Here is a 51,649-nt window from a genome sequence, read left to right as displayed (position 1 = left end):
GGCTCGGTCCCGTCGGCCTCCGGGTCGTGGAGCGGGTCCAGCGCGTCGGCGGGGAGCCGGTAGCGCTCCACGCGGACGGGCGTCGTCCCCGCCAGCGCCGCCAGCGCCGCCGGGCCGTCGGCGTCGTCGCCGGCGTCGTACGCCAGCACCGGAACCCCGGCCTCGAGCGTGATCACCGCCTCGCGTCCGCCGACGCCCAGCAGGGCGTCCCCGGGTTCGAGCCGGAGGTAGCCGGTGAGGTCGTCCGCGAGGGCCGTCGCAAGCGGGGCGGCGAAGTCGGCCGCGACGCGGGCGCCGACGAGGGTGCCCCGTGGGAGGCGGTCGCGGATCGGGACGGCGGCGGGAGAGGTCCCCTCGCCGGTCATGGCCGGTCGGGGACGACCGCGCTCCGGAAGCGGTCGGCGACGTCGCCCGCGGCGTTCGCCTCGGGGTCGATCCCGGCGGCCGCCGCGCGATACGCCTCGGCGGCGTCGCTGTCGGGCGCGTGCGCGAGGAGGGGCTCGCCGGCGTCGCGGGCGGCCCGCGCGGCGTCGCTGTCGGGCACCGACCCGAGCGTCGGTCCCTCGAAGTACCGCTCGGCCTGCGTGCCGACCGAGCCGAGGTCCCCGCGGACCTTGTTGAACAGGACGCCCGCGATCCCCGTGCCGTAGGAGGCGGCGTACTCCTGCACCTTCAGCGCGTCCGAGAGCGCGGGGATGGTGGGCTGGGTGACGACGACCACGCGGTCCGCGAGGACGATCGGGAGGACGGCCGACTTCGAGGCGAGCGTCGCCGGCGAGTCCAGGAGGAGCACGTCCGTGTCGGCGGCGAGTTCGGCGACGACCTCGCGCAGGCGCGCCGGGTCCGACCGCTCGAACCCCGCGAGGCTGGTGCCGCAGGGGACGACGCGCATCCCGTGGCGATCGTAACAGGCGTCGGCCACGTCGACCGCGGCGCCGTCGGGGCCGCGCGCGTCGGGCGCGAGCAGGTCCTGAAGCGTGACTGGAGCGTCCGCGAGCCCGGCGTGAAACAGGAGGTTCGCCATGCCCGTGTCGGCGTCGACGACGGTCACGTCGTACCGTCGTGCGAGCGCCATTCCGAGCGCGAGCGTCGTGGTGGTCTTGCCGGTACCACCCTTCCCGCTCGCCACCGCGAACGCCTCGACCATACTCCCGCTGTCTCGGGTTCGTACAAATACGTTCGGATCGATCTCGGTGAAAACTACGACAGTCCGGCGGTCAACGGCCGGCGGTCAGCGGTCAGGGTCGGCAGTCGACGGGCACGATCAACGGTAACCGAGCGCGTCGAGGCGGCGCCCGATCTCGTCGGGTACCTCCTCGTCGTCGCCCTCGTCGCCGTCGACACCGCCGGCCTCGCTGCCGTCGGAGAGGAGCGCGAGGCGGTCGTCCGCAGCCCGTTCCAGCGATCGCATCGTCCCGCGCGGAACCGCGTCGCGTCCGACCGGCTCGTGCTCCCCGGGATCGCGCTCCCGGTCGAACACGCTGACCTCGCCGTCCGGCTCGCGGATGTACGTCCACTCCTCGGTTCGGGCCGAGACGAGCGGCGTGCCGTCGCCGAGGCGGCGGGGGATGGGCTGGCTCGTCACCGACTCCCCCCGCAGGGCGATCGAGGTGACCGGTCCCCGCTCGGGCGGCGTCGCCCCCGTCACCGTCGGGAGGAGGCTCTCGCCGGCGAACGCCGCGGGCGGTTCGAGCCCCAGCGCGTCGCAGACGGTCGGCGGCACGTCCCGAAGCGGCACCGGCGCCGACTCGCGGCGGGCGGGGGCGCCGGGGTGGTCGACGACGAACGGGACGCGAACGAGCTCGTCGTACAGCTTCGGGTAGTGGGCGAGGTGGCCGTGTTCGAGGAACTCCTCGCCGTGGTCGCCCGCCAGGATCACGGTGGTTTCCTCGCGCAGTCCCGCCGCGGAGAGCTCCTCGAGGACGCGCTCGACGGACTCGTCCACCTGTCGGGCGGCGGCGTCGTACAGCGCCCGCAGGGTTCGCAGCGTCCCCTCGTCGACCTCCTTCCCGAGCCCGGCACGGAGGTGTCCCAACAGCGTCTGGAACGACCCGACCTCGCCGTCGGTGACCGCGCGGACGTGACGCGGCGCGGGGACGTACGGGGTGTGCGTGTCCATGTAGTGGAGCCACAGGAAGAACGGGCGCTGCTCGTCGGACTCGGCGTCGTCGACGGCGTCGAACGCCCGACGCTCGAGCGCGTGGAGGTGGGAGGTGTCGACGGCGTGGCGCCGCTCGTGCCCGCGCAGCTTCGCCGCGGCGCTGCCGAGCGGCCAGCCGAGGTACTGTACCCAGCCGTTGACCGTCGGGTGGGTCGCGAGGAACCGGCCGACGGGCGTCCGTGCGCCGTCGAGGAACGACTCGAACGAGTCGAACCCGCGGTCGTAGCCGTAGTACTCCGTCAGGAAGCCGTTGCCGGCGTTGACCCCGGCAGTACGAACGCCCGCCGTCGACAGCGTCTCCGCGAGCGTCGGGTCCGCGGCGGGGCCCGGCGTCGACGCGTCGGCGAAGACAGGGCGGGCGCCCAGGACGTCGGGGAACGAGAACGGCGTCCAGTTGCCCCCCGCGACGGCCGTCTCGAAGGACGTCCCGCGACGGGCCAGATCGCGAAGCGTCGGCGTGTGGGGTCCGAGCGCGTCGGCACGCAGCGAGTCGACCGTTATCAGGAGGACGCCACGTGACGGCGGATCGCCTGCAGTTGTCACGAGAGGCCTTCGAGGGAAGCGAGCCTAAGCGTTACTATCCGCCACAGGACAGGTCACGGGAGCATTGCATGCCGGTTCGGGGATCGAACGTGTCGACAGTTCGGGGTCCGGTGGTCTCCCGTGCCGTCATCTCCCGCCGTCGCTATCTCGCGCCGTCGAGCCGGAGCACGCGCGTGTCGACCGCCGCACAGCGGGGACAGCTGTGTCGGTAAACGAGGCGCCGCTCGCGGTACACGGTCCTCCAGTCGGCGCCGTCGTCGGTGTACCCGCACTTCGGGCAGGTCGGCGCCTCGCGGAGGCGATCGCGGTACGCGTCGAGCGCGGTCGCGCCGGCCGGTCGTCGAACTGCCATGTGGTACCACACCACTCGAACCGGATTGAACGTTCGTGCCAGTTGGCTACCAGAAGGTTCGAGCGACCGAGGAACGGGCCGCGAACGCCCGCGGACCCGCGTTACGCGACTCCGAACAGCTCGTCGACGGCGTCGCGTGCCGCGCCGACGGCCTCCTCGGCCACCTCGTCGGCGCCGACCTCGGCGTCGGCCGGCGGGTTGACGTACACGTCCACGTCGAGGACGCCGTCCTCGAACGTGACGGTCACGTCGAAGTCACGGAGTTCGGACTGCCGATACCGATCGAGCACGACCCCTTCGGCCGCCTCGGAGGCGGTCTCGACGACCTCCTCGTCGGTCGGCTCGGGGCGGTCGTCGCTCACGGCTTACGCGCCGCCGGCGCCGGGACCGCCGGGGCCCATGCCCGCCGGGCCGCCGCCCGCGCCGCCCTGCAGCATCTGCTGGAGCTCCTGCTGAAGCTCCTCGAACTGCTGCTGGACCTTCTCCTCCTGGGAGTCGAAGCGCTCGGCGCGCATCCCCAGCGTGTCGACCTTCTCCTCGAGGTCGTCGTAGGCGGTCTCGTAGTCGGTCTCGACGAGGATCTCGCCGATCTCTCGGTACATCGTCGAGTCCTCGTCGATGTCCTCCATCGCGTCCAGCGCGGACTGCGCCTCGGTGAGCGAGGTCTGCGTGGACTGCTTCTGCTCGGCGAGCTGCTGGGCCTGCTCCTGCAGATCCTGGAGTTCCTCGATCTTCTCTTGTGCTTCCGGCGGCAGATTACCCTGCATACTTCGACGGTCGGGCTTCGGGGTGAAAAGCCCGGTCATTGGGAGCGCGGTCGAGTCGCGACCGAAGCGAGCGAACGAGACCGCGGATCGCGGCGGCGAGGTGTTCGCAGCCGACCAGAGAGAGGCTGCGTGGCCCGAGCCGCCCACAAAAGGGAGCGCGGTCGAGTCGCGGCCGAGGCGAGCGAACGAGACCGCGGATCACGGCGGCGAGGTCCGAAGGGACGAGCCGCCGAAACGGAGCGCAGTGGGATGGTGAGCGAAGCGAACGAACGAGACGCGAACGGAGTGGTCCCGTGCCGCTCCGCCCACAGGAGTGAACCGACCCGCGAGCGCCTATCGCTCCGCCGATGCCGCCACCGTCTCGGCCGTCTCGACCAACCGGGTCCAGGTGTTGACGCCCGCCCGGAGCGCGACGAGGTCGCGTGCGTGGACGGTCACCTCGACGGTGTCGCCCGCGCGGCCGACGGCGGCCGTCGATCGGTCGTCGTCGATCCCGCCGACCTCGACGCGGATCGCCTCGTGGACGACGCGAGCGCGTCGCTCGTCGGGGTACGGAAAGCGAAGAACCGCGCGGTGGTCGGACGGGTCGGGCACGGCGCCCGCGTCAGTGGACGTCGACCGTCTTCACGTCGGGGGCGCGCTCCTTGAGGAGCACGCGGTGGCCGCAGTACGGGCAGCGCACGCCGCCGTACTCGTCGAGCTCGACGTCGCGCTTGCACCGGGAACACTTGTAGCTCATCTGTGTGAGAGGGGTCGCTGGTGGTTACTCGTCGTCGCTCTCGTCCTCGAGCGCGGCGCGGATGCTGCGCCGGACCGAGCGGCCGCCGGGCGTCTCCGGCCGGTAGGCGCCGCCGGTGAACGTCTCGCCGGTCTCCTCGTTGACCCACACGCCGGTGCCGAGGCGCTTGACCGAGTCGCCGTCGACCGTCGCGTTCTCCATCTCGTCTTCGATCTCCGACACACGCTTGCGGGCGACGCGTCCGTATCGCGCGCCGAAGCGGCCGGCGCTGCCGACCTTCCGCGCCTTCGTCTGTTCAGCCATATGAACGCGACTTCGCCGTTGGGCGTCAAAAACCCCGCGAATTCCGGCCGTCGCTGTGAGGTGTGTGGTCCCGACCGCCCGTCGCATCGCCGTGGGGGGCCGGACGAGCCGAACGAGTCCTCCCCGCCATCGCGTGGCACACATTTATTCCCGTGGCTGGTCGGTACAGTCACAGGAGACCGCCGGAATGCTCATCGCCGAATTCACGCTGTCGACCCCAGTCCTCCGCGACGCCCTCGCGGCCGCCCCGGAGGTGACGGCCGACCTCGAACGGACCGTCGAGGGCGACACCACGCGCATCGAGTTCTTCGCCCGGGGCGACGACCTGACGCGCTTCGAGGACGCCCTCGGCAACGACGACTCCGTCGAGGACGTCCGCGTGCTCGGCGAGGGGCCGGACTTCCGGTTCTACCGGGCGACGCTCGCGCCCGAGACGACACGACGGACCGCCTCCCACGTGTTCGCCGACACCGGCGCCCGTCCGGTGTCCGCGAGCGGCGACCACACCGGGTGGGACTTCCGCGTCCAGTTCCCCGACCGCGAGGCGCTGGCGGCCTACCGCGACAGCTGCCGCGAGCGGAACGTCTCGTTCACCCTCCACGCGCTGTACGAGCGCGCCGACCCGCGGGCGGAGGCCGACGAGTTCGGCCTCGCCGGCGATCACGGAACGGTCTGACGGCGACCCCGAATCCCGCGACGAGCGAACCGACGGCATCGCCCCCCGTTCGGACGCTATCGGTCGCCGCCCTCGCCGAACCCCGACTCCTCCAGCACCTCGTTCAGGTCCGCGCGGACGCGCTCGCCCGTCTCGCGGTCGCCGGCGGTCGTGACGACGCGGTTCTCCTGGACGCTCGACCCGTCGCGAAGGAGCATCCGAACGTTCCCGTGTTCGTCCGCGCGCGTCACCTTCGCGCGCATGCCCGTTCGCGACCCGGACCCGCCGGCGTCGATGGGTCCGGGGATCACCTTCTTGACGTGCGGGTGCTCGGCGGCCGTGAGGATCGCCTTCATCCCGGTCCGATCGCCGATGAGCGTCGAGTGCGAGCCGCCGATCTTCGCCTCCGGCGGGGCGTCCACGACCTCCAGCGCCGGCTCCCCTCGGCGTGCGAGCACGGCGCCGACGGGGTCGTCGTCGGGGACGCGGTAGAACTCGAAGTGCAGTTGCGCGCGGGCCTCGCGAAGCGGTCCACGCTCGCCGGCGGCGTACACCGTCTCCGGTCGCTTGCGGCGCACCTCGTCGGCGACGCGACCGGCGAAGTTCCGGAGCTGCACCTGCGCGGTGCGCTCGCCGTCGTCGGGGACGGTCGTGATCGTCGTCTCGCCGAGCACCAGCGACTCGGGATCGAAGTCGTCGGACGGGTGCTCGGGATCGAAGTCGAGCATCGTGAGGGTGGCACGGTCGGAGCCGAAGTCGATCACGACGCTCTCGCAGTTGGCGGTGTCGCACCCGAGACAGTAGTCCCCGGGCTTGCGAAGGGACGAGCCGCACCGCCGGCAGTTCATGCGGGACGAAGGTTCGGCGCGTGGATAAGCGCGTCCGTTCGCGGTCGTTCGGCCCCGCTCGCGTGTCCGCCGCGGCAGCGACACGGCGGCGGTGACACGATGACGACAGCGACGCGACGGCGGCGGCGACACGGCGGCGACAGCGACCGCAACGACGACCGAGGGGTCGGCGGTCACCGAGGCCGATCAGTGCTCGGAGCCGATCTCCACCAGGTTGCCGTCGGGGTCGCGGACGTACACCGACGTGATCGGCGCCACCGCGCCGGCGCGCTCGATCGGTCCCCGGACGACCTCGATCCCGCGCTCGCGCAGTTCGGCCTCGACCTCGTCGATCGGCGTCTCCGTCAGCAGACAGAAGTCGCCGGCGCCGACGGTCGGCTCCGCCGCGACCGGCGTCACGTCCCCGTCCGTCGGGTGGAGGTTGATCTTCTGGTCGCCGAACCGGACTGCCTTCCGGTCGTCGCCGAACGTCACGACCTCCGCCCCCAGCGACTCGTAGAACTCACAGCTCGCGGTCACGTCCGAGACGGTGAGCACGAAGTGATCGATAGCTGAGGTTTTCATCGTCGTCCCTCTCGTGCGACTGACTGGCGTGCCATGGGAGTCGTTCGTGGATCGTGGAGAAATAGCTCCGGGTGTGGTTCGGGCCGCCGCGACGCGGGCCGGCGTCTCGGGGACGACGGCCGTCGCTCACGCGGTCCCGTACTCGGCGACGACCGGGTCGGGGATCTCGACGCCGAGCCCCGGTCCGGTCGGCACCCCGACGCTGCCGTCGGCGAGATCGAGCCCGTCGACCAGTAGCGGCTCCAGCAGCGGGAAGTCGGTCACGTCGAGTTCGAGCCACTGCGCCGCCGGCGAGGTCGCCATCGTCTGCATCGTCGCCGCGAGCCCGACCCCGGTCGCGAAGCAGTGCGGCGTCGGCACCACGTCGAACGCCTCCGCGAGCGCCAGCACCTTCCGGGTCTCGGTGATCCCGCCGCACCGCATCGCGTCGGGCATGGCGTAGTCGACGGCGCCGGCCTCGAACAGCTCGCGGAACCCCCACTTCGTGAAGCGGTTCTCGCCGGTCGCGATCGGCGTCTCGAGGGCGCGGCGGAGCTCGGCGAGCCCCTCGACGTCGCGGGGTTCGAGCGGCTCCTCGTACCAGTACACGTCGTAGTCGGCGAGCATGTGGCCGACGCGGCGCGCCTCGGCACGGTCGTAGCCGCAGTTCACGTCGACCATCAGCTCCGCGTCGCCGATCGCCTCCCGCATCGCGGCCACCCGCGCCTCGTCGGCGTCGCGGCCGCGGCCGAGGTGGCACTTCACCGCGTCGAAGCCGCGGTCGACGTACCCCGCCGCGCGCTCGGCCATCGCGTCGGGATCGTCGAAGAAGAGGTCGCTGGCGTACGCCCGCAGGCGGCCGTCCGGGGCGGCGGTGGCGCCGGCGTCGCCGCCGAGCAGGCGGTGGACCGGCGCGCCGTGGTGCTTCCCGACGAGGTCCCACAGCGCGATGTCGATCCCGCTGGCGGCGGCGATCCGCTCGCCCCGCGGGTGGTCGTACAGCGATTCGGTACACATCGCCGTCCAGTGGCGCTCGACGTCGAGGGGGTCCTCGCCGACGAGTTTCGGGGCCAGCTCCGCGTCGATCAGCCGCTCGGTCGTCGCGGGAGCGGGGCCGACCGCCTCGCCGATCCCCCGGCTCCCGCCGGCCGTCTCCACGACGACGAGCGCCGCGGCGCGTCGGTCGATCGCCCGGTCGCGCGAGAGGCGGGCCGGCTCGTCGAGGTCGACCGCCAGCGGGACGGTCCGGATCTCCCTGATCTCCATGCGTCCGTCGACGTGCCGATCCGTGGTAACTGTTGACTCTGGACACCCGAGACCAATACGTTTTCTCACCCGGAGTACGAACGCCCGTCGATGAGCGAACAGGGCGCGGTACTCCGCATCGATCCCCACGTCCACTCGGACGGCTCCTACGACGGCCACGACCCCGTCGAACTCGTCCTCGAACACGCCGCCGACATCGGACTCGACGGCGTCGTCGTGACGGACCACGACGCCATCGAGGAGTCGCTCCACGCGGCGGAGATCGCCGACGAGTACGGGCTCGTCGGGATCCCGGGGGTCGAGGTGTCGACCGCGGCCGGTCACCTGCTCGCGATCGGCGTCACGGAGTGTCCCCCGCGGGGACTGCCGTTCGACGAGACGGTCGAGCGGGTCCGCGACGACGGCGGCGTCGCGGTCGTCCCCCACCCGTTCCAGCGCAGTCGCCACGGCGTCCGCAAGCGGAACCTCGGGGAGTGCGACGGGATCGAGGTGTACAACTCGATGGTGTTCACCGGCTACCGCAACCGCCGGGCGCGGACGTTCGCCGCCCGCCGCGAGTACCCGATGCTCGGCGCCAGCGACGCTCACTCCATCCGACACGTGGGCCGGGCTTACACCGAGATCACCCTCCCGTCGGTCGACCCGGAGGCGCCGCCCGAGGCGATCGACACCTCGACCGTAGTGGAGGCGATCCGCGCCGGCGACACCGACCTCCGAGGCAGGCGGACCCCCATCCACCGGAGCGCCCGACAGTACGCGAAGGGGTCGCTCCGGAAGGCGACGTACCACCTGACGGCCGCGCTCCCGTACGTGAGTCCCCGGCCGGCGTCGATGCAGAACAGCTGAGTGGGTCGCCCTCCCCGGCCGTGACGAACCCGCTGGGTTCGTCCCGTCAGTCGGCCCCGCGAACGACGTGCCCGTACTTCAGCAGCGCGACGAAGACTCCCCCACCGAGAACGTTCCCGACCGTCGCCAGGACGAGGAACACGAGGTAGTCGGCCGGCGAGATCGCCGGCGAAACGAACAGCCCGAACAGTACCTCCACGTTGCCCGCGATCGAGTGGGGGAGGTGGAGGATCCCGATCGTCCCGGTGACGATCAGGATGATGAGCAGCCGGCTCACCGTCTCCTGTGCCGCGGCGACCAGCCACGCCAGCAGCCCCATCAACCACCCCGCGAAGACCCCGGCGACGAGGAGCCACCGGAGGTCGTGGGAGACGAGTTTGCGCGCGATCGCCTCGAACGCCTCGGGGGAGACGACGCCCAGTCCCGGCATCAGCTGGACCGCGAGCAGCGTGAACAGGACTCCCCCGACGATGTTCCCGACGTACACCAGTCCCCACAGCCGAAGCAACTGCCGGAATGACGCCTGCCCGTCGAGGACGGGTATCACCGCCAGCGTGGTGTGTTCGGTGAACAGCTCCGACCGGCCCAGAATGACGAGCATGAAGCCGACGGAGTAGACGCTCGCCACCAGCAGTTCCGTCGTGAGGTCGCCGAATCCGCCCGGGGAGAGCGTGAGTATCACCCCCATCAACAGCGGGCCGAACCCGATGTCGAGCCCCGCCGAGAGTCCCGAGAGCAACAGCCCGAACCGCTCGCGGTTCATCTCGTGGACGCCGCTCTCGATCAGCGAATCGAGGACGCTTCGCGTCGACGTCTGCTCCGTCGTCTCGGTCTGTTCCGTCTTGGAGTCGCTCACGGTCGTTCCGCCTACCGATCCGTTTCCGCCGCCGATAGTTGAACACCGATCGCGACTCCGGCCGGGTGGAAACGAACGCGTCGCCGCCGGCGACGCACCCGGGCGACCGAGACCCGACCGCTACAGCCGTTCGGGGTCGCACTTCAGATACTCCCGGAGCACCGCCGTCGCGTACGACCCGGACGGCAGCGCGAACTCGAACACCGGGTCCCCCTCCTCCTCGGAGACCGTCAGGTCGGTCGGAAGTACCACGGCCCGGCGGGTACCGCCGGAGGCGAACTCGCCGGGCAGCTCGAAGTCATCGGGGTCGACGTCGAGCTCCCGGAGGACCTCGCGTTCGATCTCGCCCGGCTCGCCGTCCCCGAGCTCCGTCTCGGTTCCCACGAGCGGCGCGGTGACGAACGCCCGCCCGCGCTCGCAGTGGCGCGCGAGCGTGTCGACGCGGCCCTCGGTCGCCCGCTGGAGCCGGTCCATGTCGGGCTTCGGGAACGGCACGTCGCGCTCGACGAACGCGACCACGTCGCCGGCGACGGGTCTGGTGAACGGCAGCCCGCGGCGCAGGCGTTCGCTGAGGACCCGGTTGAAGACGTACGACTGCGCGGCGTTGACGAACAGCCGCTGGAGGTTCGACGGCACCGCCTCCAGCGCCTCGCGCCAGTCGGCGCCCTCGTCGAGCCGGTGGAGCATCGAGCGCTCGTAGCGCAGACGACCGGGCATCGCGTCGAGGGCGGCGCTCCAGTCGGGGCTGTCGCTCCCGGCCTCGTCCTCGACGACCTCGCGGGCGCGCTGGGAGTCCTCGGGTTCGGTGTCGTACGGGTTGCCGCAGTAGGCGAGCACCGCGCCGCGCCAGTCGCCGCGGATCGCCGCGAGGCCGACCTCGTGGGTGACGGGCCGGCGGCTCCCGAAGCGCTGGTGGCCGAAGTAGTTGGGGACGGCGATCTCGACGGGTGCGCCGTCGTCGGTGGGGTCGACATCCGCCGCGTCGCCGCCGGCGGCGAACGCCCGTAGGTCCCGGGTGATCGGCGCGGGGTCGCCCTCCGTCTCCCGCACGCGGATCGCGAACTCGTTGCCCGCGAGGTCGCCGAAGGAGAGGTCGCGCCCGACGCGGCCGAGCACCTCGATGTCGGCGCCGTCGAGGTCCGGGATCTCCTCGGGTTCGGCGTCGCGGACCGTGAACAGTTGGGTGGTGACGGCGTGTTTGTCCTTCGTGCCGGCCCACGAGACGCGCTCCCGGCTGGCGCCCATCGCGTCAGAGAGCGCGCTCGCGAAGTCGTTGGTGTCCCACCGGCGGAGGGTCGCGCGCAGGAGGAGGTACGGATACGACCCCGCGTGCTCGTCGAGCGGTTCGGGGTCCATCCGCTCGCGCTCGCGGACTCGGAAGTCCTCGGGGGCGACGCGCAGGCGGCCGCCGATGCCGTCGGCGTCGCTGACGTAGTGGTCGACGCCGGTGGCGCGCTCGCGGGGATGCGCGTCCCGCATCAGTACAGCGAGAGGTCGCCGGTCACCTTGTCGACGATCGACTCCTCGCCCGGACCGACCGCGAGCGTCGTGACGGTTCCGGGGTCGAGTTGGGTGTGTCCGGCGTCGCGGATGACCGCGTTCGGCAGCCCCTCGCGCTCGGCGCGGTCGGCCAGTTCGAAGATCTGCGACTCGCCGGCGGCCTTGAGGACGACCTTCTTCTGCCCCTCGCCCTTCCACGCCGTGCGAGTCTTCGTGCCGGTGTCCTCGTACGCCGACAGCGACGCGTGCGCGACCTGCGCGGCCAGCTTCCCCGTCCCCATCCCGAGATCCGTGCGGACGACGATGGCCTGCTTCATGCTCATACGTCGCGCTGGGCGGGGGGCGCGGAAAGCGCTTCGGGAGCGTGGTCGGACGGCGGAGCCGACGCTGGAACCGATGATCACAGCGGGCCCGCACGACAGGTGCCGGCCCCGTTGACGAGACAAAAGGGATCGCCACGAATGCGTCCGGTCCACACAGGCCGCGGGGGTTCAACCGTCCGGCGGCCCTCCTCGCGCGTGTGAGCATCAGAAACGACGACGGCGGCGACGACCGACCGATGCCGGGATCGTTCGCCGACCACGGGATCCGCGACGGGCGCGTCCTCCTCGCCGGCGCGGTCCGGAGCCTCGGCACCCCGCCCGAGGAGACGGCGGTCGTCGACGACCTCCTGCTGGCGACGGTCGCGGCCGCCTTCCGCGAGTCGTTCGCGACCGTGGCCGGCGAGCGACCCCCCGACGACGTCGAGGCGGCTATCGACGACGCGGTCGCGTGGACGCGCGCGGAGAGCGACGGCGAGCGGCTACACCTCCGCAACCGCCTGCTTCCGGAGTTCTACCGCCGGCTCGATCGGTTCCACGACGCCTACCACGGCACCGATGGACCCGTCGTGACGGCCTGAGGCCGGCCGACCGCCGGAGAGGACAAGACGTTTCACGGAGCCGGGAGAGCAGCCGCCGATGGCAGGCCCCCGCACGCCCCTCCTCCGCCCGAACAGCTACTTCGAGCGCCACGGCGGTTCCCCGCCGTTCGCCCACGCGGCCGCAGCGGTCGGGCTCGTCACGATCGTCACCGCCGGCGGACTGGCCGTCTTCCTCGGCGAGTTCGCCGCCGCGCTCGACGTCCCGATCACCGTCGACAACCCGGCGTACCCCGGCGAGACCTTCTGCGAGGACTCGGCCTTCGACGACACGCCCACCGGCTGCGGCGAACCGAAGGAGGTCGAGCGGAGCCTGGGTACGCTCGTCGCCGAGGAGCTCTCGTGGCTCCCGCCGACGGCGGTGGCGCTCGTCCCGCTGTTCTGGCTCGTCCAGGGCGGCGTCCTCCACGCCGCGAGCGCCATGGCCGACGGCGAGGGCGCGTTCGCCGACACGCTCGCGGTCGCCGGCTGGGGGATGGTGCCGAGCCTGGCGCGGCTCCTCGGCGTCGGCGCGCTGATCGTCTACCGCCTCCGGACGGCCGCGGTGCCGGGATCGCCAGAGGGCGCGGTCGACGCCCTCCGGGCGGCGATCGGCGGCGTCGAGGCGATCGGTCTGCTCGCGGCCGTCGCGGTCGCGGTCTGGGCCGGCGTGATCCGGACGTACGGACTGGCTGACGCCCGCGATCACTCGGTCGGAACCGCCGCGACGATCGTCGGCGTGCTCACCGCGATCGGGCTGGCGCTCGAGCTGGTTTGACCCCCGCCGCGGCGCGCCATGCGGGAACTTAAGCCGCCGGCCGCCGCCCTCCCGCACATGATACTCTCGGACACCGACATCCTCGCGCGGCTCCGGGACGGCGACCTCGTCGTCGACCCGCTCGACGACGTGGACACGCAGGTCCAGCCCGCGAGCGTCGACCTCCGACTCGGCTCGGAGTTCCTGGAGTTCCGCCGGACGAACATCCCCTGCATCCACCCGAACGACGCCCGCGAGGTCGACGAGTACGTCGAGGAGACGCACGTCCCCGAGGGCGACGACTTCATCCTCCACCCCGGCGACTTCGTGCTCGGAACGACGAAGGAGACGGTCGGCATCCCCGACGACATCGTCGCCCACGTCGAGGGGCGCTCCTCGCTGGGTCGGCTCGCGATCGTCGTCCACGCGACGGCCGGGCTCTGCGATCCGGGCTACCGGGGGCAGATCACCCTCGAACTGTCGAACCTTGGGAACGCGCCGGTCGCGCTCTCGCCGGGAATGCGAATCTCACAGCTCACCTTCACGGAGCTGAGATCGCCCGCGGACCGCCCCTACGGCGCCGAGCGTGGGTCGAAGTACCAGGACCAGTCAGGGCCGCAGGCGTCCCGCATCGGCGACGACCCCGAGTTCGCGACGGGCCGCGGGGACGGGACGCTCGACAGCGCCGGGGAGTCCGACCGATGAGGTTCATCGAGGAGGTCGTCGTCGACGAGTTCCTCCCGACGGTCCGGGCGATGCTGGCGGAGGCGCTGCGCGAGCGCGACCTGACCCAGCGGGAGGTCGCCGACGCGCTGGGCATCAGCCAGTCGGCGGTGTCGAAGTACGCCCACGGCGACGTGGCCACGAACGACCGCGTCGCCGCCGACGACCGCGTCCGCGAGACCGTCGAGCGCGTCGCCGCCGGGCTGGCGTCGGGGGACCTCAGCCGCGTCGGCGCGCTCGTCGAACTGGAGGTACTGATCAGGCGGCTCGAGGGCGGCGACCTCCTCGCGGAGCTGCACGAGGCGGCCATGCCGGAGCTGACGGGCGCGGACTACGACTTCGCCGTCCACGACCCCGACAGCGGCCTGCGCGACCGCGAGCGGACGCTCTCCTCGCTTCGCCGCGGCGTGCGAACGCTCACCGCGGCCTCGGGGTTCGCGGGGCTCATCCCGAACGTCGGCTCGAACCTCGCGGAGTGCGTCCCGGACGCCGTCGACATCGATGACATCGCCGCCGTTCCGGGGCGGATCTTCGACGTGAAGGGGACCGCACGGGTGCCGAGCGACCCCGAGTTCGGCGTCAGCGAGCACGTCGCGGGCGTGCTGCTGTCGGCGCGGGCGGCGGGCGTCGACGCCCGCGCCGCGGTGAACGTCCGATACGACCCCGACCTCGTGGGGGCGCTGGCGGACGCCGGCGTCGAGGCCGTCGAGTTCGAGCCGACCGACCACGGCGAGACGGACGCCGGCGCCCCGGACGATCCCGTCCGCGCGGCGGTCGCGAACCGACTCGACGGCGACGCCGCCGACGCCCCCGGCGACGTGTTCGCCGTCTACCAGACCGGCGGCGTCGGCGTCGAGCCGGTGTTGTACGTGCTCGGCCCGGACGCGCCGACCGTCGCGCGGACGGTTCGGAACCTCCTGTAGCCGTGTCTCCCCGAGTCAGTCTTCCGGAGGACGCGACCATGCAACTGTCCGCCCCGGAGTTCTACACCCGCTTCGCCCGCGCGTACGACGCCCTCGCCAGACGCGGGCCGTTCGTCGCGACGCTGCGCCGGGCGCTCGCGGACGCGCTCGACCCCGAGCCGGGCGCGACCGTCGTCGAGTTCGGCTGCGGAACGGGCGCGAACCGCCCGTACATCGAGGAGCTGGTCGGGAGCGACGGGAGGTACGTCGGCGTCGACTTCGCTCCCGGCGTGCTCCGGGTCGCCCGTGAGCGGGACCGAGAGCGATACCGGAATCGCGACGAGGAGGACGGCAACGGCGGGGAGTACGTCCGCGGCGACGCCGCGCGCCCGCCGCTGCGTGACGACGGCGTCGACGCCTGCTGCGGCGCGTTCGTCGTGGGGATGCTCCCGGACCCGGCGGCGGCGGTCCGCGAGTGGGCGGACCTCGTCGGTCCGGGCGGGCGGATCGCCCTGCTCGACCTCGCTCGGACGACTCGCCCCGGCTGGCGGGCGCTGAACCCCGCGTTCCGCCTGTTCGTGCGCGCCGGGTCGCCGCCCGGAACCGCGCGGTCGCTGGAGCGATCGCCGGCGACCGTGCAGGACGAGCGCGTCGCCGCGGCCCACCGGGCGCTCCGAGAGGCGTGCGCGGACACCGAGTACCGGACGCTTCTGGGGGGGTTCGCGCGGGTGAGCGCGGGGACCGTCGAGTGAGGGGAGGTGGGAGGGCGTCTCGTCCCGGAACCGGCCCCGCTAGCCGCGGTTCGCGCGGGCCTCGCGGACGCTCGCCCCGTCGCGAACGAGGTCCTCACAGTTCGGACACACCCGCGGCCCCGCCGACGCGTCGGGCGCGAACACTCTGGCGTATCGCTCCGTCACCTCCGACCCGCAGTTCTGGCACGTTCGTCCCATACCGAACCGGTACGGCTCCATGACCATAATTTATGTCCTCAGATGACGAATGAATCGCCACGGTCGAGCGGCGGAGCGCGGTCTGGGCGACCGTTCCGGCGCCACACCGCTTTAGCGTGTGGCCACCCATCGTTGATCACGACCAATGAGCGACGCGACCAACATGCTCGTCGACGGCGAGTGGCGCACCGGCGTCCGACGTGACACCGGCGACTCCGGCGAGTTCGAGCGAAGCGAGACGAGCTTCCGCGACTGGATCGACGGCTCGGTGCCGGAACCCGGGGCGGAACCGGTCGACAACCCCGAGTTCCCCGCCGAGCCCGACCGCTATCACGTGTACATCTGCCGGGCGTGTCCGTGGGCCCACCGCGTCGCGCTGACGCGCGCGCTGAAGGGACTGGAGGACGTCGTCTCGCTGTCGCTGACCCAGCCCGAGCGCTACGACGACGGCTGGGAGTTCTCCGACGAGCAGCCCGATCCCCTCTACGGCGCCGACTACCTGCGCGAGATCTACCAGCGTGCGGACGACGAGTACACCGGGCGCGTGACGGTGCCGGTACTGTGGGACAAGAAGGCGGAGACCATCGTCAACAACGAGAGCGAGGAGATAATGCGGATGCTCGACACCGCCCTCGACGGCCTCGGCAACGGCGTCGACCTGTGGCCGGAGGGCTATCGCGAGGCGGTGGACGAGCGGATCGCCGACATCTACCCGCGCATCAACAACGGCGTCTACCGCGCCGGCTTCGCGAGCACGCAGGCGGCGTACGACGAGGCGGTCGACGACCTGTTCGCGGCGCTCGACGAGTACGACGACCTGCTGGCCGACCGCCGCTACCTCGCCGGCGACCGACTCACCGAGGCGGACGTGGCGATGTTCGCCACGCTCGTTCGGTTCGACCACGTGTACCACACCCACTTCCGGTGCAACCGCCGCGGCATTCACGAGTACGAGCACCTCTGGGAGTACACGAAGGACCTCTACCAGACGCCCGGCGTGGCCGGAACGGTGAACATGGACCACATCACCCGCCACTACTACGGCTCACACGAGAGTCTGAACCCCAAGCGATTGGTACCCACGGGCCCCGACATCGACTTCACGGAACCGCACGACCGCGACGACCTCGCCGGCGAGCCTCCGGCGGAACTGACGACGGACGCGACGATCGAGTAGCCCCAATTATTTCGATTGATTTCTCGGGGGTTGAACTCAAGTACCAGTCCGCGGGAGGATTCGATAGCTCCGAGAAGGGAGCGGAGAACCACACGCAATGTTCGAATTCATCACGGGCGAGGAAGAGCGCGGGCAGGTCGGAATCGGGACGCTCATCGTGTTCATCGCGATGGTGCTGGTGGCGGCGATCGCCGCCGGCGTCCTCATCAACACCGCCGGCTTCCTCCAGAGCAAGTCACAGGAAACCGGACAGCAGTCGAGTAAGCAGGTTAGCGACCGTCTTCAGGAGGTCGCCACCGTCGGCAACGTCAACAGCAATCAGATCGACATCGTGAACGTGACGGTGACGCAGGCACCCGGCGCCGGCGAGATCGACGTTCACAACGCGACGGTCACCTGGATCGGTCCCAGCGGGACCTACCAGCTGGTCGCGAACAACACCGGAACGTACGAATCGCTGGGGTCCGGACTTCAGGGCGAGGAGTTCGGCTACCAGCCGGTCAAGGATTCCGACGGGAGCTCCAACGTCCTCAATGACGCTGACGACCGGCTCAACCTCGTGTTCGACGTGAGCACGTTCGCCAGCAACCTCAACGAGGGCGAGGAGGTCACGATCAAGGTCAACACGATGGCCGGTGCGACCACAGAGATCCGCTTCACCGTGCCCGAGTCGCTCGGCAACAAGCAGGCCGTCGAGCTGTAACAGAGCCGACACACTTCGATCGCGGTTCATTCTTCGACCCACGCGACCGGCGCGAGCCGTAGCGCCGCACGGTCACGCGACGAACGCGTACGTGCGGACTGCGGGCACGCGTACCTTCAACTCCCCACGCGAGAACGGTCGTCCATGCACGAACCGACCGCCCGTGTCCGGGCGTGCGACCGATCGCGGATCCGGGTGATGTTCGACCTCGCACAGGAACTGGAACGAGAGGGTCGCGACCTCGTCCGACTCGAGGTGGGCGAACCAGACTTCGACACGCCCGAACACGTCGTCGACGCCGCCGTCGACGCCGCCCGCGGGGGGCACACCCACTACACGAGCAACGCCGGCCTCCCCGAGTTGCGGGGGGCCATCTCCGACACCCTCGCGTGCGAGTACGACGTGAAGCACACTGCCGACGAGATCCTCACGACCACAGGCGGGATGGAGGCGCTCCACCTCGCGTTCCTCGCGACCGTCGAACCCGGCTCGGAGGTCCTCCTGCCGTCGCCGTCGTGGCCGAACTACTGGACGCAGGCGCGACTCGCGGACGCGACGCCCGTTGAGGTGCCGATGCCCGCGCCCGACTACGATCTGGACGCCGACACGCTGATCGCGGAGATGAACGAGGACACCTCGCTCGTGGTCCTGTGCACCCCCTCGAACCCGACCGGCCGCGTCGCCGACCCCGACGAGGTCCGGGCGGTCGTCGACGCCGCCGCCGAGCACGACGCGTACGTGATCGCCGACGAGGTGTACGCGAAGCTCACCTACGACCGCGACCCGACCGGGGTCGCTGCGCTGACGGGCCACCCCGACCACGTGCTCACGGTCGGCTCCTGCTCGAAGACGTACGCGATGACGGGCTGGCGCGTCGGCTGGCTCGCCGGCGACCCGACGGTCGTCGACGAGGCGACGAAGGTTCGGGAGTCGACGACCGCCTGCACCGGAAGCGTCGCCCAGCACGCCGCCATCGCCGCGCTCACCGGACCGCAGGAACCCGTCGAGGCGATGTACGACGCGTTCCGCGAGCGCCGGGACTACGTGGCCGACCGCCTCGCCGACATGGACGGCGTGACGGCACCCGAACCGGAGGGCGCGTTCTACGCGTTCCTGAACCCGGATACCGACGAGGCGAGCCTGCCGCTGGCGAAGCGGCTGTGTGAGGAGGCCGGCGTCGTGCTCGCGCCCGGCGACGGCTTCGGCGCGGCCGGCGAGGGACAGCTCCGGCTCTCCTTCGCCAACTCGATGGAGCGGCTGGAGGAGGGGCTCGACCGGATCGAGGCGGCGCTGTAGCCGGGGCGAGTCGTTCCTCCCGACGGTTATCGCATCAACTCCCCGCCGTTCACGTTCAGCGTCTCGCCGGTGACGAACCGCGCGTCCCGGAGGTACGCCACCGCCTCTGCGATGTCGGCGGGCTGGCCGTAGTAGCCCATGGGAATGGCGTCCAGCTCTGCGGCCTTCTCGGCCTCGGTCCGATCGCTCGTCATGTCCGTCTCGACGTGCCCGGGGGCGACCGCGTTCACCCGGACGTCCGGCGCGAAGTCGCGCGCGTGGCTCTTGGTCACCGACAGCAGCGCCCCCTTCGAGCCGGCGTAGTGGACCTCGATCGGCGCGCCGGTGTACGCGAGGATGGAGGAGACGTTCGTCACCGAGGGCGTCGGGTCGGCGTCGCTGTCGCGGAGGTGCGGGAGCGCGGCCTTGGTGACGTTGAACACCGAGTTGACGTTCACGTCCATCACGCGGTCGAAGTCACCCGGGTCGAGGTCCTCGGTGTAGACGTGTTGGTCGATGCCGGCGTTGTTGACGACGTGGTCGAGGCCGCCGAGTTCCGCCACCGTGGTGTCGACGAGGCGTTCGGCGTGGTCGGGGTCGGACACGTCCGCTTGGACGACTTCCGCCTTCCGACCGTGATCGCGGACGGCCGCGGCGGTCTCGGCCGCGGCGTCGGCGGAGGTGTGGTAGTTGACGACGACGTCGTGGCCGTCGGCGGCGAACCGTTCGGCGACCGCGGCGCCGATGCCGCGGGAGGAGCCGGTGACGAGTGCGACTGGCATCGACGGTGCGACGGGGACGCGCGACTTGTGCGTTGCCGTCGCGGGCGACGCGCCCACGAATCTATCTCCGTCGAGTGCGTACGCCCGGCCGTGTCGAAGCGATCCCCACGCGGCGCCGCCGGCCGAGTCCGGGTCGCCCTCGGGCGTCTCCTTCGCCGCGTCGAGCCGCCGGCCCGCGTCGTCGACTGGGCCATCGCGGTCGCCGTCGCCGTCGAGGTCGCCTCCGGGCTCTACTCGTTCACGCGCGGAACGCCGAGCGGCGCGTGGGTGTTCTGGCTCCACTCGACGGTCGGGTTGACGCTCGCGGCGCTCGTCGCGTTCAAGCTCTACCGCGTCCGCCGGCGCGTCACGTCGCCGGCGGCGTGGGACCGCGTTACGCCGGTGTCGCTGCTCCAAGCGATCGTCACACTCGCGGCGCTGGGAACGGGCGTCTTCTGGGTGCTCGGCGGCAACGTTCCGGTCCTCGCGTGGACCACCCTCAACCTCCACGTCGGCCTCGGACTCCTGCTCGTCCCGCTGGTGCTGTGGCACCTCCGCGGGCGCTACCACTCCCCGCGCGACGTCGATCTCGACCGCCGGGCCGCCCTCCGAACCGGCGCGTTGCTCGTCGCCGGCACCGTGGCGTGGCGCGCGACCGAGACGGCCGACCGCGTCCTCGGCGGCGCGAGCCGGCGCTTCACGGGATCGAAGCCCACGGGCGACCTGTACGAGACGGAGACGGAGGGCGGCGGCTTCCCCGTCACCTCCTGGGTCGCCGACGACCCCGACCCGGTCGACCGGGACGACTGGACGCTCTCGGTTCGCGGGCTGGTCGGTGAGGAGCTGACCCTCCCGTACGGCGAGGTCGCCGGAGGCGGTCCCGCGCGCGAGGTCGAGGCGACGCTCGACTGCACCTCCGGATGGTACACGGTCCAGCAGTGGGGCGGGGTCCGCGTCGGCGACCTGCTCGATTCGGCGGGCGTCGAGGACGACGCCCGATACGTGCGGTTCACCTCGGTCACGGGCTACCGTTGGTCGCTCCCTGTCGAGGAGGCGCGCGACGCCCTGCTCGCGACGCACGTCCGCGGCGACCCGCTCTCGCACGGCCACGGGGGCCCCACACGACTCGTGGCGCCGGGGCGCCGGGGGTTCCAGTGGGTGAAGTGGGTGGAGTCGGTGGAGGTGCGCGAGCGTGGCGACCCGATGCAGTGGCTCGTGACGCTGGTGTCCGGGTTCGACTGATCAGGTGTCGTCGCTCCCGTCGCCGCCGGCCGCGGCGTCGGCCTCGGGCGGACTGACGACGTGGGTGTGCCCGTCGGACGCGACCGCGTCCGCGACGCCCGCGGGGAAGAACGGTGCGTCGGCCGCCCGCAGTTCCGCAAGCGTCCGCCAGTACGCCTCGTATTCGATCCGGCTCTCCTCGTCGCCATCGCCGCCATCGCCGTCGACGCCGCGGTAGCTGTCGCGGTCGTACAGCGAGTCGTCGACGAACGTCGCCTCGCGGACGACGGCGAACTCGTGGTGGGAGTCGCCGGCGAACTCGAACAGGTTCTCCACGGTGCAGACGGTCGACCCCGCGTCGATGTCGACGCCCAACTCCTCGCGGAACTCACGTTCGAGCGCCGCGTCGCTCGACTCGCCCGACTCGATGCCGCCGCCGATGAAGCGGTGGAAGTGCGTGTCGTCGGTGCCGGAGAGTCGCTGGACGAGGTACGCGCCGGAGTCCGGGTGACGGACCGCGCCGAGGGCGACGCCGCGGATGTCGGACATGGGATCGTGTCGGTTCGGCGATCGATCCAAAGCGGTTCCGGTTCGTGCCGGTTCGTGCCGGTTCCTCTCGGGCCGGAGCGGCGCCGATCGGTCGTCGCCGAGGCGGTCAGTCGAGGTCGCCCTCGCGGATCGCCCGTTCAGCCTCCTCGAGCGCGGCCTCCCGGTCGAACGATTCGACGATCTCGCGGAGTTCCGCGTCGCTCGCGTCGGCCAGTTCCTCCGCGTGGCGGGTGACGTTCGGCACCGCGCGGAGGATGTTGTCGACGATCGGAACCGCGGCGACCTGCGCCGACCGACTCATGGGGTTGAGGTCGATCACGATCTCGGTCTTCCCCATCGCGCCCAATGCCTCGGCGCGGTCGCCGTCCTCCAGCGGGACGACGACCACGTCCGCGTCCCCGATGCCGTCGGCGTCGACCTTCGCGCGCTCGTGGCTCAGCCCGGGAATTCGGCCGTCGGCGGTCAGGCCCTTCACGTCGCTCGCGCCGTGCTCGCGGAGGTGGTCAGCGATCGCCCGCATGCGCTCGTCGGTGCGGTTGAACAGGTTCACCTCGATGTCCGCGCCCGTCGCCTCCGCGAGGTCAACGATCTCGCCGGGGACGAGCGCCGCGACGTTGCCGTTGACCGAGAGAACCGGATGATCGGCAAGCAGAAGGTGTGCGGCGGCCGCGCGGGCGGCCGCGTCAGCCGAGGGGAGCGTCTCCTCGCCCAGCAGGTAGTCGAACGCCTCGCCGCGGCCCTCGGCGATGAGCCCCTGTTTCGAGGTGATCCCGAGGTCGACGCCGTGCTCGATCCGGTGGCGAGTGAGCAGCGACTCGTAGCGGGGGTGGTCCTCGGGGATCTCCGACTCGTGCTCGGGGTCCGCGGGGACCTCGGGGTCGGCGGCGTGCTCGTCGTTCGCGTCCGTCTCGGCGTCGGCGTCGACGCCGGCGTCGTCGGTCATACCGCCGACTCGTCGTCGGGGGACGAAAAACGCGTTTACTCGGCGCGACGCAGGGTCCCCCGACGACGGGGCTACCCCTCGGTCCGCAGCGTCGCGCCGGTCGGGTGGACCGGACACGCCTCGGTGTCGTAGCCGGCGTCCGAGAGCCCCGTGCCGAGCGCGTACACCGTGCGCCCGAGCATCGCCATCGACGCGAGCCCGCCCTCCGCTTCCACCGCCTCGACCGCCTCGGCGACCTCGGGCACCAGCAGGCCCGCCTCGCCGGCGAACTCCCGACCGGCCGCGAACAGTTCCAGCTCGTCGGGCGCGCGCATCAGTCGCGTCAGGGCCGCCTCGCCCGCCTCGCGGACGGGATCGAGGTCGCCGCCGAGCACCCGCTCGGTCGACAGCTCGCCGAAGGAGACGTACTCGATCCGGGGGCGGGCCGGCACGCCGTCCATGCGGCCGTAGCCCGGCGCGCCCGGCTCCAGCCGGACCGGGAGGCCGCCGCGGAACTGCCCGACCACGTCGCCGAGGCCGGTGCCCGCGGCGGCCTCGGCCGCGTGGGCGACCCGAACGAGGTCGTTCTCCGAGCGGTCCAGGTCGAAGGCGGCGTTCGCCGCCAGCGCGGTCCCCAGCGCGGCCGCCCCGGAGACCCCGAACCCGGCGCCGACGGGCACGTCGCTGTCGACCTCGACCTCGGCGGCGACGTTCAGTTCCGCGAGCACGCGGCTCACCGGCTCCATCTCGGCGGCGGCGCCGTCGAGTTCGAGCGACGCGAGGCCGGCGTCGTCCGGTCGATCCGGCTCCCCTGCGGCGGCCGGGGTGACGGTCACCTCGACGCCGTCGGAGAGCGCGATGCCGGCACCTCGTGAGCCGGATCGGACCGGGTCGCGGTCGGGGTACGGCGCGAAGAAGGCGGTGACGTGTCCCGGCGCGAACGCGGTCGCCTCGTCCATACGCGCCCGAGCGTCGGACCGCGAGTATGGGTTTCGGTTCCGATCGAACCCCTCGGTGGCCGCGTCGCCGGCGGCGGGCGGCGGCCGGGACCCGCGCGCTTTTGTCCGTCCGTGCGGCTCGTCACCGTATGGATCACGTCGTCGTCGACGACCTCGACAACTCGCTGCAGCCGGCGGCGGTGATGCGCCACCTCACCGACCCGCTCGGCTGTGCGGACGTGGCGATCAACTACTACGAGCTCGCGCCCGGCGACTCGTTCGCGTTCGCGTACCACAACCACGAGGTCCAGGAGGAGGTGTTCGTCGTGCTCTCGGGGACGGCGACGTGGGTCGTCGGTCCCGAGCCGGAGGACGGCGAGTTCGTCGACGCGGGCGACCACGCGGAACGCCGGGAGATCGAGGTCGGGCCGATGGAGGCGATCCGGATCCCCCCGGGACAGTTCCAGCGGGGGTGGAACCGCACCGAGGAGGGCGGCGAGCGCGTGACCGCGCTCGCGCTGGGCGCTCCGCTGGCGTACGGCGAGCAGTTGAAGCGCGACGACTGTCCGGAGTGCGGCCGGGAGCGGCCGGTGAGCATCGAGCGCGCCCCCGACGACGAGTCGCAGTTGGTCACCGTCTGTGCGGACTGCGGCGCCGAGGTCGCCCGCTGGCGACGCGGCGACGACGGCGAGAACGAGCGCGTCGGGTGAGTCGACGCGGCGACCCGGACGCGGGGTGGCGGCGACGGGGACCGGTCAGGGCGAGAGGCGCTGGCGGTCGCGCGGGAAGAGCACGGCCTCGCGGATGTTGTCCAGATCGAGCATCGTCATGAGGAGGCGCTCGGCGCCCATCCCCCAGCCGGCGTGGGGCGGCATGCCGTAGCGGAACATCTTCGTGTAGTACTCGAACTCCTCGGGGTCGAGCCCCTGCTGTTCGAAGCCGGCGATGAGTTCGTCGTGGCGGTGTTCACGCTGGCCGCCCGACACCAGCTCCATGCGCGGGTGCATCATGTCGAAGCCGGTCGACTTCTCGGGGTCGTCGTCGTGGTCCTTGATGTAGAACGGCTTCACCTCCGAGGGCCAGTCGGTGATGAAGTAGTGCTCGCCGACCTCCTGTCCGAGCACGTGCTCGGCCTCCGTCGAGAGGTCGTCGCCCCAGCCGAGGTGCTCGTCGAGCTCGCCGGTGGCGTTGACGCGATCGAGCGCCTCCTGATAGCTCAGCCGCGGGAAGTCGCCCGAGGGGACCTCGAACTCGTCGGCGATGCCGAGCGTCTCCAGCTCCTCGGCGCAGTTCTCCTGCACGGCCTCGTAGCCCGCCTTCGTGACCGCCTCGGCGACGTCCATCGCCTCCGTGTGGTCGCAGAAGGCGCCCTCGAAGTCGATCGAGTGGGCCTCGTTGAGGTGCCGCGGCGTGTTGTGCTCCTCGGCGCGGAAGATCGGACCGATCTCGAAGACGCGCTCGAGGTTGGAGCCGGCCATCAGCTGCTTGAACAGCTGCGGGCTCTGGTTCATGAACGCCTCCTCGCCGAAGTAGGAGATGGGGAACAGCTCCGTGCCGCCCTCCGTGCCGGTGGCGACGATCTTCGGCGTGTTGATCTCGGTGGCGTCGTGGCTCCGGAAGGCGTCGCGGACCGCGCGCAGCAGCTCCGCGCGGATCTCGAAGACCGCCTGCACCTCGTCCTTGCGAAGGTCGAGGGTGCGGTTGTCCAGCCGGGTCGGGAGCTCGGCGTCGACCTTCCCAGAGGGGTCGAGCGGGAGCTCGGGGTCGGCCGGCGCGACGACCTCGATGTCGGTCGGGACGACCTCGACGCCGGTCGGCGCGCGGGGCTCCTCCTTCACGTCGCCCTCGACCTTGAGGACGGACTCGCGGTGGGCGTCGAGGCCGGTCTCGACCATCGCCTCGTCCATCTCGTCCTTCTCGAGTTTGACCTGGATCCGCCCCGACTTGTCGCGGAGGATCAGGAACGCGATACCGCCGAGGTCTCGGGTCTCGTGGACCCAGCCGGCGACGGTGACCGCCTCGCCGGGGGTCGCGTCAGCCGTGTAGGTTCGGCCGTGCATACGGATCGGTTCCGGCGCGAGGCTTTAAACTCGGTCGATCCCCGCTGTCACCCCTCGCGAAGGCTTATCACGGAGGAGTCGATCGCCGGGAGTTCGATTCCACGAGACGATATCGAGGAAGGTACGCTTATGGCTCCGGCCTCGAATCGACGCGCAGTGACAGACGCCGGCCGCCTCGGGGGGGAGCGCAGCCGCGGCGACAGCGACGCGACCGCCGGGGCGGCAGACGGCCGATCGATCGAGGACGACGACACCGGCGGGCCGCCGTGGTTCTCGCGGGCGTTGGCCGCCAGCGGGGCGTTCACCGGCGCGCTCGTCGTCGGGACCGCCGGCCTGGTGTTCACCTCCGCCGGGCGGAGCCCGGGGTCGGTCGTGTTGGGCCTCGTCGGACCGCTGTGTGCGGTGTGGGCGTACGGGGTCGTCCTCGCGTGGGTCGCACGGACCGACCTCCCGCGCGAGCACCACGCCCGCCTCGCCGGCTGGCTCGTCGTCGGGGTGATCCCGCTGGTCGTGGGCGCGGTGGTGATGCAGGCGTACAGCGCCGCCGTCGGGGCGCTCGAGACGTTCTCGCCGGCGGCCGCCGGCGGCTGGGCCTGCGGCGGCGTCGTGTTCGGGGCCGCCGTCGGCATCGGCGACGTGCGCGTCCGGATGCGGACCGCCGAGGCCGAGGAGGCGACCGCCCGCTACGAGCAGCTCGTCGAGGTCCTCACCGTCCTCAACCGGGTGTTGCGTCACGACGTGCGCAACGACCTCACGGTGATCGCGGGCTACCTCGACCACGCGCGCCGCGAGGGCGACGACGGCATCGCCGAGTACCTCGACGGCATCGAGGCACGCACCGACCGGATCGAACGGCTGAGCGACCACGCGCGCCTCGCGGAGAACGCGGTGCTGGGCGACGACGCCGTCGAGGGAACCACCGACCTCACGCTGGTCGCCGAACGCGTCGTCGGCACCATCGCCCGCGACTTCCCGGCGGCGTCGGTGTCGGTCCACACGGAGGTCGACGACGCGGAGGCGCTCGTCCCGGGCCACGACCTGCTGGAGTCGGCACTCCACAACGTCGTCGAGAACGCCGTCGAACACGCCGGCCACGAGGCGCCGACCGTCGACGTGACGGTCCGCGTACGTCCCGCCGACGCCGTCGGCGACGGGGCGCGCCCGAGGGTTCCGGGCGGCGCGGCGGCCGACTCGGTCGTCGAGGTCGTCGTCGCCGACGACGGGCCGGGGTTCCCGGACCGCGAGCGGACCGTGCTGGAGGAGGGCGGCGAGGACGCCCTGGAGTCGAGTTCGGGGATGGGGCTGTGGGTGGTCCACTGGATCGTCGACGCCGTCGGCGGCGTCACGGCCGTCGAGGACCGCGATAGCGGCGGCAGCGTCGTCATCCTCCGATTCCCGCTCATCGGGGACGAGTGAGGTGGCGACCGGGGCGGGAGCGCGCACGCTCACGGGACGACGGACGGAGAGAGGTCGGACGGCGGACGGAGAGAGGTCGGACGGCGGACGGAGAGAGGTCGGACGGCGGACGGAGAGAGGTCGGACGGCGAGCGGCGGGACCGGACGGCGCGCGTGTCAGTTCGGCGTCAGGCGTCGGCGAGTTCGGCGTGGGCGTCCTTGACGCCCTCGACGGTCTCGCGGACGGCGTCGGCGCCCTCGTCGTGGAGCAGGTCGCCGACGACGACGGTGTCGGCGACCTTCCCCATCGCGTGGGCGTCGTCGTAGTCGTGGATGCCGCCGCCGTAGAAGAGGGTGGCGTCCTCGAGCGCGTCGTGGGCGGCCCGCACCGTCTCGCGGTCGCCGAGCATGCCGGAGTACTCGACGTAGACGATGTCCTGTCCGAACATCTTCTCGGCGACGCGGGCGTACGCGCCGACCTCGTCGGGCGTGAGGTCGCAGTCGGCGCCGGTGAGCTCCGCGGCGGAGGCGTCGGGGTTGAGCACGATGTACGCCTCGGTGTGGGTGCGGTCCCAGTCGAGGTCGTCGGCGATGCGCACCCACTCCTTGTGGGCGCCGGTGATCCAGAACGGGTCGTCGGCGTTGAACACCGTCGGGATGAGGTAGCCCTCGAGCGCCTCGTCGTCGACGACGACCGCCGGGTTCGACGGCTCCTGATACAGCGGCACGTTGTGGGCCTTGCACGCCTCGATGACGCGGGTGGCCTTCTCGGAGGTCACGTCCAGCGTGCCGCCGATCTCGATGGCGTCCGTGCCGGTCTCGCAGGCGTCCGCGAACGTCTCGTCGCCGTACAGGTCCTTGTCCGGGTCGATCTTCAGGACGTGGTCCCACTCCGCCCAGGGAGCGCTCATGTTGGTGGGAATGATGTGTAGAGTGCTAAAAAGGGCGCGGATGCGTGTGGTTCCGTGAGGACTCGGATCTCACACGGACATCCGTACCGCGATCGTGCAAGTTCACGGGCATCCCGACTCGTTCACCGACACAGATAATACCCAAATGGTAACCGTCGTCCGCGTCTCGTCGCAGACGACATGGGATTCTTAGACTCCTTCGGTGCGTTAGTCAGTAGTGTGATCGCGTCGCTCGTCCTGCTCGTGTTCGCCATCCTGAGCTTCTTCATCACGGTGTTCATCGTGCAGGTCGGCGCCGGGCTCGCGGGCTACTCGCCCAGCGGCGACTTCATCGTGCTGTCGGCCGCGATCCTCGCGACCGGCGCCATCGTGGCCGGCGCGACCCCGCTGTCGGGGCTCAGCGGCATCACGGAGTAACGACGGCCCGCCGCGGTCACCCGTCCAGCGTGCGATAGTACGACACCGAGAGGACGCCGAAGAAGCCGCCGAACAGCGTCCCGAGCACCACGATCAGCGCCGACGCGCCGACCGCCCCCAGCGACGGCAACGAGACGGCGAACGGCTCGACCGCGCCCTGCATCGACGGCGCCGCGAGCGCGGACCCGAGGCCGACGACCAGTCCGAACGCGCCCGCGAGCACTCCCACGAGGACAGTGTACCCGAGCACGCTCACGACGTTGCGGCGGACGAGGCGCACGCTGTGTTTGATCGACTCGATCGCGTCGTGGCCGTCGATAACGATCGCCTGCGCGTAGAACTGGATGAGGAACGCGACCACGAGGTACGCGAGCACGGCCGCGAGCACGACAACCGCGACGACCGCGAGCAGCGCGACGTTCGGCCCGCCACCGCCGGCCGCGCCGCCGGGGTAGAAGCTCACGACGCCGACGATGCCCGCGACGAACGCGATCGCGCCGAGCGCGACGTTCACGCCGAAGAGGATCAGGTACACCACGAACACGGACACGAAGTGCTCCTTCCCGGCGGCGACGAACGTCGCGAGGGACGTGCGGCCGTCGAGCGCCTCGTCGGCCATGCCGATGAGTCCCGCCTGAACGAACGGGACGAGGACGACGTACAGCGCCGACAGCGCCAGCGAGACGAGACTCGCGAGGATCGGCGCGCTCGACTGGAGGAGCAACTGGGGTACCTGCAGCAGCGCCAACACGAACACGGGCACGAACAGGACTGGGTTGGACGCCAGCGTCGACGGCGTCCGTCGGAGAGCAGTCTGGAGGGCCACGACTGAACACTCGTTCAGCTATTGATAAAAGTATTGACTGGTCGACTGTGGCGGTCCGTCATTGGCGTTCCCCTCCGCGAGTGAGCGGAGCGAACGAGCGGGCCGACGACCGAACGGAGCGAAGCGAAGTCGTCATCAGAACGCGAAGCGTTCTGATTGGCTCGAAAATCGCAACGCGATTTTCGAACGTTCGAAAGGCGCACAGCGCCTTTCGTGATGCTGTCAGGTCCGACGGACCTGACTGCTGACCAGACGCCGGAGGCGTCTGGTACTGACGAGAGACGGCAAAGCCGTCTCTCGAACCATGAGGGAGGAGTGCTTTCGATCCACACTTTGCCGAGCGACCGAGCACCGCGAGGGAGCGCAGTGTGGTTCGAGACGGCGAAGCCGTCTCGCTCATCACGAGAGAGCTTCGCTCTCTCGAACGACAAAAGGTGGGCGTTCAGTTCGCCTTCGCTTGCCAGTCCCGCACCGTGTCCGCTCCGACGCCGTTGACCTTCTCCGCGAGCGCGTCCGGCTCCATCTCCTTGAGCGAGGACACGTCGTCGACGCCGGCGTCCTTCAGCTTCTCCGCGGTCTTCTCGCCGATCCCGTCGATCGTCTCCAGTTCCGATCCCCCCTGCTGGGACTGGTACTCCCGGTAGTTGCAGATCGGACAGCCCAGCTCCCACGGCTCGTCGCCCGAGTGGACCACCAGATGCGGGAGGTCGTGCTCCTCGCAGCGTTCGTCGGTCACCTCGATCTCCCCCCTGCGCGGCAGGGGCAGCGAGTAGTCGCAGTCGGGATATCGGGTGCAGCCGACGAGCCGCGACCCCGAGCGGAGGCGCTTGATCGCGAGGTCCCCGTCGTGCTCCTCGCCACACTCGGGACACACCCCGATCACCTCGTCCTCCTGCTCGTCGGCCTCGTCGGCCTGACACTGCGGACAGCCGTGGACGAACGTCTTGCGCCCGGCGAGCATCTTCACGTGGCTCAGGCCGTGGTCGTCGCACACCTCGTCGAGGATGAGCGGTTTCCCCGTCGACGGCAGGGGCAGGGTGTACTCGCAGTCCGGGTAGCCGTCGCAGCCCACGAAGTAGGAGCCGGCGCGGGACTTCCGGACGAGCAGGGTGTCGCCGCACTCGGGACAGGGCCCGAGCTGTTTGTCCGCCTTCAGCGACGTCTGGAGGTGGTCGCCGACCTCCTCGCGCGACTCGACCAGTTCCTCGAACACCCGCGAGAGCATCTCCCGGGACTCGTCTGCGACCTCGTCGAACTCCTTCTCGCCCGCGGCGATGGCCTGCATGTCCGCCTCCAGTTGGGCGGTCATCTCGTCGCTCACGATGCGGTCGGCGAACTCCTCGGACGCCTCGACGACCGCCTCCGCGAGGCCGGTCGGGCGCGGCGGGTCGCTCTCGATGTAGCCGCGGTCGTACAGCTTCTGGATCACGTCGTGGCGCGTCGCCTTCGTCCCGATGCCCATGTCCTCCATCGTCTCGATGAGCCGCGACTGGCCGTAGCGGCGGGGCGGCTGGGTCTGTTTGGCCTCCAGCGCGGTGTCCACGACCGCGAGCGCCTCGCCCTCGGACACGTCGGGGACGTAGCTCTCGTTGGTCGAGAGGTACGGGTACACCGCGTGGTACCCCTCCTCGGTGAGGCGCTTGCCGTTGGACTTCAGCCGCAGGGGGCCGTCGTCGACCCCGACGGCGTCGTCGCCCTCCTCGACCTCCGTGACGACGCGGAGGTGCTCCCACTCGGCGTCGGGCGCACACGTCGCGAGGAACCGGCGAACGACCAGCTCGTACACCTCCCACTCGTCGTCCGACAGCTCGGAGGGCGCCGGGAGCTCGCCGGTCGGGTGGATCGGCGGGTGGTCGGTGGTCTCCTCGTCGCCCTCGGTCGGCTCGATGTCGTCCAGCTCCAGTACGGACTCGGCGTCGTCTCCGAACCCCCGACCCATCGAGAGGTCCTCCAGCAGCTCGCGCTCGTCGAGGTCCTCGGGATAGACGGTGTTGTCCGTGCGCGGGTAGGTGATGAACCCGGCCGTGTACAGGTCCTCGGCCATGCTCATCGCGCGCTGGGCCGAGTAGCCGATCGAGGAGGCCGCGCGGATGAACTGGGTCGTGTTGAACGGCGCGGGCGGCTCGTCGGCCCGCCGGCGACGGCGCACGGAGGAGACGGTCGCCGTCCCCGCCCCGCGCAGGCGGTCGTAGACGGCGTCGGCGGTCGCCTCGTCCCAGATGCGCTCGGCCTCGGTGCCGTCGTCGTCCTCGTAGAAGTACTGCGCGTCGAACGCGTCCTCGGAGTCCGTCTCCTCGCCCTCGCGCTTCAGCAGGTCCGCGAACAGCTCCCAGTAGTCCTCGGGGTCGAACGCCTCGATCTCCCGCTCGCGGTCGACGATGAGCTTCAGCGTCGGCCCCTGCACCCGGCCGACCGAGATGAAGTCGTCGCCGAGCTGTCGGGCGGACAGCGAGAGGAACCGCGTCAGCGACGCCCCCCAGATGAGGTCGATGATCTGCCGCGCCTCCCCTGCGGCCGCCAGATCGAAGTCGATCTCGTCGCGGTCGTCGAACGCCTCGGTCACCTCGCGTTCGGTGATCGACGAGAAGCGCACGCGGTCGACGGGCACGTCCTCGTTGACCTCGCGGACGAGCTCGTACGCCTCCTTGCCGATCAGCTCCCCCTCGCGGTCGTAGTCGGTCGCGATGACGACCCGATCGGCGTCCCGCGACAACAGCCGCAGCGCGCGGACGATCCCCTCCTTCGTCGGGCGCTTGCGGACGGGCGCGTCGATGAGTTCCACCGGCTCGACGTCCCGCCAGTCGTCGTACTCCGGGGGGAAGTCCACCGCGACGACGTGGCCGGACAGGCCGATACAGCGGGTGCCGCCCCAGCGGTAGACGTTGACGCCGGCGCGTCGCTCGGTGTCGAAGTCCCCGTTCGAGAGGATCTCCGAGAGGCGCCGCGCGGCGTTGTCCTTCTCGGTGACGATCAGTTCCATCAGTTGCCGGGGAGTATGCCGAATCCCCTTGTAACCCTTTCGCGGGTCGCGGTCACACGGTTCGATCGGAGAGCATGCAGACTGGCCGGGAAGGCCGGTTACATCGACGCCGTGGGACCGTCACCGACCTTGTGGAAGTGCCAGCGGTCGTACAGCAGGTCGACGCCCCGGTCACCCCCCGACGCGGCACCGTCGTCGACACGGAACTCGACGGGCACCCGCTCGCCGGCCTCGTTGGGCGTGAAGAACGCGTGGGGGTCGTCGCCGTCGGCGGCCGTCAGCGGAAGCGGCTCGCCGCCGAGCGGCCCGGACAGTTCGAGCCGCAGGCCGCCGCCGTCGCGGGCGACGACCGCGCGCTTCACCCCGCGATACGAGGCGTACTCGCCGGTCAGGCGGTCGAAGCGGCGGCGACGTTCGAAGAACGGCACCGCCTCGGACGGCTCCTCCCCCAGCGCACACGCGAACACGCCCTCGCCGAGCCGGACCAGCGGGTATCCGGGCGTGGCGTTCGCGGCCACCGCGACCCCGAGTTCCGCCTCCGGGCTGAAGCCCACGTACGCCGTCGAGACGGCGATGGAGCCCGAGTGGCCGACGAGCGTTCGGCCGCACGACTCCCGAGTACGCCAGCCGAAGCCGTACGGGCCGCCCGGGGTGTCGACGCGTTCCTCGGTGAGCGCCGCGACCGACTCAGAGGAGACGACCTCGCGGCCGTCGAGGCTCCCGTCGTTCAACAGCAGGCGGGCGTACCGCGCGAGCCCCGTGACCGAGGCGAACAGCCCCCCCGCCGGCCGCGACAGCTCGCGGACGGGAACCGACGCCGCGACGAGGTCGTCTCGACCCGCGGTGTCGCCGCCGTCGCGGGCGGGCCGCGGACCGGCCCCCCGGTCCTCGCGCAGGTACATGGTGGCGTGGTCGTCGTCCATCGCGAACGTCGCGTCGTCGAAGGTGGCGCGGTCCAGTCCCAGCGGGTCGAGCACGTGTTCGGCGACGTATCGGTCGTACGGTCGACCGGTGCACGTCTCGATCACGTCGCCGAGGAGGACGTACCCCTCGTTGCTGTAGGCGAACCGCTCGCCCGGGGCGCCGACGCGTTCATCGCCGCCGGCCGTCGATCCGTCCGCCGTGCGGTCCCCCGTCGTGCCGCCCCCCGTCCCGACCGCGCCCTCGACGTGCGCGCGGAAGTCCCCCTCCGTCGACAGCGGGAGCGTGTCGGTATCGCGGCGGAGCCGCCGGCCGATGAGCGCCTCGCTCGTCCCCAGCGACGGGAGGCCGGACGCGTGCGACAGCAGGTGTCGCAGCCGGATCGGGTCGTCGGGGTCGCTCCCCAGGTCCACGTCGAGATGCTCGGAGACGGGGTCGTCGAAGTCGAGCATCCCCGCCTCGGACAGTTGCGCGAGCGCCAGCGCCGTCACCGACTTGGTGACCGATCCGACGCCGTACAGCGTCTCGGGCGTCGCCGGTCGGTTCCCGGCCAGATCGCGGGCGCCGAAGCCCTCGGCGTAGCGGACGCCGTCGGGGTCGACGACGGCGACGCTGACGCCGGGGAGCCGGTCGCACCGCATCGTCCGCCGGATCAGGTCGGCCGCCGCGGCGCGTGCCTCATCGTTCATGCTCGTGGATCGGGTCGATGAGACTTCAAGCCGCGGGGCCGTCGCGCGCCGTCGCCGGTCCTCCGCGTCCCGGCGCGGCCCCGACGTGCCGCTTCCCGAAGGGGTATGCCCCGGGGCGACCGGCACGGACGTATGCCCGAGACCGAACACGACCTCGCGACGATGACGTGGGAGGACGCCGGCGACGCCTTCCTGGGCGCCGATGCGGTCGTCGTCCCCACCGGGAGCACCGAGCAGCACTCCGTCCACCTCCCGCTGTCGACCGACAGCCTCCGCGCCGAGCACCTCTCGGCGGAACTCGTCGAGGCGGCGCCCGACCACGACCTCGACCTGCTTCGCGCGCCGACGCTCCCGTACGGGTACAGCGAGCACCACATGCCGTTCCCGGGGACGGTCACGCTCTCGCAGGACACCTACAAGCAAGCGCTCATCGACATCGGCGCCTCCCTCGCGGAGCACGGCGCCGAGCGAGTGTTGTTCCTCAACTGCCACGGCGGCAACAAGGAGGCGCTGTCGCTGGCGACGGACCGACTGAACCGCGACCACGACATCGGGGCCCACTTCGTCCACTGGACGGACTTCGGACGCGACGAGCTTGAGGAGCACTTCGGCGAGGGGTGGGGTCACGCGGGCGACCACGAGACGAGCTTCGTCGAACTGATCCGCGAGGACCTCGTGAAGTCGGACCGCAAGGAGCCGCAGGAGGCCGACGAGCTGCCGGAAACCCGCTCGTGGACCTACTTCTCGGACGTGACGGAGTTGGGCGGGCTGGGCGATCCGACGAACTCGGACCCGGAGTTCATGGCCGAGGTCGTGGAGAACACGACCGATCGGATCCTCGAGGCGTTGGCGGAGGACATCGAGAACGGGTGGTGAGGAGACGACCGGACGGACCAACGGCGCCGGTCGATGGCGGCCGATTCAGACGTGTTCGTCGAGGAAGTCGGCGATCGCCTCGAACTCCTCGATCAGGTTCTCGCGGCTCGTCGTGTGGTGTCCCTCGTCCTCGAAGATCAGCGTCTCGACGGGGACGCCCCGCTCGCGTACCGCGTCCGCGACCTGTTTGGCCTCGCCGACGGGCACGCGCGGGTCGTTGGCGCCGTGCTGGACGAACAGCGGACACCGGACCTCGTCGATGTGCGAGAGCGGCGAGATCGACTGCAGGAACTCGTAGTCGTCGCTCAGGGACCCGTACTCGGCCTCGCGGTGGCTCCGTCGCCACTCGCCGGTGTTCTCGAGGAAGGTGGTGAAGTCCGCGATGCCGACGAAGTCGACGGCGGCTGCCCAGAGATCTGGATACTCGGTGATCGCCGCCAGCACCATGAAGCCGCCGTAGGAGCGTCCGTACGCGACGATCCGGTCGTCGTCGACCGCGGGGTGGCCGTGGAGCCACTCGACGCCGGCGGCGACGTCCGCCACCGAGTCCATCCGGTTCTCCACGTCGTCGAGGTGCGAGTACGCCTTCCCGTACCCCGACGAGCCGCGGACGTTCGGCTCCAGCACCGCGTATCCCCGGTTCAGGAAGTACTGCTTCGTCGGGTAGAACCACGGTCGGCGCTGGTGCTCGGGGCCGCCGTGGATGTCGACGATGGCCGGCACCTGCTCGTCCGGATCCGCCGGGTCCACGCCCGGCGGAAGCGTCCAGTACGCCGGGATCTCGCGGTCATCGAACGTCTCGTAGTGGACCGTCTTCGGCGCGTGAAACGCCGTGTCCGGGAGTCCGTTGCGGCCGACCGGCGTCCAGTTCGTCTCGCCGCCGGTCCCGTCGGCGGCGACACCGCCGTCGCCGCCGCCGAACGCGACCGTCCGGACGCCGTACGGTTCCGTCGGCGACGTGTGCGTGTACGCGAGCCGTTCCGCGTCGGGGCCGAACGTGAGCCCCTGCACGATGCCGTCGACCGCGGGCGTCTCGACCGGCCGGAGCTCCGGACCGTCCGCGTCGCCGGCGAGCGTGCCCGCGTGCAGCGACGAGTAGCCGCCCTCGTTGACCGCGTACGCGAGGCGGCCGGCGTCCCGGTCGAACGCGAGCGCGTCCACGTCCCACGCCTCGGTACCGGGCTCTCCCGATCCCTCGTCGTCCCCGGCGACGGGCGTCACGGCGCCCGAATCGAGCGAGACCCGGCCGACGTAGGCCGTGTCGCTGTCGCGGTTCGTCACACAGATCAGACCGCCCTCGCCGTCGAAGTGGAGGTGCGAGTACGTCGCCTCCGAGTCGTCCGAGAGCGTCCGCGTGTCCCCGGAGTCGAGGTCGAGCACGGACAGGTCCTCGTCGTAGCTCGAGTGCGCCTTCGTGAGCACGAGCCGGCGACCCTCCGGCCCGAACGCGGCGACGTTCAGCCAGCCGCCGGGCCCCTCGAACACGCGCTCGGGGTCGCCCGCCCGCGCGTCTGGGCCCCCGACCTCCTGCACGAACACGTCGAAGCGGCCGTCCGCCTCGCGGTTGGCCGTGTAGGCGATCCGATCGCCGTCGGGGCCCCACGCGCCCCACGCGTGCTTCGACTCGGGGTCGTCCGTGAGGGGACGCTCAATCCCGGTGGCGAGGTCGTATCGGATCAGCTGGTCGCGCTCGTCGCTCCCGCGGTCCATGGCGTAGACGAACGACTCGTCGGCGGGCGAGGCCGCGAGCGCGGAGACGCGCTCCTCGTGGGGGGTGAGCCGCGTCGGCCACGCGCCGGGCTCGTCCGCGGTCCACACCTGCGGGGTGCCCGAGGTGTCCGCGAGGAAGAGGAGGCGCCCCTCCGGGGTGAGCGTGGGCGAGTCGACGTGTTCGATCGCGAGGAAGCGGGCGACGCCGTAGTCGGCGTCGGCTGTGTCCGGCATACTCCCACGCCGTGCGGCTCGCGGCTAAAGCGTTCGGCAGGCGGCGAGGGAGGCGGCGGTCCCGCTACGGGTCCGCCTCGGCGACTCGCTCCAGGAACGCTGCGGTCGTCCGGATGCCGTTCTCGAAGCAGTCCAAGTCGAGATGCTCGTTCGGTGAGTGGTTCCCCTGGTCGGGGTTGGCGTACGGCACCACGAGCACGGGCACGTCGGCCAGCGCGTCGACGCGGCGGAAGAACGCCGCCGGGAGCGACCCGCCGAGCACCGGAAGCTCCACCGGGTCCTCGCCCCACACCGCCGACAGCGCCTCCAGCACGGGCGTCGTGGCCGGCGAGTCCACGGGCGTCTTCATCGGCGGGAAGCCGGTGCCCTTGCTCACCTCCACGTCCGGGTGGACATCGGCGACGTGCTCGCGGATCCGCTCGAAGGCCGTGTCGGGGTCCTGCCCGGGAACGAGTCGCGAGTCGAGCTTCGCGGTCGCGGTCCGCGGGATGACGGTCTTGCTTCCCTCGCCCTGATACCCCGCATCGAGGCCGTTCACGGTGATCGTCGGCTCCAGCAGCAGGCGCTCGTAGTAGTCGCGCTCGGTCGTGAAGTGGGTGAGGTCCAACTCCTCGCGCACCTCGTCGGCGTCGTCCGGGAGTCGGTCGACCAGTTCGCGGTCCGCCTCCGTCACCTCGATGCCGTCGTGGAAGCCGTCGACGGCGACGCGGTCGCCACCGCTGGGGTACCCGCGGTCGGGTTCGGTTCCGGGGCCGTACTCCGTGAAGGACGCGACCACCTCCGCGAGCTCGGTGGCGGCGTTCGGGACGGGGCCGCCGAAGTTGCCCGAGTGGAGGTCCGCGTTCGCGGTCTCGAGGTCCAACTGGAACGTGAGGATCCCTCGGTTCCCGTAGATCAGCGTCGGTCGCCCCGAGCGGTGCTGGGGCCCGTCGGCGACGTATATGAGGTCCGCGTCGCGGACGGCGGCCGCGGGAGCGTCCGAGTCGGCGCCGGGGTCGTCGACACCGGCTTCCCCATCCAGATACGCCTTCAGTCCGAGACTGCCGCTCTCCTCGCCGCCCTCGACGAGCAGCTTCACCGTCACCTCCGGCACCGCATCGGCGGCCGCGAGCGCGTCGAGCGCGAACGCGTGGGTCGTGAACTGCCCCTTGTTGTCGCCGGCGCCCCGGCAGTAGACGCTCCCGTCGCGAACCGTCGGCTCGAACGGCGGCGACTCCCACTGCTCGGGGTGTTCGGCCGGCTGGACGTCGTAGTGGCCGTAGAACAGGACCGTCGGCGCGTCCGGGTCGTCGGCGACGCGCTCGCCGTACACCAACGGATAGCGGTCCGTCTCGATACGACGAGCGTCGAGCCCGTGGTCGGCGAGCAGATCCCGGACGGCGTCGGCGCCGGCGTCCATCCCCTCGCCCGTGGCGCTCACCGTCGGCAGGCGCAGGAGGTCGAACAGCGACTCCCGGTAGACGTCGAGGCGCTCGGCGATCGCCGGATCGGCGGCGGTCGCGGGCGTGGATGCGTCGGACATACCCGCTACTGTGCGACCGGAGCCTTCGCCCTTTGCCCGCCGGCGCAGCGTGCCGGTACCCTGAACCGGGGGAGGTTTTGCTAACCCTCTCTACAATCCAATGGCAAAGTTAATATTCTGGTATACTTGGTTAACAACCAGAGATGGAACACACGCGACGAACCGTCCTCGGATCCGTGGGTGCGGTCGGCGTGGGCGCATTGGCCGGCTGTCTGGGTTCGCGGGCGGACGCGAGCGGATCGAGCGGCGGTGACGCGGCATCGGGCGATGCCGCGGCGCAGGCGACGTTCTTCGTCTTCGGCGACCTCGCGAGGGCGGTCGCCGGCGACGCGACGAGCACCGACCTGTTGGTTCCGGTCGGCCAGCACGGCCACGGCTGGGAGCCGGGGCCGCGCGTCAGGGAATCGATCCGGGCCGCCGACCTCCTCGTCCACGGAATGGACGGATTCCAGCCGTGGGTCGACGACGTCCTGACCGATCTCGACGCCGACGGCGAGGCCGTCGCCGCGGTCGACGTCAGCGCCGAGGTGGACCTGCTGGCGCCCGGCGAGGAGGGTGACCACGACCACGACCACGACCACGGCAGCGGGGACGACCACCACGGCGAACACGAAACCGAGACCGGCGACCACCACGAGGAGAACGAGACCCACACCGACGACCGCGACCACGGAACCGGAGCGGACCCCCACTTCTGGATGGATCCGCTGCGCGTCCGCACCGCGGTCGGAACCGTCCGAGAGGCGCTCTCGTCGGTCGACCCCGACGGGGCCGACGCCCACGAGGCGAACGCCGCGACGTTCCGAGAGGAACTCGACGCGCTCCACGAGCGTCTCGACTCGACGATCGCCGAGGCCGACCGCGACGTGCTCCTCGTCGCGGGCCACAACTCCGTCCGCTATCTGGGCGAGCGATACGGCCTCCACGTCGAGACGCTGACCGGGCTGGCGCCGGACGATCGGCCGACGACCCGCGACATCGAGCGCGCGCAGGAGGTCATCGCCGAGCACGACCTCCGGCACGTCTGTGCGGACCCGATCGAGTCACAGCGTGCGGCCGACCAGCTCGTCGAGGAGACGGACGCCGAGGCGGTGCTCCCGTTGACGGCGATGCCCGGCCTGACCGACGAGTGGGCCGAGAACGACTGGGGCTACCTCGACGTGATGCGGGAGGTGAACGTCCCGACGCTGGAGCGGGCGCTGACCCGATGACGGCGGCCGTCGACGTGCGCGAGGCGACGTTCTCCTACGGCGACCGACCGGTGATCGAGGACGTGTCGCTCACGGTCGAGACCGGCGAGTTCCTCGGGCTCGTCGGCCCGAACGGCTCGGGGAAGACGACGCTGCTGGAGCTGGTGATCGGCCTGCGTCGTCCCGACAGCGGGACGGTCTCGCTGTTCGGCGAGCCAGCCGCCGACCTCGCCGCCGGCGAGCGCGTCGGCTACGTCCCGCAGGACGTGGGCGAGGCCGCCGGCGGGATGCCCGTCACCGTCGAGGAGGTGGTCCGGATGGGACGGTACCCGCACAGGCTCTTCCGTCGGTTCCGCGGGGAGGACCGCCGGGCGGTCGCGGCCGCGCTGGAACGCGTCGGGATCGCCGACATCGCCGACCGGCGGATCGGGCGCCTGTCGGGCGGACAGCGCCAGCGGGCGTTCATCGCGCGGGCGCTGGCGGCCGAGGCGGACCTCCTCGCGCTCGACGAGCCGACCGTCGGGGTCGACGCCGAGTCGCGGGAGGCGTTCTACGACCTCCTGCACGAACTGAACGACGAGGGGATGACGATCGTGCTCATCGAGCACGACATCGGCGTCGTCACGACCCACGCCTCCGAGATCGCCTGTCTCAACCGGGCGCTGTTCTTCCACGGCGACCCCGAGGCGTTCGTCGAGACGGACGCGCTCGCGGCGGCGTACGGGAACGCACAGCACGTCGTGGCCCACGACCACTGATGACGGCGACCATACCCCTCACGACCGTCGACGGAGGCGTCATCGACCGCGTGCTCGCGACCCTGCTTGACGACCTGTGGGGCGGCCTTCTCGACGTCCTCGCCGGCGCGACGGGCGTCGAGATCCTCGCCTCCCCGTTCATGCAGCGGGCGTACCTCGCGGCGGTGTGCGTCGCGCTCGTCGGCCCGCTGGTGGGGAGCTTTCTCGTCCACCGCGAGATGGCGATGATCGGCGACACGCTGGCGCACGCCGCCTTCGCGGGCGTCGCCGCCGGGCTGTTCGTCAACGCGGTCTTCGCGGTCGCGGTGCCGCCGCTGGCGACCGCGCTGGTCGTCGCCGCCCTCGCCGCGCTGGTCGTGCAGACGCTCGTCGACTACGCCGGCGCCTACCGCGACACGTCGCTGGCGATCGTGCTCACCGGCTCGTTCGCGGTCGGCAGCGTGCTGATCACCGCGGCCGACGGCGGCATCGCCGTCGGGATCAACGCCTACCTGTTCGGATCGCTGGCGACCGTCTCGCGCGCGAACGCCGGGATCCTGCTGGCGATGACGACCCTCGTCGGCCTCGCGGTCGGCGCCGCCTATCGCCCGCTGGTGTACGTCACCTTCGACGAGGTCGGCGCCCGCGCCGCCGGTATCGACGTGACGCGGTACAATCGCTTGCTGGCGGTGCTCACCGCGGTCGTCGTCGTCGGCGCGATGCAGATCATGGGCGTCATCCTCGTCGCCGCGATGCTCGTGATCCCCGTCGCCGCCGCGTCGCCCGTGACCGGCTTCAGGCGGTCGATCGCCGCGAGCGTCGCCGCCGGCCTGCTCGCCACCGTCGCGGGCGTCACGCTGTCGTACTGGTACGACGTCGCCGCCGGCGGAACGATCGTGATCACCGCGATCGCGGTGTACGCCACGGTCAGTCTGGGATCGCGTGTTCGGGCGGACCTCACGGCCCGTCGGAACGTCGACGCAACGGCGACTGAGACGCTCGCCGACGGCGGCGGCCACGGGGACCGAGCGGAGTAGCGACGGAACGGGATCCCGGGCGGGGCGACCGCCTCCACAATCCTTAGGCCGTGACGCCACGCCCGGACGGTAGACCCCTCCATGGCGAACACCGACGCGCGCGTCGACATGACCGAGGGAGCGGTGGCGCCCCGGTTGTTCAGCCTCGCGTGGCCGCTCGTGCTCGGCAACCTCCTCCAGACGCTCTACAACCTCGCGGACGTGTTCTGGGTCGGTCGCGTCAGCCCCGAGGCCGTCGCGGCTGTGTCGCTCATGTTTCCGCTGTCGTGGATGTTCGTCTCGACCGCGATGGGGCTGACCGCCGCGACCATCGCGCTCGTCTCCCAGCACGTCGGCGCCGGCGACGACCGCCGGGCCGACGAGGTGGTCGGCCAGACGACGCTGCTGGCGATCGGCGTCTCGGTCGTGCTGGCGGCCGTCGGGCTGCTCGCACGCCGCCCGCTATTGAACTGGATCGGGGCGGAGGGAGTCGTGTTCACGGAGGCGCTGGCGTACATCGAGGTCATCTTCCTCACCCTCCCGCTCACGTTCCTGTTCTTCGCCTTTCGCGCCTCCTTACAGGGCGCCGGGGACACCAAGCCCGCGATGTGGCTCGTGGCCGCCTCCGCCGGCGTCAACATCGTCATCGACCCCGTGTTCATCCTCGGGTTCGGACCGATACCCGCGATGGGGACCCGCGGCGCCGCCGTCGCGACGTTCATTTCCCGCGCGCTCGCCGCCGCGGCCGGGATCTACGTCCTCGTGAGGGGGGACTGGGGGATCCAACTCCACCTCGGCGACCTCCGGCCGAACCCGGCGGTGTTGCGCAAGCTCGTCGACGTCGGGTATCCGGGAACGCTGGACGGCTGGGCCCGGTCGTTCGCCGCGGTGGCGATGGCGGCGCTGGTCGCGCGGTTCGGCCCGGCCGCGACCGCCGCCTACGGCGTCGGCGTCCGCCTGATGTCCGTCTCCTGGACCGTCGCCGGCGCGGTCGGGCAGGCGACGGCGACGGGCGTCGGGCAGAACCTCGGCGCCGACACGCCCGACCGCGCGAGCCGGGTGGCGTGGACCGGCACCGGCGGAACGATGGCCGTCCTCGCGCTCGCGGGCGCCGTCGTCTGGTTCCTCCCCGCCCTCGCGATCCGCGTGTTCGTGAACGACGCCGCCGTCGTCGAGGAGGGCGTCTCGTTCCTCCGGATCACCGCGCCCGCGTGGGCCGCCTTCGGCGGGCTGATGGTGTTGCAGGGAGCGTTCCGCGGCGCCGGCGACACCCGCACCGCGATGGGGCTGTCGCTGCTCTCTCGGTGGGGGCTGCGCATCCCCGCGGCCGTCGTGCTGGCGTACTCGTTCACCGTCGTCGTCCCGGGGGTCGGTCCGGTGTCGGGGCTCGGACTCGGCCCGGACGGCCTCTGGTGGGCGTGGACGTTCGGCGCGGTCGGGTCGCTGATCGTGGGGGCGCTGTGGTTCCTCCGCGGGACGTGGACCGAGGGCGTGGTCGAGAACGGGAGGGAGCCGGACCCCGACCGCGACGCGGCGACGGATCCTGACCGCGACGCGGAGTCGACGCCCGCGGCGCTCGGCGACGACGGCGAGGGCGATCCCGCGACCGACGACTGATCCGAGATTCCCGTCGCTGCGGCCGGTGTATCCAAGCGGGTGGCACCTGAACTGGAGGACATGAACGGATCGACGACCCGGCTGTACGGCGCAGCGATCGCGATCACCTCCGGCGTGTACTCGCTGGTGTCCGCGACCGCCGGCGGGACGATGGGGTCGGATGCGATGATGGGGTCCGGCGGAACGATGGGAACGACCGGGCTCGGGATCGCGGGCTGGGTGATGATCGCGATCGGCGTCGTCGTCGTGGTGCACGGCGTGGTCCTGTTGACGCCGGCGGCCGAGCGGCTCGGGAGCGCCAGCGGGCCGCTGATGATCGCGTACTCGCTCGTGATGCTGCTGCTTCAAGCGCTCGGGGGGACCGGAACGGTGGGTGGAATGGGGATGGCAGGCGGCATGGAAGGCGGAATGGGGTCCATGGGCGACATGGGCTCGACCGCGACCGCCGGGATGGGCTGGGACCTCGGCATGGTCGCGCTCGCGGTGTTGATGCTGTTCAGCGGGATCGTCATGACGACCCGAGACGCCGACGACGGCGGGATGTAGTCCGGGCTACTCCTCGCGGAGGACCGCCGCGTCGGGCGCGTTGCGCACCACGCTCTGCATCCCCCGCCGGGCGGCGCGGTCGGAGCTGTAGCCCTCGCCGCTCGTGGCGACGATGTTGCCGTTGCGGTGGACGAGCCGCCAGCGCCACTCGTCGGCCCGGTCGCGGTACAGTTCGAAGCGCGCGAGCGAGACGGGGGGCGCGGCGTCGGGCGCCGGGACGGCCTCCGCCGGGAGGTCCTCCGGGTCCGTCGCCGCGATCCCGGGCGCCTCCCCGTCGTCGGTCGACCCGGATGCGTCCACGGGGTCGGCCTCGTCGCTCTCGCCGGCCACGGCCCCCTCGTCGCGCTCGCTCGTGGCGGTCGTCTCGCCGTCGGTCACGTCGCTTCCAGACCACTCGAACTCGACCTCCAGCTCCGTCTCGTCGTCCTCCCCGTCCGTCTCCAGGTCGACCTCGACGTCCATCGCGTCGGGGAGCGGGACGCTCGTGGCGTCGTCCCCCTCGCCGAGGCGGAGGTCGTCGCCGGCGGCGAGGTCGGCGGCGATCCCCCGCAGGAGCGCCGCGGCGGTCGCTCTGTCCATCCGTTCGTCCATCGAGAACACCGTGCGTTCGGACATGGGACGACCGTCGCGGGCCGGCGGCTTGAGTGTGGGGTCGGATGGGAGGACCGCAGGAACGCGCGCCGTCGCGTCGGCGGCGGCGACGGCTACTCGTCCAGCCGCTCGCGCAACATCCCGTTCACGTCGCCGGGGTCGGCCGAGCCCCCCGTCTTCTGCATCACCTGCCCGACGAGGAAGTTGATCGCGCCGCCCTCGCCGGCGTGGTAGTCGTCGACCGCGTCGGGGTTCTCCTCGATCGCCTCCGCGACCGCCGTCGCGACCTCGTCGTCGTCGGCGGTTCCCAGTCCCTCGCGCTCGATGACCTCGTCGGGACCCAGTCCCTCGTCGAGCATCGTGCGGAGGACGACCTCCTCGGCGTTCTTCGTGGTGACCTCCTCGGCGTCGACGAGCTCGATCAGCCGGGTGAACTCGTCGAGCCGGTCGGTCACGTCCTCGATCGCCATGTCGCGGTAGTTCAGCTCCCCGAGCAGGGTGTCTGCGACCCACGCGGCGGCGAGGTCCGGGTCGAACTGTTCGGCGACGTCCTCGTAGAAGTCGGCGACGGCCTTGCGGGAGGTGAGCTTCGAGGCCGCCTCCGCGTCGAGGCCGTACTCCCCGCGGAAGCGCTCGCGGCGCGCGTCCGGCAGCTCCGGGATGGCGATGCGCTCCTTCCAGTCGGACACCTGCAGCGCGGGCAGGTCGGCCTCCCCGAAGTAGCGGTAGTCCTTCTCCTCCTCCTTCGAGCGCATCGAGACGGTGTTGCCGTGCGTCTCGTTGAAGTGGCGCGTCTCCTGTTCGACGGCCTTGTCGCGCTTGATGAGGTTCTCCTGCCGGTTCCGCTCGTAGCTGAGCGCCTGTTCGGCGCCCTTGTGGCTGGAGATGTTCTTGACCTCCGTCCGGTTCGCGGACTCGAGGACGCCGTCGTCGATGTCGCCGTCGTCGCCGACCTCGCTCGCCTCGATCATCGAGAGGTTCGCGTCGATGCGGAGGCTGCCGTCGCGGCCGGCGTCGAACACGCCGAGGTACTCCAGCACCTCCTCGAGCTTCTCCAGGAAGGCTCGCACCTCCTTCGGGTCGCGGAAGTCGGGCTCGGTGACGACCTCCATCAGCGGCGTGCCCGCGCGGTTGTAGTCGACCAGCGAGTAGTCCGCGCGGTCGACGGAGGTGGTGCGCACGTCGAGATCGGCCGGCCCCTCGCGGACGTGGCGCAGGCTCCCGGGGTCCTCCTCGAGGTGGGCGCGGCGGACGCTGACGGTGCGGCGCTCGCCCTCGTGGGAGAACTCCAGCTCCCCGTCGGCACACAGCGGCGCGTCGTACTGGGTGATCTGGAAGTTCTTCGGGAGGTCGGGGTAGTAGTAGTTCTTCCGGTGAAACCGGGTCTCCTCGGGGATGTCGGCGTCGAGCGCCTTCCCCACCTTGACGGCGGCCTCGACGGCCGCCTCGTTGAGCACGGGGAGGGCTCCGGGGAGCCCGAGACAGGTGGGACAGACGCGCGTGTTGGGCTCCTCCTCCTCGACGGGGTCGGTGGAACACCCGCAGAAGATCTTGGTGTCCGTCTCGAGCTGGACGTGGACCTCCAGCCCGATGACGGGCACCAACTCGGCCCGTTCGGCTGCTCGTGCCATCGTTGAAGCGAGGTTCGCGACGCCGCAGGTAAAGCCTGACGGGACGACGGCGGGGCGGTGACGGGGAGAGGCGGTCCTCGACCGGCGCCGCCTACCGCGCGTACAGCTTCGTGCCGAGGAGCCCCGTCAACCGCGAGCGGTCGGTCGGCGACACAGCGACGTAGGGGCGCTCGACCGGGCCGAACACGTCGACGACGCGCCCGACCGTCGAGAGCGACTCGTCGACGACCTCGCTGCCGACGTGCGCGGGCTCGGCGTCCTCGGGGACGCGCACGACCGCGAGCCCCTGTGCGGTTCGAACGACCTCGCCGACGCGCTTCATCTGGCCACCACGGCGACGCGTCAGTCCCCGCGGATGACGCCGAGGTAGGCGCCCACCGCCTGCACGAGGTCGTTCTTAGCCGTCTCGTCGGTTCCCGTGACGACGACGCGTCCGCGGGGCTCGTACTCCCGGCTGTACGTCGTGTCCCGTTCGATCCTCGCGTCGTAGCCGACCTGCTGGACGGCCTGCGCGATCTCGTCGACCGTCGGCTCCGCCACCGCGAGGTCCTCGGGGACGCGGCGCCCCTCGGCGCGGGAGACGGCGGCGTCGAAGTACGCGGGGTAGAGGACGTTCTCGACCATACCGGAGGGCCGGCGTCCGCGCGGAAAAAGGGTGCTATCGGCGGCCGAGACCCCCGGCCGGGAACCACGGCCGCGGCCGCGACCGGCGCGCTACTCCCGCTCGGTCTCCGGCCGTTCCCGGTCGGCGCGCTCGGACCGGTCCTCCACGTCCTCCAGCGACTCCGTCTCCAGCAGCCGGTCGAGCTTGCGCTCGAACTGCTCGTCGGTGAGCTCGCCGCGGGCGTAGCGGTCGCGGAGGGTCTCGAGGGCGTCGCGCGTGTCGGGGTCGGCCGGCGGGTCCTCGGGGCGGGCATCGGTCCCCCGGTCGGCGTCGTCGAGTCCCTCGACGCCCTTCGCCTCCTCGTCCCACCACTCCTCGATGTCGTCCTCGTCGCCGAACAGCATCGCGGTTATCGGGACGACGACGATGTAGCCGAACAGCAGCGCCGCGAGCCACCAGCTCTGCCCGGTGAACAGGGCCGCGAGCCAGATCCCGGTGACGGCCGTGCTCACGATGCCGGTGGCGTTCTCTCGGAGGCGTTCAGCGGGGCTCGCGCTCATGGGAGAGCGGTCCCGGCAGGGGAAGATAAAACTCGTGGAGAGTTACCGCTCGCGACGCGCCAACAGCGCCGATCCCAGCACCGCCAGCACCGCGAGCGCGACGCCGAATCCCGGCCCGGAGGCGGCGGTCGCCCCGGCGCTGGTCGTCCGCGTCTCCGGCGTCGTCTCGGTCGCCGTGTCGGTGATCGGCTGGCTCTCGGTCGCGGTCGGCGTCTCGGTCCCCATCGCGGCGACCGCCTCCTCGCGCGTCTGGAAGTCGGCCTCGGCGGCCGCCTCGGGGTGGAAGCCCTCGGTCAGCGTCCGCACGCCCATGACGACCGAGCGGGGGGCGGGCTGGTTCATCCAGTTGCGGTTCACCCGAACCGTGTTGTTGTTCTGCACCGCCGGCGTGCTCGCGTACGGCTCCTCCCCGAGGAGGTACGACGAGTAGCCGGTGACGACGAGGTAGTCGGGCGCCAGTTCGAGGACGACCTCGTCGTTGATCTGCGGGTAGCCGGTCAGGTCGCGCTCGGCGGCGACGTTCGCGCCGCCGGCGGTGTCGATCATCGCCGAGATGAACGTCTCGCTGCCGGCGATGTAGCCGCCGCCGAGCGGGTACAGCACCCGCCTGTCCTCGGCGTCCGCGGTCGCCTCGCGGGCGGTCTCGACGTTCGCGTCCATCCACGCGTTCGCCTCGGCGGCGCCCTCACAGTTGCCGGTGAGCCGACCGATGAGCGTCGTCTTCTCGCGGACGTCCTCGATCGTCGTCGCTCCGGAGAAGTGGAACACCGTCACCCCGGCGTCGCGAAGCGCCTGGACGGTCTCGCGGGAACTGGCGTTCGGCGCGAGCACGAGGTCGGGGTTCGTGCCCACGACCTTCTCCACGCTCACGCCGAAGCCCGACGCGGAGACGTTCGTGCGCGAGTCGGCGCCCTCGAGGTACAGCGCGAACTGGCTCACGCCGACCACCTGGTCCTCGCCGCCGATCTCCCACATCGTCTGGGCCGCGCTGGGATTCAGCGTCGTGATCCGCTCGGGACGCTCCTCGATCGTCACGTCGGTCCCCGTCGCGTCCGTGGCTGAGTAGGGGAACCCGCAGTCCGCCTGCGTGGTCCGCGAGGCCGCGACGGCGTCGTCGCCAGCGGTGGCGGCCGCGTCGGCTCCCGTCGCTCCCGCGTGTGCCGGGCCCGCGGTCGCCGCGGCGGCGCCGACCGCCGGGACGGCGCCCGCGAGCACGACGAGCAGTGCTATCACAAGTGTCCGTGTCCGTCGTCCGTTCACACCGCGAGGAAGCCGACAGGACAATAAATACTTACCTACCAAAAGCGCGGTTGCGTTCGTGACACGCGTCTGGCGCCGCACCGCCGGCTACTCCGCCGCCCTGTTCGCGCTCCTCCTCGGGGTCGTAACGGTGAGCGCCGGCATCGGACCGGTGTCGATCCCCGCCGGGACCGTGGTGGCCGTCGTCGCCAACGCCGTCGCGGTCCCGGTGGGCGTCGAGTGGACCGCCACCGCCGTCGACGGCGGGCCGTTGACCGCCGGCCTCCCCCTCCGCGTCGAGTTCGCGCACCCGTTCGCGTTCCCGGTGTCGAGCACACAGGAGGCGATCGTCATGCGGGTTCGGCTCCCCCGGATCCTGCTGGCGGCGTTCGTCGGGGTCGGCCTCGCGTCCGCCGGCACGGTGATGCAGGGCTTCTTCCGCAACCCGATGGCTGACCCGGGGATCATCGGCGTCTCCTCGGGCGCGGCGGTCGGCGCCGTCTCGTGGATCGTCGCGCCCGCGGGAGTGCTGGCGCTGCTCGGGCCGCTCCGGCCGCTCCTGGCCGGCGGCGCCGGGCTCCAGATCGCCGCCTTCTGTGGCGCGCTCGTCGCGGGCTTCGGCGTGTACCTGATCGCCAGCCGCGACGGCCGCACGCCCGTGGCGACGCTGCTGCTGGCGGGCGTTGCCGTGCAGACGTTTCTGGGGGCGGTGGTGTCGTACCTCCTGCTCCACTCGGGGGAGTCGATCCGCCGGGTGACGTACTGGCTGATGGGCCACCTCAGCGGCGCGAGCTGGTCGGAGGTGGCCGCCGTCGCCGTGGTCGTCCCCGCGCTGACGCTCGTGTTGTTCGCGTACGCCCGCGACCTGAACGTGCTCCTGCTCGGGGAGACGGACGCCGTCGCGCTCGGCGTCGACGCCGAGCGGAGCAAGCGCGTCCTGCTGGCCGTCTCGTCGGTGTTGACCGGCGCGGCCGTCGCCGTCTCGGGCGTCATCGGCTTCGTCGGCCTCATCGTTCCCCACGGCGTCCGCCTGCTCGTCGGCCCGGACCACCGCGTGCTCCTGCCCACCAGCGCGCTCGCGGGCGGGAGCTTCCTCGTCGCCGCCGACACGTTCGCGCGCTCGGGCGTCGCGGAGCTTCCCGTCGGCATCGTCACCGCCGCCGCCGGCGCGCCCTTCTTCCTGTACCTGCTGCGGACGCGGGAGGTGTACGACCTGTGATCGATCGGAGCGACGGCGGCTCCGCCCCAGACGACGGCGACCGCGGCCGCGACGGCGCCAGCGACCGCGACGGCGACCCCCCGATGATCGCCGTCCGCGACCTCGTCGTCTCCCGCGGCGGCGAGCGCGTCCTCGACGGCGTCTCGCTGTCGGTCGACCGCGGGGAACTCGTGGGCCTCGTCGGCCCCAACGGCGCCGGCAAGACCACGCTCATCGCCGCCGTGAACGGCACGCTCGGGATCGACGGGGGGACCGTCGAGCTCGACGGCCGCGACCGCCGGGAGCTGTCGCAACGTGAGGTCGCCCGCCGCGTCGCCACCGTCCCGCAGGAGACGAACACGGCGTTCGAGTTCCCCGTCGAGTCGGTCGTCGAGATGGGGCGGACCGCCTACGTCTCCCGGTTCGGGACGACGACCGAGGCCGACCGCGAGGCCGTCGAGCGGGCGATGGAGCGCGCCGAGGTGACGGAGTTCGCCGATCGGTCGGTGACGACGCTGTCGGGCGGCGAGCGCCAGCGGGTGCTGTTCGCCCGGGCGCTGGCCGCCGAGACGCCCGGGCTCCTGCTCGACGAACCGACCGCCAGCCTCGACATCAACCACCAGATCCGGACGCTCGAACTCGTCCGGGAGAGCGTCGACGACGGCAAGGCCGCCCTCGCGGCGATCCACGACCTGAACCTCGCGGCGCGGGTGTGCGACCGGCTCGTGTTGCTCGCGGGCGGTCGGGTGCGAGCGACCGGCACCCCGCGGGAGGTGCTCTCCGACGACGCGCTCGCGGACGCGTTCGGCGTCCGAACGGCCGTCAACGACGACCCCGCCGTCGGCTCGCCGATGGTGACGGCGCTGCGGGACGGCGATCGGGGCGAGGACGGGTCGTGAGCGAGCCGCGACAGGGCGGCTCGCGACCCGTCGCGACGGGGGTCAATCGGAGTTGTTCTAACGCACTCACAATTGTTATACTGGGCGCCGCGTCTCCTACTGACATGCACCAGTCATCGGCGATCGAACGCGGGACGGGCTCCCCCGGACCGCCGGAGGCCCGGACGTGAGGCTCGTCCTCGTCGCCGGGACGACCGAGACCGCGGCGGAGCCGGGGATCAGCGCGGCCGGCGCCGACCCGGAGCTGATGCGACACACGCCCGGGGCGGACCTGGACATCGTGGCCCACGGCGAGCCGACGCTCGCGCCGGTCGTCCCCGTGAGCCCGACGGGCTGTCCGACGCCCGCCGTGATGACCCGCGCCGCGCGGGAACTGCTCGGCTTCGACGTGCTCGCGGTCGACGCCGGCATCGCCGGCCGGACGGGAGCGCCGACTGTCGACGTGGGCGACGGTCCCGGCGCGGACGTGCGGGAGCCGACGGCGGTTCCCGGCGCCGGGGAGACGTACGAGCGGGCGCGCGAACTCGGGGGAGCGCTCCCGGACGACCGGATCGTGATCGGGGAGACGATCCCCGGCGGCACGACCACCGCGCTCGGGGTGTTGACCGCGCTGGACGAGGAGCCGGCGGTGTCGTCGTCGCTGCCGGAGAACCCCCTCGACCTGAAGCGGCGGGTCGTCGCCGAGGGGCTGGACGCCAGCGGGTTCGCCGCCGGCGACGCCGCCGGCGACCCGCTCCGGGCGGTCGCGGCCGTCGGCGACCCCGTGCTCGCGGCGGTCGCGGGGGTGACGACGGGCGCCGTGGAGTCGGGCACGGCGGTGACGCTCGCCGGCGGAACGCAGCTCGCGGCCGCCGCGGCGCTGGTCCGCCACGCCGGCGTGGACGCGCCGCTGACGCTCGCGACCACGTCGTTCGTCGCCGAGGACGACTCCGCCGGAATCGCCGGCCTGACCGACTCGCTTGGCGTCGACCTGACCGTCACGGACCCCGGCTTCGACGGGGTCGACCATCCCGCGATGGCGGCGTACGTCGCCGGCGAGGCGAAGGAGGGCGTCGGCATGGGCGGGGCGCTCCGCCTCGTCGGGGAGTCGGCCGCGTCGATGGCCGACCTCCGCGAGCGGATCGTCGACGTGTACGACCGCCTGCTCGCGGGGACCGAGTCGTCGGAGGGGACGCCGGAGGAGCCGCCCGGGGGGGCGGGGACGGCGCCGGAGGGGGAGCCGTGAGGGGGTTCGTCCTCGGCGGCACCGCCTCCGGCGTGGGCAAGACCGTCGCGACGCTGGCGACGATCCGGGCGCTCGACGCCGCCGGCCACGCGGTCCAGCCGGCGAAGGCCGGCCCGGACTTCATCGACCCGAGCCACCACGAGCGCGTGGCCGGCGTCCCCTCGCGGACGCTCGACGTCTGGCTGCAGGGCGAGGAGGGGCTCCGACGGAACTACCATCGCGGCGAGGGCGACCTGTGTATCGTCGAGGGCGTGATGGGTCTGTACGACGGCGACGGCTCCAGCACGGCCCGGGTCGCCGAGGCGCTCGACCTCCCGGTCGTGCTCGTCGTCGACGCGAAGGCGGGGATGGAGAGCGTCGCCGCGACGGCGCTGGGCTTCCGCGAGTACGCCGCCCATGCCGGTCGGGACATCGAGGTCGCGGGCGTGATCGCCCAGCGCGCCCACGGCGGCCGCCACGAGCAGGGGATCCGCGACGCGCTGCCCGAGGGGATGGCCTATCTCGGACGGATCCCCCCGAACCCGGACCTGGAGATCCCCGACCGCCACCTCGGGCTCCACATGGGCGAGGAGTCGCCGCTTCCCACCGAGGCGCTCGATGCGGCCGCCGAGCACCTCGACGCCGAGGCGCTGGCCGACCTCGCGCGCTCGCCGCCTCGACCGCCCGGGCGCGACCCGCGACCGTCGACCGAGAAGCGGGTCGCCGTCGCCGACGACGCCGCCTTCGCGTTCCGCTACCCGGCGACGCTCGAACGCCTCCGGGAGCGCGCCGAGGTCGCGACCTTCGCGCCGACCCGCGGCGACGCGCTGCCCGACTGCGACGCCGTCTACCTGCCCGGGGGCTACCCCGAGCTCCACGCGCCCGACCTCGCCGACGGCGACGCCCTCGACGACCTCGCGG

The 51,649-nt window shown here is 71.6% G+C and carries 56 protein-coding genes and 1 pseudogene (1 of these 57 only partly in view); 24 read left to right on the top strand and 33 right to left on the bottom strand.

Annotated elements, in window-relative coordinates:
- The 9 genes and pseudogenes from GRX01_RS11400 to GRX01_RS11360 all read right to left on the bottom strand — a co-directional run.
- A pseudogene (locus GRX01_RS11400) lies at positions 1-365 on the bottom strand (hypothetical protein); the annotation flags it as partial.
- Positions 362-1,147 carry a nucleotide-binding protein gene (locus GRX01_RS11395; RefSeq protein ID WP_159667204.1) on the bottom strand — a complete coding sequence of 262 codons (786 nt, stop codon included), beginning with the start codon at positions 1,145-1,147 and terminating at the stop codon, positions 362-364. The gene GRX01_RS11395 and the pseudogene GRX01_RS11400, both read right to left, overlap by 4 nt.
- 117 nt (positions 1,148-1,264) lie before the next feature.
- Entirely contained in the window at positions 1,265-2,704 is a 1,440-nt protein-coding gene (locus GRX01_RS11390; RefSeq protein ID WP_201289580.1) for a sulfatase-like hydrolase/transferase, read from the bottom strand.
- Between the two features lie 142 nt (positions 2,705-2,846).
- A complete protein-coding gene (locus tag GRX01_RS11385; protein ID WP_159667201.1) occupies positions 2,847-3,056 on the bottom strand; it encodes an HVO_0649 family zinc finger protein in 210 nt (69 codons plus the stop codon).
- A 101-nt stretch (positions 3,057-3,157) separates the two neighbouring features.
- Positions 3,158-3,418 (bottom strand): DUF3194 domain-containing protein, encoded by a 261-nt coding sequence (locus tag GRX01_RS11380; protein WP_321168051.1) that lies wholly within the window; start codon positions 3,416-3,418, stop codon positions 3,158-3,160.
- Positions 3,419-3,421: 3 nt separating this feature from the next.
- Positions 3,422-3,811: a prefoldin subunit beta gene (locus GRX01_RS11375; protein ID WP_159667338.1), complete on the bottom strand. Its 390-nt coding sequence runs from the start codon at positions 3,809-3,811 to the stop codon at positions 3,422-3,424.
- A gap of 345 nt (positions 3,812-4,156) precedes the next feature.
- Positions 4,157-4,417 carry a KEOPS complex subunit Pcc1 gene (locus tag GRX01_RS11370; RefSeq protein WP_321168050.1) on the bottom strand — a complete coding sequence of 87 codons (261 nt, stop codon included), beginning with the start codon at positions 4,415-4,417 and terminating at the stop codon, positions 4,157-4,159.
- 10 nt (positions 4,418-4,427) lie between these two features.
- The gene (locus GRX01_RS11365) at positions 4,428-4,562 is read right to left on the bottom strand and encodes a DNA-directed RNA polymerase subunit P (RefSeq protein ID WP_159667198.1); all 135 of its coding nucleotides are present in this window, start codon (positions 4,560-4,562) and stop codon (positions 4,428-4,430) included.
- 24 nt (positions 4,563-4,586) lie between these two features.
- The gene (locus GRX01_RS11360; protein WP_159667195.1) at positions 4,587-4,865 is read right to left on the bottom strand and encodes a 50S ribosomal protein L37ae; all 279 of its coding nucleotides are present in this window, start codon (positions 4,863-4,865) and stop codon (positions 4,587-4,589) included.
- Between the two features lie 187 nt (positions 4,866-5,052).
- Between GRX01_RS11360 and GRX01_RS11355 the strand changes: the two genes are divergently transcribed.
- Positions 5,053-5,541 (top strand): bacterio-opsin activator domain-containing protein, encoded by a 489-nt coding sequence (locus GRX01_RS11355; protein WP_159667192.1) that lies wholly within the window; start codon positions 5,053-5,055, stop codon positions 5,539-5,541.
- A 56-nt stretch (positions 5,542-5,597) separates the two neighbouring features.
- On the opposite strand, the gene GRX01_RS11350 is transcribed toward GRX01_RS11355, so the two are convergent.
- The 3 genes from GRX01_RS11350 to GRX01_RS11340 form a co-directional block, all read right to left on the bottom strand.
- The gene (locus GRX01_RS11350) at positions 5,598-6,368 is read right to left on the bottom strand and encodes a DUF2103 domain-containing protein (RefSeq protein ID WP_159667189.1); all 771 of its coding nucleotides are present in this window, start codon (positions 6,366-6,368) and stop codon (positions 5,598-5,600) included.
- Positions 6,369-6,554: 186 nt separating this feature from the next.
- On the bottom strand, positions 6,555-6,932 hold the full coding sequence (locus GRX01_RS11345; RefSeq protein ID WP_159667186.1) for a VOC family protein: 378 nt from the start codon (positions 6,930-6,932) through the stop codon (positions 6,555-6,557).
- A 126-nt stretch (positions 6,933-7,058) separates the two neighbouring features.
- A complete protein-coding gene (locus GRX01_RS11340) occupies positions 7,059-8,177 on the bottom strand; it encodes a mandelate racemase/muconate lactonizing enzyme family protein (protein WP_159667183.1) in 1,119 nt (372 codons plus the stop codon).
- 90 nt (positions 8,178-8,267) lie between these two features.
- Between GRX01_RS11340 and GRX01_RS11335 the strand changes: the two genes are divergently transcribed.
- Positions 8,268-9,023, top strand: coding sequence for a CehA/McbA family metallohydrolase (locus tag GRX01_RS11335; protein WP_159667180.1), 756 nt, complete (start codon positions 8,268-8,270; stop codon positions 9,021-9,023).
- 46 nt (positions 9,024-9,069) lie between these two features.
- Here GRX01_RS11335 and GRX01_RS11330 read toward each other — a convergent pair whose 3' ends face one another.
- The 3 genes from GRX01_RS11330 to pth2 form a co-directional block, all read right to left on the bottom strand.
- The gene (locus tag GRX01_RS11330) at positions 9,070-9,879 is read right to left on the bottom strand and encodes a formate/nitrite transporter family protein (protein ID WP_321168049.1); all 810 of its coding nucleotides are present in this window, start codon (positions 9,877-9,879) and stop codon (positions 9,070-9,072) included.
- A 120-nt stretch (positions 9,880-9,999) separates the two neighbouring features.
- Entirely contained in the window at positions 10,000-11,358 is a 1,359-nt protein-coding gene (gene truD, locus GRX01_RS11325) for a tRNA pseudouridine(13) synthase TruD (RefSeq protein WP_159667177.1), read from the bottom strand.
- Positions 11,358-11,696 carry a peptidyl-tRNA hydrolase Pth2 gene (gene pth2 / locus GRX01_RS11320; protein ID WP_159667332.1) on the bottom strand — a complete coding sequence of 113 codons (339 nt, stop codon included), beginning with the start codon at positions 11,694-11,696 and terminating at the stop codon, positions 11,358-11,360. The genes truD and pth2 overlap by 1 nt, the downstream gene beginning before the upstream one ends.
- A 203-nt stretch (positions 11,697-11,899) precedes the next feature.
- Between pth2 and GRX01_RS11315 the strand changes: the two genes are divergently transcribed.
- From GRX01_RS11315 to GRX01_RS11295, 5 genes are read left to right on the top strand one after another with little or no spacing between them, the layout of a single operon-like run.
- Entirely contained in the window at positions 11,900-12,280 is a 381-nt protein-coding gene (locus GRX01_RS11315) for a hypothetical protein (RefSeq protein WP_159667174.1), read from the top strand.
- 58 nt (positions 12,281-12,338) lie between these two features.
- The gene (locus GRX01_RS11310; protein ID WP_159667171.1) at positions 12,339-13,055 is read left to right on the top strand and encodes a YIP1 family protein; all 717 of its coding nucleotides are present in this window, start codon (positions 12,339-12,341) and stop codon (positions 13,053-13,055) included.
- A gap of 57 nt (positions 13,056-13,112) precedes the next feature.
- Positions 13,113-13,739, top strand: coding sequence for a dCTP deaminase (gene dcd, locus GRX01_RS11305; protein WP_159667168.1), 627 nt, complete (start codon positions 13,113-13,115; stop codon positions 13,737-13,739).
- Positions 13,736-14,680: a thiamine-phosphate synthase family protein gene (locus GRX01_RS11300; protein ID WP_159667165.1), complete on the top strand. Its 945-nt coding sequence runs from the start codon at positions 13,736-13,738 to the stop codon at positions 14,678-14,680. Before dcd ends, GRX01_RS11300 begins: the two co-directional genes overlap by 4 nt.
- A 38-nt stretch (positions 14,681-14,718) precedes the next feature.
- Positions 14,719-15,411, top strand: a complete 693-nt coding sequence (locus GRX01_RS11295) for a class I SAM-dependent methyltransferase (protein WP_159667162.1) — start codon at positions 14,719-14,721, stop codon at positions 15,409-15,411.
- 39 nt (positions 15,412-15,450) lie between these two features.
- Here GRX01_RS11295 and GRX01_RS18860 read toward each other — a convergent pair whose 3' ends face one another.
- On the bottom strand, positions 15,451-15,609 hold the full coding sequence (locus tag GRX01_RS18860; protein ID WP_201289579.1) for a DUF7563 family protein: 159 nt from the start codon (positions 15,607-15,609) through the stop codon (positions 15,451-15,453).
- A gap of 145 nt (positions 15,610-15,754) precedes the next feature.
- Between GRX01_RS18860 and GRX01_RS11290 the strand changes: the two genes are divergently transcribed.
- The 3 genes from GRX01_RS11290 (at position 15,755) to GRX01_RS11280 (ending at position 18,785) form a co-directional block, all read left to right on the top strand.
- Positions 15,755-16,786, top strand: coding sequence for a glutathione S-transferase family protein (locus GRX01_RS11290; RefSeq protein ID WP_303645991.1), 1,032 nt, complete (start codon positions 15,755-15,757; stop codon positions 16,784-16,786).
- Between the two features lie 97 nt (positions 16,787-16,883).
- Complete coding sequence (locus GRX01_RS11285) at positions 16,884-17,489, top strand: archaellin/type IV pilin N-terminal domain-containing protein (RefSeq protein ID WP_159667159.1); 606 nt, start codon at positions 16,884-16,886, stop codon at positions 17,487-17,489.
- 144 nt (positions 17,490-17,633) lie between these two features.
- Complete coding sequence (locus GRX01_RS11280) at positions 17,634-18,785, top strand: pyridoxal phosphate-dependent aminotransferase (RefSeq protein ID WP_159667156.1); 1,152 nt, start codon at positions 17,634-17,636, stop codon at positions 18,783-18,785.
- Positions 18,786-18,811: 26 nt separating this feature from the next.
- On the opposite strand, the gene GRX01_RS11275 is transcribed toward GRX01_RS11280, so the two are convergent.
- Positions 18,812-19,546: a 3-oxoacyl-ACP reductase family protein gene (locus GRX01_RS11275; protein WP_159667153.1), complete on the bottom strand. Its 735-nt coding sequence runs from the start codon at positions 19,544-19,546 to the stop codon at positions 18,812-18,814.
- Between the two features lie 90 nt (positions 19,547-19,636).
- Between GRX01_RS11275 and GRX01_RS11270 the strand changes: the two genes are divergently transcribed.
- Positions 19,637-20,767, top strand: a complete 1,131-nt coding sequence (locus tag GRX01_RS11270; protein ID WP_321168048.1) for a molybdopterin-dependent oxidoreductase — start codon at positions 19,637-19,639, stop codon at positions 20,765-20,767.
- On the opposite strand, the gene GRX01_RS11265 is transcribed toward GRX01_RS11270, so the two are convergent.
- The 3 genes from GRX01_RS11265 to GRX01_RS11255 all read right to left on the bottom strand — a co-directional run bounded on the left by GRX01_RS11265 (position 20,768) and on the right by GRX01_RS11255 (position 23,176).
- Entirely contained in the window at positions 20,768-21,295 is a 528-nt protein-coding gene (locus GRX01_RS11265) for an NUDIX domain-containing protein (protein ID WP_159667150.1), read from the bottom strand.
- A 106-nt stretch (positions 21,296-21,401) separates the two neighbouring features.
- Positions 21,402-22,238 (bottom strand): 4-phosphopantoate--beta-alanine ligase, encoded by an 837-nt coding sequence (locus tag GRX01_RS11260; RefSeq protein ID WP_159667147.1) that lies wholly within the window; start codon positions 22,236-22,238, stop codon positions 21,402-21,404.
- A 71-nt stretch (positions 22,239-22,309) separates the two neighbouring features.
- Entirely contained in the window at positions 22,310-23,176 is an 867-nt protein-coding gene (locus GRX01_RS11255) for a pantoate kinase (protein WP_159667145.1), read from the bottom strand.
- Between the two features lie 128 nt (positions 23,177-23,304).
- Between GRX01_RS11255 and GRX01_RS11250 the strand changes: the two genes are divergently transcribed.
- On the top strand, positions 23,305-23,865 hold the full coding sequence (locus GRX01_RS11250; RefSeq protein WP_159667143.1) for a cupin domain-containing protein: 561 nt from the start codon (positions 23,305-23,307) through the stop codon (positions 23,863-23,865).
- Positions 23,866-23,910: 45 nt separating this feature from the next.
- On the opposite strand, the gene aspS is transcribed toward GRX01_RS11250, so the two are convergent.
- Entirely contained in the window at positions 23,911-25,215 is a 1,305-nt protein-coding gene (gene aspS / locus GRX01_RS11245; RefSeq protein WP_159667140.1) for an aspartate--tRNA(Asn) ligase, read from the bottom strand.
- Positions 25,216-25,371: 156 nt separating this feature from the next.
- Here aspS and GRX01_RS11240 point away from each other — a divergent pair, with 156 nt between their 5' ends.
- Entirely contained in the window at positions 25,372-26,631 is a 1,260-nt protein-coding gene (locus GRX01_RS11240; RefSeq protein WP_159667137.1) for an ATP-binding protein, read from the top strand.
- Positions 26,632-26,798: 167 nt separating this feature from the next.
- Here GRX01_RS11240 and GRX01_RS11235 read toward each other — a convergent pair whose 3' ends face one another.
- Positions 26,799-27,521, bottom strand: coding sequence for a phosphoglycerol geranylgeranyltransferase (locus GRX01_RS11235; protein WP_159667134.1), 723 nt, complete (start codon positions 27,519-27,521; stop codon positions 26,799-26,801).
- 180 nt (positions 27,522-27,701) lie between these two features.
- On the opposite strand from GRX01_RS11235, the gene GRX01_RS11230 reads away from it, so the two are divergent.
- Complete coding sequence (locus GRX01_RS11230; protein WP_159667131.1) at positions 27,702-27,938, top strand: hypothetical protein; 237 nt, start codon at positions 27,702-27,704, stop codon at positions 27,936-27,938.
- A gap of 16 nt (positions 27,939-27,954) precedes the next feature.
- On the opposite strand, the gene GRX01_RS11225 is transcribed toward GRX01_RS11230, so the two are convergent.
- The 3 genes from GRX01_RS11225 to GRX01_RS11215 all read right to left on the bottom strand — a co-directional run bounded on the left by GRX01_RS11225 (position 27,955) and on the right by GRX01_RS11215 (position 33,354).
- A complete protein-coding gene (locus GRX01_RS11225) occupies positions 27,955-28,764 on the bottom strand; it encodes a DUF7847 domain-containing protein (protein WP_321168047.1) in 810 nt (269 codons plus the stop codon).
- A 442-nt stretch (positions 28,765-29,206) separates the two neighbouring features.
- Positions 29,207-31,744: a DNA topoisomerase I gene (locus tag GRX01_RS11220; protein WP_159667128.1), complete on the bottom strand. Its 2,538-nt coding sequence runs from the start codon at positions 31,742-31,744 to the stop codon at positions 29,207-29,209.
- Between the two features lie 98 nt (positions 31,745-31,842).
- A complete protein-coding gene (locus GRX01_RS11215) occupies positions 31,843-33,354 on the bottom strand; it encodes a serine hydrolase (RefSeq protein WP_159667125.1) in 1,512 nt (503 codons plus the stop codon).
- A gap of 132 nt (positions 33,355-33,486) precedes the next feature.
- Between GRX01_RS11215 and GRX01_RS11210 the strand changes: the two genes are divergently transcribed.
- Entirely contained in the window at positions 33,487-34,230 is a 744-nt protein-coding gene (locus tag GRX01_RS11210; protein WP_159667122.1) for a creatininase family protein, read from the top strand.
- A gap of 45 nt (positions 34,231-34,275) precedes the next feature.
- Here the strand turns inward: GRX01_RS11210 and GRX01_RS11205 are convergent, their stop codons facing one another.
- Both GRX01_RS11205 and GRX01_RS11200 read right to left on the bottom strand, forming a co-directional pair.
- The gene (locus tag GRX01_RS11205) at positions 34,276-36,174 is read right to left on the bottom strand and encodes a S9 family peptidase (RefSeq protein WP_159667119.1); all 1,899 of its coding nucleotides are present in this window, start codon (positions 36,172-36,174) and stop codon (positions 34,276-34,278) included.
- Between the two features lie 64 nt (positions 36,175-36,238).
- Complete coding sequence (locus tag GRX01_RS11200) at positions 36,239-37,696, bottom strand: M20/M25/M40 family metallo-hydrolase (protein WP_159667116.1); 1,458 nt, start codon at positions 37,694-37,696, stop codon at positions 36,239-36,241.
- 143 nt (positions 37,697-37,839) lie between these two features.
- On the opposite strand from GRX01_RS11200, the gene GRX01_RS11195 reads away from it, so the two are divergent.
- The 5 genes from GRX01_RS11195 (at position 37,840) to GRX01_RS11175 (ending at position 42,802) form a co-directional block, all read left to right on the top strand.
- Positions 37,840-38,907, top strand: a complete 1,068-nt coding sequence (locus tag GRX01_RS11195; protein WP_159667114.1) for a metal ABC transporter substrate-binding protein — start codon at positions 37,840-37,842, stop codon at positions 38,905-38,907.
- Entirely contained in the window at positions 38,904-39,644 is a 741-nt protein-coding gene (locus GRX01_RS11190; protein WP_159667112.1) for a metal ABC transporter ATP-binding protein, read from the top strand. Before GRX01_RS11195 ends, GRX01_RS11190 begins: the two co-directional genes overlap by 4 nt.
- A complete protein-coding gene (locus GRX01_RS11185; RefSeq protein WP_159667110.1) occupies positions 39,644-40,660 on the top strand; it encodes a metal ABC transporter permease in 1,017 nt (338 codons plus the stop codon). The genes GRX01_RS11190 and GRX01_RS11185 overlap by 1 nt, the downstream gene beginning before the upstream one ends.
- Before the next feature lie 81 nt (positions 40,661-40,741).
- The gene (locus GRX01_RS11180) at positions 40,742-42,256 is read left to right on the top strand and encodes an MATE family efflux transporter (protein WP_303645990.1); all 1,515 of its coding nucleotides are present in this window, start codon (positions 40,742-40,744) and stop codon (positions 42,254-42,256) included.
- Between the two features lie 39 nt (positions 42,257-42,295).
- The gene (locus GRX01_RS11175; protein WP_321168046.1) at positions 42,296-42,802 is read left to right on the top strand and encodes a hypothetical protein; all 507 of its coding nucleotides are present in this window, start codon (positions 42,296-42,298) and stop codon (positions 42,800-42,802) included.
- 6 nt (positions 42,803-42,808) lie between these two features.
- On the opposite strand, the gene GRX01_RS11170 is transcribed toward GRX01_RS11175, so the two are convergent.
- The 6 genes from GRX01_RS11170 to GRX01_RS11145 all read right to left on the bottom strand — a co-directional run bounded on the left by GRX01_RS11170 (position 42,809) and on the right by GRX01_RS11145 (position 47,448).
- The gene (locus GRX01_RS11170) at positions 42,809-43,417 is read right to left on the bottom strand and encodes an HVO_2922 family protein (RefSeq protein ID WP_233740990.1); all 609 of its coding nucleotides are present in this window, start codon (positions 43,415-43,417) and stop codon (positions 42,809-42,811) included.
- Between the two features lie 89 nt (positions 43,418-43,506).
- Positions 43,507-45,024: an Asp-tRNA(Asn)/Glu-tRNA(Gln) amidotransferase subunit GatB gene (gene gatB, locus GRX01_RS11165; RefSeq protein WP_159667108.1), complete on the bottom strand. Its 1,518-nt coding sequence runs from the start codon at positions 45,022-45,024 to the stop codon at positions 43,507-43,509.
- Positions 45,025-45,115: 91 nt separating this feature from the next.
- Positions 45,116-45,346 (bottom strand): H/ACA ribonucleoprotein complex subunit GAR1, encoded by a 231-nt coding sequence (locus GRX01_RS11160; RefSeq protein ID WP_159667105.1) that lies wholly within the window; start codon positions 45,344-45,346, stop codon positions 45,116-45,118.
- Positions 45,347-45,366: 20 nt separating this feature from the next.
- Positions 45,367-45,648 (bottom strand): signal recognition particle subunit SRP19, encoded by a 282-nt coding sequence (gene srp19 / locus GRX01_RS11155; protein ID WP_159667102.1) that lies wholly within the window; start codon positions 45,646-45,648, stop codon positions 45,367-45,369.
- A gap of 90 nt (positions 45,649-45,738) precedes the next feature.
- Positions 45,739-46,188, bottom strand: coding sequence for an SHOCT domain-containing protein (locus tag GRX01_RS11150; RefSeq protein WP_159667099.1), 450 nt, complete (start codon positions 46,186-46,188; stop codon positions 45,739-45,741).
- A gap of 42 nt (positions 46,189-46,230) precedes the next feature.
- Positions 46,231-47,448: a PGF-CTERM-anchored ABC transporter substrate-binding protein gene (locus GRX01_RS11145; protein WP_321168045.1), complete on the bottom strand. Its 1,218-nt coding sequence runs from the start codon at positions 47,446-47,448 to the stop codon at positions 46,231-46,233.
- Positions 47,449-47,506: 58 nt separating this feature from the next.
- Here GRX01_RS11145 and btuC point away from each other — a divergent pair, with 58 nt between their 5' ends.
- From btuC to GRX01_RS19190, 4 genes are all read left to right on the top strand, one after another.
- A complete protein-coding gene (gene btuC, locus GRX01_RS11140) occupies positions 47,507-48,646 on the top strand; it encodes a vitamin B12 ABC transporter permease BtuC (protein ID WP_321168044.1) in 1,140 nt (379 codons plus the stop codon).
- Positions 48,643-49,524, top strand: a complete 882-nt coding sequence (locus GRX01_RS11135; protein ID WP_321168043.1) for a heme ABC transporter ATP-binding protein — start codon at positions 48,643-48,645, stop codon at positions 49,522-49,524. Before btuC ends, GRX01_RS11135 begins: the two co-directional genes overlap by 4 nt.
- 166 nt (positions 49,525-49,690) lie before the next feature.
- A complete protein-coding gene (gene cobT / locus GRX01_RS19195) occupies positions 49,691-50,749 on the top strand; it encodes a nicotinate mononucleotide-dependent phosphoribosyltransferase CobT (protein ID WP_321168042.1) in 1,059 nt (352 codons plus the stop codon).
- On the top strand, positions 50,746-51,649 hold the 5' portion of the coding sequence (locus GRX01_RS19190; protein ID WP_321168041.1) for a cobyrinic acid a,c-diamide synthase. It continues 395 nt past the right edge of the window; the window shows 904 of its 1,299 coding nt (coding positions 1-904); its start codon is at positions 50,746-50,748; the stop codon falls past the right edge of the window. The genes cobT and GRX01_RS19190 overlap by 4 nt, the downstream gene beginning before the upstream one ends.

This window comes from Halobaculum saliterrae, from assembly GCF_009831625.1.
Lineage (GTDB): Archaea > Halobacteriota > Halobacteria > Halobacteriales > Haloferacaceae > Halobaculum > Halobaculum saliterrae.
This window is presented reverse-complemented; position numbering and strand designations above follow the sequence as displayed.

What these genes read in the sequence shown, in the direction of transcription:
- GRX01_RS11395 (WP_159667204.1), bottom strand. Translation starts at nt 1,147, where the DNA reads ATGGTCGAGGCGTTCGCGGTGGCGAGCGGGAAGGGTGGTACCGGCAAG.
- GRX01_RS11385 (WP_159667201.1), bottom strand. Translation starts at nt 3,056, where the DNA reads ATGGCAGTTCGACGACCGGCCGGCGCGACCGCGCTCGACGCGTACCGC.
- GRX01_RS11365 (WP_159667198.1), bottom strand. Translation starts at nt 4,562, where the DNA reads ATGAGCTACAAGTGTTCCCGGTGCAAGCGCGACGTCGAGCTCGACGAG.
- GRX01_RS11360 (WP_159667195.1), bottom strand. Translation starts at nt 4,865, where the DNA reads ATGGCTGAACAGACGAAGGCGCGGAAGGTCGGCAGCGCCGGCCGCTTC.
- GRX01_RS11355 (WP_159667192.1), top strand. Translation starts at nt 5,053, where the DNA reads ATGCTCATCGCCGAATTCACGCTGTCGACCCCAGTCCTCCGCGACGCC.
- GRX01_RS11350 (WP_159667189.1), bottom strand. Translation starts at nt 6,368, where the DNA reads ATGAACTGCCGGCGGTGCGGCTCGTCCCTTCGCAAGCCCGGGGACTAC.
- GRX01_RS11345 (WP_159667186.1), bottom strand. Translation starts at nt 6,932, where the DNA reads ATGAAAACCTCAGCTATCGATCACTTCGTGCTCACCGTCTCGGACGTG.
- GRX01_RS11340 (WP_159667183.1), bottom strand. Translation starts at nt 8,177, where the DNA reads ATGGAGATCAGGGAGATCCGGACCGTCCCGCTGGCGGTCGACCTCGAC.
- GRX01_RS11335 (WP_159667180.1), top strand. Translation starts at nt 8,268, where the DNA reads ATGAGCGAACAGGGCGCGGTACTCCGCATCGATCCCCACGTCCACTCG.
- truD (WP_159667177.1), bottom strand. Translation starts at nt 11,358, where the DNA reads ATGCGGGACGCGCATCCCCGCGAGCGCGCCACCGGCGTCGACCACTAC.
- pth2 (WP_159667332.1), bottom strand. Translation starts at nt 11,696, where the DNA reads ATGAAGCAGGCCATCGTCGTCCGCACGGATCTCGGGATGGGGACGGGG.
- GRX01_RS11310 (WP_159667171.1), top strand. Translation starts at nt 12,339, where the DNA reads ATGGCAGGCCCCCGCACGCCCCTCCTCCGCCCGAACAGCTACTTCGAG.
- dcd (WP_159667168.1), top strand. Translation starts at nt 13,113, where the DNA reads ATGATACTCTCGGACACCGACATCCTCGCGCGGCTCCGGGACGGCGAC.
- GRX01_RS11300 (WP_159667165.1), top strand. Translation starts at nt 13,736, where the DNA reads ATGAGGTTCATCGAGGAGGTCGTCGTCGACGAGTTCCTCCCGACGGTC.
- GRX01_RS11295 (WP_159667162.1), top strand. Translation starts at nt 14,719, where the DNA reads ATGCAACTGTCCGCCCCGGAGTTCTACACCCGCTTCGCCCGCGCGTAC.
- GRX01_RS18860 (WP_201289579.1), bottom strand. Translation starts at nt 15,609, where the DNA reads ATGGGACGAACGTGCCAGAACTGCGGGTCGGAGGTGACGGAGCGATAC.
- GRX01_RS11290 (WP_303645991.1), top strand. Translation starts at nt 15,755, where the DNA reads ATGAGCGACGCGACCAACATGCTCGTCGACGGCGAGTGGCGCACCGGC.
- GRX01_RS11285 (WP_159667159.1), top strand. Translation starts at nt 16,884, where the DNA reads ATGTTCGAATTCATCACGGGCGAGGAAGAGCGCGGGCAGGTCGGAATC.
- GRX01_RS11280 (WP_159667156.1), top strand. Translation starts at nt 17,634, where the DNA reads ATGCACGAACCGACCGCCCGTGTCCGGGCGTGCGACCGATCGCGGATC.
- GRX01_RS11275 (WP_159667153.1), bottom strand. Translation starts at nt 19,546, where the DNA reads ATGCCAGTCGCACTCGTCACCGGCTCCTCCCGCGGCATCGGCGCCGCG.
- GRX01_RS11265 (WP_159667150.1), bottom strand. Translation starts at nt 21,295, where the DNA reads ATGTCCGACATCCGCGGCGTCGCCCTCGGCGCGGTCCGTCACCCGGAC.
- GRX01_RS11260 (WP_159667147.1), bottom strand. Translation starts at nt 22,238, where the DNA reads ATGACCGACGACGCCGGCGTCGACGCCGACGCCGAGACGGACGCGAAC.
- GRX01_RS11255 (WP_159667145.1), bottom strand. Translation starts at nt 23,176, where the DNA reads ATGGACGAGGCGACCGCGTTCGCGCCGGGACACGTCACCGCCTTCTTC.
- GRX01_RS11250 (WP_159667143.1), top strand. Translation starts at nt 23,305, where the DNA reads ATGGATCACGTCGTCGTCGACGACCTCGACAACTCGCTGCAGCCGGCG.
- aspS (WP_159667140.1), bottom strand. Translation starts at nt 25,215, where the DNA reads ATGCACGGCCGAACCTACACGGCTGACGCGACCCCCGGCGAGGCGGTC.
- GRX01_RS11235 (WP_159667134.1), bottom strand. Translation starts at nt 27,521, where the DNA reads ATGAGCGCTCCCTGGGCGGAGTGGGACCACGTCCTGAAGATCGACCCG.
- GRX01_RS11230 (WP_159667131.1), top strand. Translation starts at nt 27,702, where the DNA reads ATGGGATTCTTAGACTCCTTCGGTGCGTTAGTCAGTAGTGTGATCGCG.
- GRX01_RS11220 (WP_159667128.1), bottom strand. Translation starts at nt 31,744, where the DNA reads ATGGAACTGATCGTCACCGAGAAGGACAACGCCGCGCGGCGCCTCTCG.
- GRX01_RS11215 (WP_159667125.1), bottom strand. Translation starts at nt 33,354, where the DNA reads ATGAACGATGAGGCACGCGCCGCGGCGGCCGACCTGATCCGGCGGACG.
- GRX01_RS11210 (WP_159667122.1), top strand. Translation starts at nt 33,487, where the DNA reads ATGCCCGAGACCGAACACGACCTCGCGACGATGACGTGGGAGGACGCC.
- GRX01_RS11205 (WP_159667119.1), bottom strand. Translation starts at nt 36,174, where the DNA reads ATGCCGGACACAGCCGACGCCGACTACGGCGTCGCCCGCTTCCTCGCG.
- GRX01_RS11200 (WP_159667116.1), bottom strand. Translation starts at nt 37,696, where the DNA reads ATGTCCGACGCATCCACGCCCGCGACCGCCGCCGATCCGGCGATCGCC.
- GRX01_RS11195 (WP_159667114.1), top strand. Translation starts at nt 37,840, where the DNA reads ATGGAACACACGCGACGAACCGTCCTCGGATCCGTGGGTGCGGTCGGC.
- GRX01_RS11190 (WP_159667112.1), top strand. Translation starts at nt 38,904, where the DNA reads ATGACGGCGGCCGTCGACGTGCGCGAGGCGACGTTCTCCTACGGCGAC.
- GRX01_RS11185 (WP_159667110.1), top strand. Translation starts at nt 39,644, where the DNA reads ATGACGGCGACCATACCCCTCACGACCGTCGACGGAGGCGTCATCGAC.
- GRX01_RS11180 (WP_303645990.1), top strand. Translation starts at nt 40,742, where the DNA reads ATGGCGAACACCGACGCGCGCGTCGACATGACCGAGGGAGCGGTGGCG.
- GRX01_RS11170 (WP_233740990.1), bottom strand. Translation starts at nt 43,417, where the DNA reads ATGTCCGAACGCACGGTGTTCTCGATGGACGAACGGATGGACAGAGCG.
- gatB (WP_159667108.1), bottom strand. Translation starts at nt 45,024, where the DNA reads ATGGCACGAGCAGCCGAACGGGCCGAGTTGGTGCCCGTCATCGGGCTG.
- GRX01_RS11160 (WP_159667105.1), bottom strand. Translation starts at nt 45,346, where the DNA reads ATGAAGCGCGTCGGCGAGGTCGTTCGAACCGCACAGGGGCTCGCGGTC.
- srp19 (WP_159667102.1), bottom strand. Translation starts at nt 45,648, where the DNA reads ATGGTCGAGAACGTCCTCTACCCCGCGTACTTCGACGCCGCCGTCTCC.
- GRX01_RS11150 (WP_159667099.1), bottom strand. Translation starts at nt 46,188, where the DNA reads ATGAGCGCGAGCCCCGCTGAACGCCTCCGAGAGAACGCCACCGGCATC.